This is a genomic window from Veillonella sp. T14073-2 (assembly GCF_002959875.1).
Classification (GTDB): domain Bacteria; phylum Bacillota; class Negativicutes; order Veillonellales; family Veillonellaceae; genus Veillonella; species Veillonella infantium.
Genome location: NZ_PPDC01000002.1, coordinates 1 through 55962 on the forward strand (window position 1 = coordinate 1; position 55962 = coordinate 55962).

General features: G+C 37.1%; 72 protein-coding genes and 3 pseudogenes (1 of these 75 only partly in view). 8 read left to right on the top strand and 67 right to left on the bottom strand.

Annotated features, from left to right (window positions below):
- Positions 1-285 precede the first annotated feature (285 nt).
- Positions 286-1131, bottom strand: a complete 846-nt coding sequence (locus tag VCHSUH04_RS01630) for a hypothetical protein (protein WP_105085063.1) — start codon at positions 1129-1131, stop codon at positions 286-288.
- 11 nt (positions 1132-1142) lie between these two features.
- Positions 1143-3224 (bottom strand): OPT family oligopeptide transporter, encoded by a 2082-nt coding sequence (locus VCHSUH04_RS01635; RefSeq protein WP_105085064.1) that lies wholly within the window; start codon positions 3222-3224, stop codon positions 1143-1145.
- 369 nt (positions 3225-3593) lie between these two features.
- Here VCHSUH04_RS01635 and VCHSUH04_RS01640 point away from each other — a divergent pair, with 369 nt between their 5' ends.
- Positions 3594-4949, top strand: coding sequence for a lyase family protein (locus VCHSUH04_RS01640; RefSeq protein ID WP_105085065.1), 1356 nt, complete (start codon positions 3594-3596; stop codon positions 4947-4949).
- 721 nt (positions 4950-5670) lie between these two features.
- Here the strand turns inward: VCHSUH04_RS01640 and VCHSUH04_RS01650 are convergent.
- From VCHSUH04_RS01650 to VCHSUH04_RS01660, 3 genes are all read right to left on the bottom strand, one after another.
- Entirely contained in the window at positions 5671-6852 is a 1182-nt protein-coding gene (locus VCHSUH04_RS01650) for a metallophosphoesterase (protein WP_105085067.1), read from the bottom strand.
- A 16-nt stretch (positions 6853-6868) separates the two neighbouring features.
- Positions 6869-7966 (bottom strand): A/G-specific adenine glycosylase, encoded by a 1098-nt coding sequence (gene mutY, locus VCHSUH04_RS01655; RefSeq protein WP_105085068.1) that lies wholly within the window; start codon positions 7964-7966, stop codon positions 6869-6871.
- A gap of 102 nt (positions 7967-8068) precedes the next feature.
- The gene (locus VCHSUH04_RS01660) at positions 8069-8590 is read right to left on the bottom strand and encodes an 8-oxo-dGTP diphosphatase (protein WP_105085069.1); all 522 of its coding nucleotides are present in this window, start codon (positions 8588-8590) and stop codon (positions 8069-8071) included.
- A 117-nt stretch (positions 8591-8707) separates the two neighbouring features.
- On the opposite strand from VCHSUH04_RS01660, the gene VCHSUH04_RS01665 reads away from it, so the two are divergent.
- Genes VCHSUH04_RS01665 through VCHSUH04_RS01675 form a run of 3 tightly spaced genes read left to right on the top strand, consistent with a single transcriptional unit; the run spans position 8708 to position 10617 of the window.
- On the top strand, positions 8708-9481 hold the full coding sequence (locus VCHSUH04_RS01665) for a DUF4931 domain-containing protein (protein WP_105085070.1): 774 nt from the start codon (positions 8708-8710) through the stop codon (positions 9479-9481).
- Between the two features lie 56 nt (positions 9482-9537).
- Positions 9538-10377: a metallophosphoesterase gene (locus tag VCHSUH04_RS01670; protein WP_105085071.1), complete on the top strand. Its 840-nt coding sequence runs from the start codon at positions 9538-9540 to the stop codon at positions 10375-10377.
- 9 nt (positions 10378-10386) lie between these two features.
- Positions 10387-10617, top strand: coding sequence for a hypothetical protein (locus VCHSUH04_RS01675; protein WP_005385164.1), 231 nt, complete (start codon positions 10387-10389; stop codon positions 10615-10617).
- 106 nt (positions 10618-10723) lie between these two features.
- Here VCHSUH04_RS01675 and VCHSUH04_RS01680 read toward each other — a convergent pair whose 3' ends face one another.
- Both VCHSUH04_RS01680 and crcB read right to left on the bottom strand, forming a co-directional pair.
- Positions 10724-11704, bottom strand: coding sequence for a molybdopterin-binding protein (locus VCHSUH04_RS01680; protein WP_105085072.1), 981 nt, complete (start codon positions 11702-11704; stop codon positions 10724-10726).
- Between the two features lie 177 nt (positions 11705-11881).
- Positions 11882-12262 carry a fluoride efflux transporter CrcB gene (gene crcB, locus VCHSUH04_RS01685; protein WP_105085073.1) on the bottom strand — a complete coding sequence of 127 codons (381 nt, stop codon included), beginning with the start codon at positions 12260-12262 and terminating at the stop codon, positions 11882-11884.
- A gap of 152 nt (positions 12263-12414) precedes the next feature.
- On the opposite strand from crcB, the gene VCHSUH04_RS01690 reads away from it, so the two are divergent.
- Positions 12415-12804 (top strand): helix-turn-helix domain-containing protein, encoded by a 390-nt coding sequence (locus VCHSUH04_RS01690; protein WP_060924483.1) that lies wholly within the window; start codon positions 12415-12417, stop codon positions 12802-12804.
- Between the two features lie 83 nt (positions 12805-12887).
- On the opposite strand, the gene VCHSUH04_RS01695 is transcribed toward VCHSUH04_RS01690, so the two are convergent.
- A complete protein-coding gene (locus VCHSUH04_RS01695; protein WP_024064500.1) occupies positions 12888-13595 on the bottom strand; it encodes a GntR family transcriptional regulator in 708 nt (235 codons plus the stop codon).
- Positions 13596-13811: 216 nt separating this feature from the next.
- On the opposite strand from VCHSUH04_RS01695, the gene VCHSUH04_RS01700 reads away from it, so the two are divergent.
- Positions 13812-14759, top strand: coding sequence for a diacylglycerol kinase family protein (locus VCHSUH04_RS01700; protein ID WP_105085074.1), 948 nt, complete (start codon positions 13812-13814; stop codon positions 14757-14759).
- Between the two features lie 188 nt (positions 14760-14947).
- On the opposite strand, the gene addA is transcribed toward VCHSUH04_RS01700, so the two are convergent.
- Both addA and VCHSUH04_RS01710 read right to left on the bottom strand, forming a co-directional pair.
- Entirely contained in the window at positions 14948-18814 is a 3867-nt protein-coding gene (gene addA / locus VCHSUH04_RS01705; protein WP_105085075.1) for a helicase-exonuclease AddAB subunit AddA, read from the bottom strand.
- On the bottom strand, positions 18804-22334 hold the full coding sequence (locus VCHSUH04_RS01710) for a PD-(D/E)XK nuclease family protein (protein WP_105085076.1): 3531 nt from the start codon (positions 22332-22334) through the stop codon (positions 18804-18806). The genes addA and VCHSUH04_RS01710 overlap by 11 nt, the downstream gene beginning before the upstream one ends.
- Before the next feature lie 343 nt (positions 22335-22677).
- Here VCHSUH04_RS01710 and VCHSUH04_RS01715 point away from each other — a divergent pair, with 343 nt between their 5' ends.
- Positions 22678-23655: a hypothetical protein gene (locus VCHSUH04_RS01715; protein WP_105085077.1), complete on the top strand. Its 978-nt coding sequence runs from the start codon at positions 22678-22680 to the stop codon at positions 23653-23655.
- Between the two features lie 168 nt (positions 23656-23823).
- Here VCHSUH04_RS01715 and VCHSUH04_RS01720 read toward each other — a convergent pair whose 3' ends face one another.
- Positions 23824-24375: a GDSL-type esterase/lipase family protein gene (locus VCHSUH04_RS01720; RefSeq protein WP_105085078.1), complete on the bottom strand. Its 552-nt coding sequence runs from the start codon at positions 24373-24375 to the stop codon at positions 23824-23826.
- 143 nt (positions 24376-24518) lie between these two features.
- Here VCHSUH04_RS01720 and VCHSUH04_RS01725 point away from each other — a divergent pair, with 143 nt between their 5' ends.
- A complete protein-coding gene (locus VCHSUH04_RS01725) occupies positions 24519-25316 on the top strand; it encodes a hypothetical protein (RefSeq protein ID WP_105085079.1) in 798 nt (265 codons plus the stop codon).
- Positions 25317-25443: 127 nt separating this feature from the next.
- Here the strand turns inward: VCHSUH04_RS01725 and VCHSUH04_RS01730 are convergent, their stop codons facing one another.
- The 56 genes and pseudogenes from VCHSUH04_RS01730 to VCHSUH04_RS10250 all read right to left on the bottom strand — a co-directional run.
- On the bottom strand, positions 25444-26667 hold the full coding sequence (locus VCHSUH04_RS01730) for an MFS transporter (protein ID WP_105085080.1): 1224 nt from the start codon (positions 26665-26667) through the stop codon (positions 25444-25446).
- A gap of 162 nt (positions 26668-26829) precedes the next feature.
- Positions 26830-27357 (bottom strand): Imm21 family immunity protein, encoded by a 528-nt coding sequence (locus tag VCHSUH04_RS01735; protein ID WP_105085081.1) that lies wholly within the window; start codon positions 27355-27357, stop codon positions 26830-26832.
- 458 nt (positions 27358-27815) lie between these two features.
- On the bottom strand, positions 27816-28241 hold the full coding sequence (locus tag VCHSUH04_RS01740) for a hypothetical protein (protein ID WP_105085082.1): 426 nt from the start codon (positions 28239-28241) through the stop codon (positions 27816-27818).
- 50 nt (positions 28242-28291) lie between these two features.
- Positions 28292-28696 (bottom strand): RHS repeat-associated core domain-containing protein, encoded by a 405-nt coding sequence (locus tag VCHSUH04_RS01745; protein ID WP_105085083.1) that lies wholly within the window; start codon positions 28694-28696, stop codon positions 28292-28294.
- Positions 28697-28788: 92 nt separating this feature from the next.
- Complete coding sequence (locus tag VCHSUH04_RS01750; protein ID WP_199176413.1) at positions 28789-29253, bottom strand: hypothetical protein; 465 nt, start codon at positions 29251-29253, stop codon at positions 28789-28791.
- Between the two features lie 11 nt (positions 29254-29264).
- The gene (locus tag VCHSUH04_RS10365) at positions 29265-29465 is read right to left on the bottom strand and encodes an RHS domain-containing protein (protein ID WP_105085085.1); all 201 of its coding nucleotides are present in this window, start codon (positions 29463-29465) and stop codon (positions 29265-29267) included.
- Positions 29466-29788: 323 nt separating this feature from the next.
- The gene (locus tag VCHSUH04_RS01765; protein ID WP_105085086.1) at positions 29789-30373 is read right to left on the bottom strand and encodes a hypothetical protein; all 585 of its coding nucleotides are present in this window, start codon (positions 30371-30373) and stop codon (positions 29789-29791) included.
- Between the two features lie 133 nt (positions 30374-30506).
- Positions 30507-30830: a tetratricopeptide repeat protein gene (locus VCHSUH04_RS01770; protein ID WP_105085087.1), complete on the bottom strand. Its 324-nt coding sequence runs from the start codon at positions 30828-30830 to the stop codon at positions 30507-30509.
- Positions 30831-30905: 75 nt separating this feature from the next.
- Positions 30906-31469 (bottom strand): DUF4303 domain-containing protein, encoded by a 564-nt coding sequence (locus tag VCHSUH04_RS01775; protein WP_105085088.1) that lies wholly within the window; start codon positions 31467-31469, stop codon positions 30906-30908.
- 206 nt (positions 31470-31675) lie between these two features.
- A complete protein-coding gene (locus tag VCHSUH04_RS10295) occupies positions 31676-32374 on the bottom strand; it encodes a hypothetical protein (protein WP_105085089.1) in 699 nt (232 codons plus the stop codon).
- A 195-nt stretch (positions 32375-32569) separates the two neighbouring features.
- On the bottom strand, positions 32570-33052 hold the full coding sequence (locus VCHSUH04_RS01785; protein WP_105085090.1) for a hypothetical protein: 483 nt from the start codon (positions 33050-33052) through the stop codon (positions 32570-32572).
- A 90-nt stretch (positions 33053-33142) separates the two neighbouring features.
- A complete protein-coding gene (locus VCHSUH04_RS10370) occupies positions 33143-33538 on the bottom strand; it encodes a pentapeptide repeat-containing protein (protein WP_105085091.1) in 396 nt (131 codons plus the stop codon).
- Between the two features lie 40 nt (positions 33539-33578).
- Positions 33579-34001 carry an RHS domain-containing protein gene (locus VCHSUH04_RS01795; RefSeq protein ID WP_199176414.1) on the bottom strand — a complete coding sequence of 141 codons (423 nt, stop codon included), beginning with the start codon at positions 33999-34001 and terminating at the stop codon, positions 33579-33581.
- A gap of 166 nt (positions 34002-34167) precedes the next feature.
- Positions 34168-34470, bottom strand: a complete 303-nt coding sequence (locus VCHSUH04_RS01800) for a hypothetical protein (RefSeq protein WP_146104559.1) — start codon at positions 34468-34470, stop codon at positions 34168-34170.
- Between the two features lie 386 nt (positions 34471-34856).
- Positions 34857-35708, bottom strand: coding sequence for a hypothetical protein (locus tag VCHSUH04_RS01805; RefSeq protein ID WP_105085094.1), 852 nt, complete (start codon positions 35706-35708; stop codon positions 34857-34859).
- A gap of 212 nt (positions 35709-35920) precedes the next feature.
- Positions 35921-36256 carry an Imm45 family immunity protein gene (imm45, locus tag VCHSUH04_RS01810; protein ID WP_054746996.1) on the bottom strand — a complete coding sequence of 112 codons (336 nt, stop codon included), beginning with the start codon at positions 36254-36256 and terminating at the stop codon, positions 35921-35923.
- A complete protein-coding gene (locus VCHSUH04_RS10375) occupies positions 36253-36456 on the bottom strand; it encodes a colicin E3/pyocin S6 family cytotoxin (protein WP_199176415.1) in 204 nt (67 codons plus the stop codon). Before VCHSUH04_RS10375 ends, imm45 begins: the two co-directional genes overlap by 4 nt.
- A gap of 57 nt (positions 36457-36513) precedes the next feature.
- Positions 36514-36966, bottom strand: coding sequence for a hypothetical protein (locus VCHSUH04_RS01820; RefSeq protein ID WP_105085096.1), 453 nt, complete (start codon positions 36964-36966; stop codon positions 36514-36516).
- Positions 36967-37145: 179 nt separating this feature from the next.
- Positions 37146-37829 carry a hypothetical protein gene (locus VCHSUH04_RS01825; RefSeq protein ID WP_105085097.1) on the bottom strand — a complete coding sequence of 228 codons (684 nt, stop codon included), beginning with the start codon at positions 37827-37829 and terminating at the stop codon, positions 37146-37148.
- Positions 37830-37845: 16 nt separating this feature from the next.
- The gene (locus VCHSUH04_RS01830) at positions 37846-38493 is read right to left on the bottom strand and encodes an Imm43 family immunity protein (protein WP_105085098.1); all 648 of its coding nucleotides are present in this window, start codon (positions 38491-38493) and stop codon (positions 37846-37848) included.
- A gap of 325 nt (positions 38494-38818) precedes the next feature.
- Positions 38819-39058, bottom strand: coding sequence for a hypothetical protein (locus VCHSUH04_RS01840; protein WP_105085099.1), 240 nt, complete (start codon positions 39056-39058; stop codon positions 38819-38821).
- Between the two features lie 42 nt (positions 39059-39100).
- A complete protein-coding gene (locus tag VCHSUH04_RS10380; protein WP_105085100.1) occupies positions 39101-39250 on the bottom strand; it encodes a glycohydrolase toxin TNT-related protein in 150 nt (49 codons plus the stop codon).
- A gap of 14 nt (positions 39251-39264) precedes the next feature.
- Positions 39265-39648, bottom strand: coding sequence for an RHS repeat-associated core domain-containing protein (locus VCHSUH04_RS01850; protein WP_105085101.1), 384 nt, complete (start codon positions 39646-39648; stop codon positions 39265-39267).
- 89 nt (positions 39649-39737) lie between these two features.
- On the bottom strand, positions 39738-40190 hold the full coding sequence (locus VCHSUH04_RS01855; protein WP_105085102.1) for a hypothetical protein: 453 nt from the start codon (positions 40188-40190) through the stop codon (positions 39738-39740).
- A 53-nt stretch (positions 40191-40243) separates the two neighbouring features.
- Positions 40244-40471: a hypothetical protein gene (locus VCHSUH04_RS10385; RefSeq protein ID WP_369819974.1), complete on the bottom strand. Its 228-nt coding sequence runs from the start codon at positions 40469-40471 to the stop codon at positions 40244-40246.
- A 226-nt stretch (positions 40472-40697) separates the two neighbouring features.
- Positions 40698-41255: a DUF4303 domain-containing protein gene (locus tag VCHSUH04_RS01865; protein WP_105085103.1), complete on the bottom strand. Its 558-nt coding sequence runs from the start codon at positions 41253-41255 to the stop codon at positions 40698-40700.
- A 4-nt stretch (positions 41256-41259) separates the two neighbouring features.
- Positions 41260-41439: a hypothetical protein gene (locus VCHSUH04_RS10200; protein WP_146104560.1), complete on the bottom strand. Its 180-nt coding sequence runs from the start codon at positions 41437-41439 to the stop codon at positions 41260-41262.
- 15 nt (positions 41440-41454) lie between these two features.
- A complete protein-coding gene (locus VCHSUH04_RS10390; protein WP_105085151.1) occupies positions 41455-41634 on the bottom strand; it encodes an RHS repeat-associated core domain-containing protein in 180 nt (59 codons plus the stop codon).
- A gap of 189 nt (positions 41635-41823) precedes the next feature.
- Positions 41824-42636: a hypothetical protein gene (locus VCHSUH04_RS01875; RefSeq protein WP_105085104.1), complete on the bottom strand. Its 813-nt coding sequence runs from the start codon at positions 42634-42636 to the stop codon at positions 41824-41826.
- Positions 42637-42656: 20 nt separating this feature from the next.
- A pseudogene (locus VCHSUH04_RS10395) lies at positions 42657-42821 on the bottom strand (RHS repeat domain-containing protein); the annotation flags it as partial.
- 15 nt (positions 42822-42836) lie between these two features.
- On the bottom strand, positions 42837-43061 hold the full coding sequence (locus tag VCHSUH04_RS10400) for an RHS domain-containing protein (protein ID WP_369819976.1): 225 nt from the start codon (positions 43059-43061) through the stop codon (positions 42837-42839).
- A 61-nt stretch (positions 43062-43122) separates the two neighbouring features.
- Positions 43123-43662, bottom strand: coding sequence for a hypothetical protein (locus tag VCHSUH04_RS01890; protein ID WP_233188231.1), 540 nt, complete (start codon positions 43660-43662; stop codon positions 43123-43125).
- 127 nt (positions 43663-43789) lie between these two features.
- A complete protein-coding gene (locus VCHSUH04_RS01895) occupies positions 43790-44113 on the bottom strand; it encodes a DNA polymerase III (protein WP_105085107.1) in 324 nt (107 codons plus the stop codon).
- A 382-nt stretch (positions 44114-44495) separates the two neighbouring features.
- Entirely contained in the window at positions 44496-44924 is a 429-nt protein-coding gene (locus tag VCHSUH04_RS01905; protein WP_105085108.1) for an SMI1/KNR4 family protein, read from the bottom strand.
- Positions 44925-45103: 179 nt separating this feature from the next.
- Positions 45104-45298 carry an RHS repeat-associated core domain-containing protein gene (locus tag VCHSUH04_RS10405; protein WP_199176425.1) on the bottom strand — a complete coding sequence of 65 codons (195 nt, stop codon included), beginning with the start codon at positions 45296-45298 and terminating at the stop codon, positions 45104-45106.
- Between the two features lie 95 nt (positions 45299-45393).
- Positions 45394-45795 (bottom strand): immunity 22 family protein, encoded by a 402-nt coding sequence (locus VCHSUH04_RS01915; RefSeq protein ID WP_105085109.1) that lies wholly within the window; start codon positions 45793-45795, stop codon positions 45394-45396.
- A gap of 35 nt (positions 45796-45830) precedes the next feature.
- Positions 45831-46466 carry an Imm43 family immunity protein gene (locus tag VCHSUH04_RS01920; RefSeq protein ID WP_105085110.1) on the bottom strand — a complete coding sequence of 212 codons (636 nt, stop codon included), beginning with the start codon at positions 46464-46466 and terminating at the stop codon, positions 45831-45833.
- A 94-nt stretch (positions 46467-46560) separates the two neighbouring features.
- Positions 46561-46983, bottom strand: a complete 423-nt coding sequence (locus VCHSUH04_RS01925) for a hypothetical protein (protein ID WP_146104561.1) — start codon at positions 46981-46983, stop codon at positions 46561-46563.
- A gap of 165 nt (positions 46984-47148) precedes the next feature.
- Positions 47149-47502, bottom strand: coding sequence for an RHS repeat-associated core domain-containing protein (locus tag VCHSUH04_RS10350; RefSeq protein ID WP_304465994.1), 354 nt, complete (start codon positions 47500-47502; stop codon positions 47149-47151).
- Positions 47503-47799: 297 nt separating this feature from the next.
- Positions 47800-48225, bottom strand: coding sequence for a hypothetical protein (locus VCHSUH04_RS01935; RefSeq protein WP_105085113.1), 426 nt, complete (start codon positions 48223-48225; stop codon positions 47800-47802).
- Positions 48226-48276: 51 nt separating this feature from the next.
- Positions 48277-48570: pseudogene (locus tag VCHSUH04_RS10410) on the bottom strand (hypothetical protein); the annotation flags it as partial.
- A 12-nt stretch (positions 48571-48582) separates the two neighbouring features.
- A pseudogene (locus VCHSUH04_RS10415) lies at positions 48583-48690 on the bottom strand (RHS repeat-associated core domain-containing protein); the annotation flags it as partial.
- Between the two features lie 242 nt (positions 48691-48932).
- Complete coding sequence (locus VCHSUH04_RS01955) at positions 48933-49208, bottom strand: hypothetical protein (RefSeq protein WP_105085115.1); 276 nt, start codon at positions 49206-49208, stop codon at positions 48933-48935.
- Positions 49209-49262: 54 nt separating this feature from the next.
- Positions 49263-49619: an RHS repeat domain-containing protein gene (locus VCHSUH04_RS01960; RefSeq protein WP_255403451.1), complete on the bottom strand. Its 357-nt coding sequence runs from the start codon at positions 49617-49619 to the stop codon at positions 49263-49265.
- A 90-nt stretch (positions 49620-49709) separates the two neighbouring features.
- Entirely contained in the window at positions 49710-49925 is a 216-nt protein-coding gene (locus tag VCHSUH04_RS01965) for a hypothetical protein (RefSeq protein WP_199176420.1), read from the bottom strand.
- Positions 49926-49975: 50 nt separating this feature from the next.
- On the bottom strand, positions 49976-50395 hold the full coding sequence (locus VCHSUH04_RS10245) for an RHS repeat-associated core domain-containing protein (protein ID WP_199176421.1): 420 nt from the start codon (positions 50393-50395) through the stop codon (positions 49976-49978).
- Between the two features lie 70 nt (positions 50396-50465).
- Positions 50466-50981 (bottom strand): SMI1/KNR4 family protein, encoded by a 516-nt coding sequence (locus VCHSUH04_RS01975; protein ID WP_105085117.1) that lies wholly within the window; start codon positions 50979-50981, stop codon positions 50466-50468.
- 82 nt (positions 50982-51063) lie between these two features.
- On the bottom strand, positions 51064-51831 hold the full coding sequence (locus VCHSUH04_RS01980) for a hypothetical protein (RefSeq protein WP_105085118.1): 768 nt from the start codon (positions 51829-51831) through the stop codon (positions 51064-51066).
- Positions 51832-51888: 57 nt separating this feature from the next.
- Positions 51889-52275: an ankyrin repeat domain-containing protein gene (locus VCHSUH04_RS01985; protein WP_105085119.1), complete on the bottom strand. Its 387-nt coding sequence runs from the start codon at positions 52273-52275 to the stop codon at positions 51889-51891.
- A 287-nt stretch (positions 52276-52562) separates the two neighbouring features.
- Entirely contained in the window at positions 52563-52862 is a 300-nt protein-coding gene (locus VCHSUH04_RS01995; protein WP_105085120.1) for a hypothetical protein, read from the bottom strand.
- A 171-nt stretch (positions 52863-53033) separates the two neighbouring features.
- A complete protein-coding gene (locus VCHSUH04_RS02000) occupies positions 53034-53351 on the bottom strand; it encodes a hypothetical protein (RefSeq protein WP_105085121.1) in 318 nt (105 codons plus the stop codon).
- 52 nt (positions 53352-53403) lie between these two features.
- Positions 53404-53886 carry a hypothetical protein gene (locus tag VCHSUH04_RS02005; RefSeq protein ID WP_105085122.1) on the bottom strand — a complete coding sequence of 161 codons (483 nt, stop codon included), beginning with the start codon at positions 53884-53886 and terminating at the stop codon, positions 53404-53406.
- 295 nt (positions 53887-54181) lie between these two features.
- Positions 54182-54493 (bottom strand): hypothetical protein, encoded by a 312-nt coding sequence (locus VCHSUH04_RS02010; protein ID WP_105085123.1) that lies wholly within the window; start codon positions 54491-54493, stop codon positions 54182-54184.
- Positions 54494-54585: 92 nt separating this feature from the next.
- Positions 54586-55038 (bottom strand): hypothetical protein, encoded by a 453-nt coding sequence (locus tag VCHSUH04_RS02015; RefSeq protein ID WP_105085124.1) that lies wholly within the window; start codon positions 55036-55038, stop codon positions 54586-54588.
- A gap of 248 nt (positions 55039-55286) precedes the next feature.
- A complete protein-coding gene (locus tag VCHSUH04_RS02020) occupies positions 55287-55580 on the bottom strand; it encodes an ankyrin repeat domain-containing protein (RefSeq protein ID WP_105085125.1) in 294 nt (97 codons plus the stop codon).
- A gap of 377 nt (positions 55581-55957) precedes the next feature.
- On the bottom strand, positions 55958-55962 hold the final stretch of the coding sequence (locus VCHSUH04_RS10250) for an RHS repeat-associated core domain-containing protein (RefSeq protein ID WP_105085126.1). 499 nt of this gene lie beyond the right edge of the window; only the last 5 of its 504 coding nucleotides appear in the window; the start codon falls outside the window, past its right edge; the stop codon is at positions 55958-55960.

Sequence of the window (55962 nt, forward strand, 5' to 3'; positions counted from 1 at the left end):
TGAACACCTACATTATACTTAAGCAAGGTGATTTTTTTGTATAACTTTCGTTGCCGCACCCGCATAGCGGGTGGTTTAATGATTCGCGACTACGTCGCGAACCAGTCTAAAGACAATAATAAAAAGCCGTGTTCTTACACGGCTTTTTGTTGTATCCCCACCAAAATGTATTATAAGACTATTATTAAATCTATAATGCAAAAAAAGAACCGCCCCCGAAGGAGCGGTTCTTTCACAATTAAACAGCTGTTACTATACACACATAATCGAATTCACACAGTTCGATTATTTTTTTGTTACATCATTTTGGCGGTCACGTAAGTTACCAACTGGTACATATACGGTACCTGCACTGTGGATTGTATCCATGTCTTGTTGCAATACCATTACAACAGAATAGTCATCAGTTGTGTAGAATTCAGTAGGCATTTTGTCGATGTTTACTTCGCCGCCCAATTGATTCTTCACATCTTGATTATTCTCGATAGCATTCACTAATTCTTTTTTGTTAAGTCCACCAAGGTCATACAAGGATAATTGACGACCTGTTGTAGTGTTGAATGTGAAGCCTTTTACATAGTTGACGCCATTAGCATCACGATCACGCATTGTGTACGTATGAATCAATACACTGAAAATACCATTTTTGTCTGTTTTAACATCGTAGTACATAACTACATTTGTTTTGTCAGCTTCTTTAGTATTCATTTTTTCTACGTCGTTTTGTACTTTAGCAACGTATTTTTTGATAGTATTATTGATTGCTTTTTCTACAACTGGACTAACAGATTTAACTGTTGGAAACACTAGATCAAGATGATCTGTAGTGGATTCCACTGGAGATACAGCCACCTCTTTGCGGTCCATATAGCGGTCTGCATTAGGTGCTACTACTTCAACTGCATCGCGATCAACCTTAGATGCTACAGAGCGTAACGCACGGTTTTGCTCCGGTGTAGCAGTACTAGAGATACGGTATGTTAAATCGTTACGATTAACTTTATTCGTATCAGCTTGAACTTTTTGCACTGTTGCAGTGTCTTTTGTGACAGGAATTGCTTCGCTTGCTGCGAAAGATACTACTGGCAATGCAGCAGCCATCATGATGAGTACAGACTGTTTTAATTTCATTGTTTAACCTCTTATTGTTGTTCTTGCTCAGCTTTCATCGCTAAAGCTTCTTCTTTATTGAATTTGTGTGCTACAACACGACGAATTAAGTATAGACCAGCAAAGATGAATGCAAGCAATCCTAACCATTGTGCTGTGCTTTCAAATTGAGGACCTACTAATTCAAGTGGAGATTCACCGCCACCAGTTGTAACAGACAATACAATAATAACAGCTATGATTACACCAATCAAGCTTTCACCAACAATCAAACCAGAAGCGAAGAGAACGCCACGGCGGTTAGATTGTTCAACATCGTACTCAGCGAGTTCGCCAGCACGCATTTTAGCACGAGCTACTAGGTAACGGCCTACAAAATAGCTAATGAAAGAACCTAAGATAAGAGGTACTTCCAATGTTGGAGGTAAGTAGATACCCATACCAACTGCCAATGGAGGCAATGTTAAAGAAGCTGTTGTGCTCTTAAGAATTAAGTTAACGATGATTGCTACTACGCCAACACCAACGCCAATCAAGATATAATCCCAATCCATGCTAGAACTGAAGATACCTTGAGCAATTGTAGTCATCAAAGTTGCTTGTGGAGCAGATAATGCTGCATTAGGATCCATTTCAGGACGTGGTAACGCACCTGTGAAGCCATATGCTTGGTAAAGCAAGTTAAGAACAGGAGCAATTGCAACCGCACCAGCTACAGAGCCAAGTAACAATGCAATTTGTTGACGCCAAGGTGTAGCACCTACGAGTTGACCAGTTTTCAAGTCTTGCAAGTTATCGTTAGAAATAGATGCAATGGCGATAACTACGGATGTCATAAAGATAGCCATAGCTGTAGCGAATTGTACGCCTGCTTCTGTAGCGAACAAGTTATTTTCAGAAGCGATGAAGTACACCACTAAGGAAGAAATAATAGTCGCCAAGATACCAATACCGGAGATTGGAGATGCAGATGTACCGATAAGACCTGCCATGTAACCACATGCAGCAGCTACAAAGAAGCCGATTAGCAAAGCTACGAGAACACCTACGATAACAAGTGTCCACATTAAGCCTGCACTAATAGGTACTGCAGATACGAAGTCCCAGAATGTAAGAACTAAACCTAAAAGGATGATACCGAACACGATGATAACAGATTTTGTGCTCATATCTGTATCCATACGATGCAATGCACGTTCAGTGGAACTGCTATTCATGGATTTAACAGAAATTTTCATACCTTCGATGATTGGCTTAATCAATGTAATCAAAGTCCAAATCGCTGCGATACCAATAGCACCAGCACCGATGAAACGAACTTTAGATTTCCAAACAGCCATTGCAAATTTAGCTGTAGCACCGCCGTCTGGAGCAAACATATTAGTTAAATAAGGTACGAAGCCAGCCCAAGCGATGAGTACACCAACTAGGATAGCGATACCAGAAGCAATACCGATAAGGTAACCAGCACCTAACAATGCTGTAGAGAAGCCCAATGGAATTTGAGTAATACCCTTGCTACCTACAGGAAGCCAGAAGCTCATGCTGTCGCCAAGGACTTTGAAACCATTTGCACAAAGACTGATAATACCAGCTACAAGACCACCGGATACGATGTCGCCCATACCGGAGCTAGATTGAGGGCCTTGGCCAGCATTGTGGGAACCAACCTTCAAGATTTCTGCTGCTGCACGGCCTTCTGGATATGGTAGATCACTATTTACTACCATGGCACGACGCAATGGAATGGTGAATAACACACCAAGGGAACCACCGCATGCGCAGAGCAAGAATGTTTGCCAGAATGGGAAGCCATTCCAATAGCCAAGCATGAGTAGACCTGGCAAGATAAAGATAATTGCGGACAAAGTACCGGCTGCAGAAGCCTGAGTTTGTACCATGTTGTTTTCAAGAACGTTAGAATCCTTGAAGAAACGTAAGATTGCCATTGAAATAATGGCTGCCGGAATGGATGACGAGAATGTCAAACCAACCTTCAAACCGAGATATACGTTAGATGCTGTAAAAATTACAGTAATCAATGCACCAAGTAGCATCCCACGTAGTGTCAGTTCCGGCAGATGAAGGTCATGGCTCATAAAGTCATGTTTCATAAGTACTTACCTCCTCTGTGAAACTAGAGCTTAAAACAATATAATAAGCTACTTCCATTTTAACGTGTTAAAGCGATGTTGACAATAAAAATCCCTATTTTCTGACTATGTATACACGGCAGAAAATACTATGTACAAAAAACTCCCCTTATGGATTGTGTCTCATTATCATTCAGTAAGTATAGACATTTCAGATCATTCAAGCTCTCATCTGTATAAGAATACTATGTGTAAAGGTAATTATACCCCTTTAATTATATCTAATTGGTATTTATTATCATTTTCTATTATATTTTTTCTTTTTTTAGCATATAATAAAAAAGAACCGACAGTAAGGTCGGCATGTCTTTTAAGGAGGTTGTAAACATTATGGAAACAAGAATTGAATACGATTCAATGGGACCAGTCGAAGTCGACGCTAGACGAATTTACGGACCTCAAACGCAACGCTCGTTCAATAACTTTAAGATCGGTGACCACCGCATCCCTATTGAACAAATCAAAGCTCTTGCGCTTGTAAAAAAAGCATGTGCTTTAACCAATGCAAAATGTGGCGCAGTAACTGAGGAAAAAGCGAAACTCATCGCTCAAGTAGTAGATGAGATCGTAGAGGGAAAATGGGATGATGAGTTCCCGTTAACCGTATTCCAAACAGGTTCTGGCACACAGACTAATATGAATGTGAACGAGGTAATCGCTCACCGGGCTAAACAGTTAGATGAAAGCAATCCGCTCCATCCTAACGACGATGTAAACCGCGGCCAAAGTACAAATGATACATTCCCTACGGCAATGCATATCTGTGGATACTTTGAAATTACAAAACGGGTAATCCCTGCATTGGACGGCCTTATCGCATCCTTTGAGAAATTGCAAGAAAAAGGGAAAGGCTTGCAAAAAGTTGGTCGTACTCACCTACAAGATGCGACTTTCATCATGGTAGACCAAGAAATCAGCGCCTTTGTGGACGGCTTAAAATCTGCAAAAACTATGCTCCTTCAAAACACTGACTACCTACTCGACGTAGCCCTTGGCGGCACTGCAGTCGGCACCGGTGTAAACACGCCTAAAGGCTATCTAGACGTTATGGAAACTGTATTGCCAGAGGTAACAGGTGCTCCATTCCGCGTGAAGAACAACAAATTCCAAGGGCTGGCCCTCAAAGATGCGTTCATGATGGCTCATGGTGCACTTAATACATTGGCGACTACATTATTCAAAATCGCTAATGACGTGCGTTTCTTAGGCTCTGGACCTCGTTGCGGTTACGGCGAATGGCATCTACCTGAAAACGAACCGGGCTCCTCCATCATGCCAGGCAAGGTAAATCCTACACAATGCGAAGCCTTGACCATGGTATGCGCCCAAGTATTCGGTCACAATACGACTATGACCATCTGTGCAGGTAGCGGTGCGTTCCAATTGAACGTGTACATGCCTATCATGATCTATGACTTTGTTGAAAGCTGTCACCTCCTCGCAGACGCGATGAATTCTTTCACAACACACTGTATCGACGGTGTAGAATTTGTGCCTGAAAAACTCAACTTCTTTGTAGAACAATCCCTTATGATCGCCACATCCTTAACACCATACATCGGCTACGATAAGAGCGCTAAGGTAGTAAAAGAAGCGTACAAACGCGGTTGCTCTATTAAAGAAATCATCTTAGAAGAAAAACTCATGACCGAAGACGAATTCGCCGAAGCAGTTCGCATGAAATAAAATCTCTCTCATCTCTATGACATATCTGTAACATCCTCTCATACCTCAAATGAACGGAAATAGCCCCGATACCAAATGTATTGGGGCTGTATTTTAGATTATGACTTCATTACATATTTAATAAAAAGAAAACCTAAAATGTAAAATATTACTATACCAAGATATACATATGGTAATGAGCTTAGTAATCCATCAATTGGGATACCTAAAAAAAATATAAAACATGAATTAATTGAGATACTACCAGTTAAAAATAAATACTTTTAACTGGTAGTATCTAAAAATATATAGGAAATATAATAGCTTTTTATATAAGTTCATATAATAAAAAGAGGTGTTGTATGTTCATATACAATACCTCTTTTACTTTGTACCTTATGGTTTTCTAATATTTCACAAGGTTTATAGTCATTAATACGACAAAGGATATGATAAAAAGCATATATTTCGTATTTAGCAGTTCATAGGTCTCGTCAAATGTATCATTCTCGAATGCTTGTACCATTAGTACCTCTTGTGTACTGAGTTCCAGGTATAAATCTAAATGGCATCCAATTGCCACTAGTATTGCTATTTTGAGATATCCCTTATATATATCCGCTGTCATATCATAGAGCAGAGAGATATCAAATAGAGCAAGTAGAATGGTACATATAAGAAATTTATGGATAAAGGATTTATTATACATGATTGTATCCCTATAAGGAGCATAACTTATGATTTAAGCCACTCCATCAAAGAATGTAATGACTGTAATTTCTCGTGGACAGTTGATACGGATTGGGAACCAGTGGCCTGTACCATTATTAACATAGCACACGCTTTGTTCTTCAACGTAGCGCCCTTTTGTATATGGTGTACCCGTTGGTACCAACGGCATGCCCATGAATACGATTTGTCCACCATGAGTATGACCAGAGAGGGTCAATGGAATTTTACGTTCAATAGCCTCTTCAAAGAATTCAGGATGATGCGCTAATAGGATAACAAAGGCATAGTCTGGAATACCAGATAAAGCCTTATCAATCATAGCTTCACGTTTTTCTTTTTCTCGATCATTGTCGTACGCAACACCTGCAATATATACAGGTTGTTTACCGCCCATAATTTGAATATTGCTATTCACAAGGATATTCATCGGTGTATTATGTTTCAATTCCTCTAACACCTTATTCACATCGTGATGGTATTCGTGATTGCCTAAGATGAAATCAACGCCATCAGGGATTTGTTTTGCAAAGGTTGTTAATCTTTCACAAACCTGTGGCAACCAAGCTAATTTATCGATCAAATCACCAGTGATAACAACGCGATTAGGCTTTTCTACAAGGGCGAGCTTTAAAATTTCATCAAGATCGTCTAAGTCGATGCTTGGCCCTACATGAATATCGCTGAGTTGAACGATTTTATAGTCCTTTAACCCAGGCGGTAAGTTTGTATAACCGAAGCTTTCATGAGTGACCTCAATCTCATGTTGACCTACATAGGCAGCATAGCTAGAACCACCAATTGTTGTCAACGGTACCACTGTGGCTGCCGTTCTAAAGAATGCGCGACGGCCCGTTCTATTTTCCTCTGGCGTTTTGCTCCAAATTTTATTAACCGCCCAATATAGTAAACCTAGGACAATGAATACAGGAATAGCCAAGAATAAGCCAAAGAGGAAACCGTAACTTTCAGTACGGAATAGATTCATCAATGGATAATACATCGTTCCGTATAGATCTACTTGATTGAGTATATAGTATCGGATGGCAGCAAACCACGCACCGATAATAATTATATAACCTACCCAAGCAGGCCATTTCTTTTTAGGCTTCCACAAGTTGAGGAAAAGCGCCCAAAATCCTACCAATCCTACTATGAGGATAGCAGAAAAAATGATATTAAATAGAATTCTCATTCATTGCTCCTACAAATTATTTTGCCATCTCCGTCAATTTACCATGAGGACCTGCCCAAGCATAATCAGCGAACTCATCGCGCTTGATGAGCATCCAGTCCTTTGGCAATTGCTTTTGGATAGCTCCGATTGTTATATTCTTAGCATCTCCTGCATACGTTAAATCACCGCGAAATGCTTTCATAAACCATTTTCGATGAGAGAAAATATGTGTTATTTCTTTTACTAATACAGGTTGTAAAGCTAGTTCAAAACCTAGGGGCTTAACTAATTCTTCAAGGCCTTGTTCACCTTCGTCAAAGGTGGATACCATTTCCACCGAAGGGAATTCCCACATGGACCGTAACAACCCACGATTAGGGCGTTTATGCAATAGATAATAGTCTTCGTATTGCAAGATACCTACAAATAGAGGCACCTCTACAACCTTCGTTTTCTTGATGCGCACAGGTAATTTGTCTGTATCCTTATGTTGGTATGCTTCGCACATGTTTACAATAGGACATTCCCCGCAGCGCGGCGTCTTTGGAATACATACGGCAGATCCAAAGTCCATCAAGGCTTGGTTAAAATCACCAGGCCGATCGTGAGGTAATGTTTCCTCTACAATAGCAGTTATAGCCTTCTTACCTTTAGTGCTCAAAATATCATCAAAGATGCGATATAAACGAGCGTAAATACGCAGCACATTGCCGTCTACAGCTACCTCTGGTTCGTTGTATGCCATAGATAGCACGGCCCCAGCCGTATAAGATCCTACGCCCTTCAAGGACTCCATCGTCTTGCGGTCACGGGGCACAATACCACCGTAGTTTTCCACCACGTCCTTCACGCCAAGGCGCAAATTACGAGCACGGCTATAGTAACCAAGCCCCTGCCAAGCGTGAACAACTTCATCCTCAGACGCCTTTGCCAAATCCTCTAAAGTTGGGAATAAACGCATCCAGTTGTCATAGTAGGGCTTCATTGCCTCAATGCGCGTCTGTTGGCTCATCACCTCGGACACCCAAACCTTATAAGGGTCTCCACAATCACGCCACGGCAATTCTCGCTTATTCACATCATACCACGCCAACAGCTGTGGCACCCACTTAGGGTTCTTTTTATCAGTCATATTACCTCAAAATATTATAAACTTAGGACTCTAGTACCACTTTCATGACTATAGGCATATGACAAGCATATTGCATATATGTTGCAGCCAATAAGGTACAGATTATCCATTAATATACAGATCAATGCGCACCAAGTGTTCGCTTTCAAGAACGGTGTCCACCGCGGTCAGATCCATCTTATCTACCGTACTGTTGTCTCGGCCAAATACGATAGGACCTTTTAACTTCTTGCCTTCTAGCAGCATTGGCAACCATTGGCGGTCACCATCCCACATGCGGTCGTACGGAATTTGATCTGGTTCTAGCCAATGAGGTTCCATTTCGTCTGTTTCCTCTACATTGCCTGTGAAAGCACGCAAAAAGTACACATAACCTACATGTGTTAAGCTTTCATCAAAAGGAAATTGAAAATCAAAAGCAGCCACACATTCTAAATCTTCGGGGCGACCATGAAGTCCAGATTCCTCAAATAATTCGCGAATAGCACAGTCTCGGAAGCTTTCACCAGCCTCGAGTTTACCGCCAAATCCATTATATTTATCAGCCCCGAAACCACGTTTCTTACGACCTAGCAATATGCGATTTTGTTCATCAATGGGAAATACGAGCGTCGTCGGTTTCATAGGGCCTCCTTTATCGTTAAAATAATACCCTATTATTATACCATTATTTCATGTACGAATGGGCTAATTATGGTATGATTAAGAGTATAGATTTTCTTATACGGAAGGAGGCACATGATGAATAAACCACTACGATTTAACATCGCACTAGGGCGCACAAAGCCTGTTAATATTCGCAACGAAGAAGTGCGCTGCCCCTTCTGTGATCGTTCAAAATTAACGGATATTCTAGATACATCAGGTCATATCATATGGCTCATGAACAAATATCCTGTATTAGATAAAACATGGCCAACAGTTATTATTGAAACAGAAACGGACGAAGGCGAATTTTCTACATTGTCTGCCGATGAAGCGGCTCGTATTCTTCAATTTGGTTTAGATAAATGGCGTGAAACACGGGAACGAAAAGAGTTTAAATCGGTACTCTTCTTCAAAAATCACGGATACATGTCTGGCGGTTCCATCCGCCACCCTCACAGCCAAATTATAGGCCTTGAGGATTACGATTACCACGAAGATATTACGGCTCAAAATATGGAAGGCTGGCTCTTGCACGAAGATCAAGATGTGCGCATCACCTTGTCTACCCAGCCCATCATTGGTTTCTTCGAGTACAACATTCGTTTCAAACCAGATGCGCCCGTTCGTTCTGTGGCCGTTCGATTGCAACAAGTGCTGCGTTATGTTTTGCGCAGCATCGCTAATTACAGTCAGTCTTATAACTATTTTGTATATAATCTTGAGGATGGTTACGACTATATCAAGGTAGTAGCCCGTTATGTCACAACACCACTTTACGTAGGTTACAAAATTCCTCAAACTTGCGACGAGGAACGAGCTGCAAAAATCATTCAAGACATTACGCCGTACTTCCACGCCTCTAAATAGTTTAATTATACAAATTGTATCTAAATAATTTTGATGATATATTTGAAAGGATGTTTATGAAAGTATTTGCCATCGGCGACCTCCATCTATCTGGCAATCCTCCCACAAAGCCGATGGATATTTTTGGTCCTCACTGGGATAATCACTGGAGCCGCATCAAAGAAGATTGGATGGCCCGTGTGACAGATGATGACATCGTCTTTCTCGTAGGTGACATGAGTTGGGCCCTTCGCCTTGATGAAGCAGCTTGCGATTTACAAGAAATTGCATCCATGCCCGGCAAAAAGTATATGATTCGCGGTAACCACGACTACTGGTGGGCCTCCGCTAACAAGATGAGAAACCTCATGGGTGATGCTATCACCTTTTTACAAGGCCATGGTACAGCAGAACTCATTCAAACAGAAGAAGGCCCTCACATTATTGCCTTTGGTGGAACACGAGCCTACCTCTGCCCTGGAGACTCCCATTTCACACCAGAAACAGACCAATCCATTTACGATAGAGAATTGATACGTACCGAATCAGCGCTGCAAGAAATGGATGCAGCTGTAGAAAGACTCCTACAACAACTCACAGCGGAAACAACCATAGAAACAACAGATTCTGAAACAACCATAGAAACAACAGGTTCTAAAACAACAGAGCCCTTAACAATAGATATACACAACATACCAGTAACAAAACTGCTATTATTGCACTACCCTCCATTTAACGAGTCCAATGCCCCTTCCGGTTTTACAGACCTCATGGAGCAATACAAAGTAGATACATGCATTTTTGGCCATTTACACGATCAAATATCCTTTAAGCGCATTCCAAAGGAATTTAGTTCTACTAAATTAGAGCTAGTGTCTGCAGATTACCTAGACTTTAGACTGAAAAAAATTATGTAAGGAGAGACCATGAGTCGCATTCATAAAGAACATTTACAAGCAGGATATATCTTTGGTGATACTATCAACCAAGAATATATTTACTTGCCCTCTGGTGAGGTAGGCACTGACCATCCTCTGGCTGTCCTCGAAACACCGACAAAGCGTGAGGACATCACATTGGATGAGGCAGTCCACATGATTGACACATTAACACTAAAACGTTGTAGTCACCCTACACTAGGGAAAAAATCATTTTAATAACAAATAGATTATAAAAGCACATTAATAACAAGAAGCGGATAGATATAAAATCTGTCCGCTTTTTGTATAGACTTATATAGTTTTTCGATCTTCTATAAAAGGATTAGCCTAAGAATCCGCCATGTCCCATACGAATGCAGTCTTCTTTAGTAATTTCATCATTTGCTACGAGGCGTGGCAAGATTTCATCAAATGCCGTTGGTTTACTAAATAATACGCCACCTGGAACGCCAAGAATCGGTGTACCATCAGCACAGTAAGCAATACAAACCATAGAACCTGGCAATACAGGTAATCCGTATGTCACTACGCGATCTGCATAACGTTTAATGGCCCCTGGGGTTAAATCGTCAGGGTCAACGCTCATGCCGCCGGTACAGAAAATAATATCAGCACCAGCTGCTTTTACCTTGTCGATAGCCGCCACAATATCGTCTGTATTATCCGTTACGATTTCATGGGCTACTTTATTTACACCAAACTCTGCACAACGTTCCTCAATGATTGGGGTGAAAGCATCTTTAATACGGCCTTCAAATACTTCGGAACCTGTAGTAACAATGCCCATTGTTTTGCGTACAAATGGTTTTACATGAAGTAAAGGCTTGCCATTAGCAATTTTCTTTGCATCCTCCACTTGTTGTTCCTCTAATAACAATGGAATACAACGCATACCCGCTAATTTATCGCCTACTTTCACCGGTGTATTATTAAATCTCGTTACGATAGTAAGCTCGCCAATGCTATTAATAGCATGTAAGCGATCTACATCAACTTTAAAGAGACCGTCTACGTCTGCAATAGCTTCGATTTTACCTTGCGCCATAGGTCCATCGTGCATATTTTCGCCACCTGCCATATTGTACAAAGCACGTGCCACGTCCTCTTCGTGCAAGAATCCTTCATCCTCAGGTTCCATCACAAAAATATGCTCTTTACCAAGGTCTAGTAATTTCGGAATATCCTCTTCCGTAATAACATGGCCACGACGGAATGGCGTATCTTTCACCTCTCCTATGACAATGCGTACCAAATCATGTATTAATGCATGCCCTACGGCATCTTGTGTTCTAATGGATTTCATAATATCTCCCTTTATAATCTAGAACTCTATGTAATGTATTATACTCAAAATTTTCTTCAAACTTTAAATTCTGAACTCTATACAATATAAATTCTAACAATTCTATGTATCTTACTAAATAATCATATAAAAATAGATGTATTTATGCTGTAACTCAAGTCACCTTATTCGGTAAGATCAGATTGCACTGAGTATACGCGCCAATAGTACACCAATCCAGCAAAGGATTAAGCCCCCTACAACTTGTACAGAGCCATAGAATAAAGCCTGTACATAAGACTCAGTCATCATGAGTTGTAACATTTCAAAGGCAAAGGTTGAAAATGTTGTAAATGCACCGAGTCCACCAACAACGAGGAAAAATCTCGCCAACGGCGATAATTCTGGCTTTTGCATATATAGACCTAGTACAAGGCCAATAATGAGGCAACCAATGAGGTTTACTACAATCGTTCCATATGGAAAGGAACTCACCTTTGTCATAACCCATTCGCCAAGAGCCATGCGACACAAAGCACCAACTGCGCCACCAATGGCAACTGCAATGTATTTTTCCATATTGCCTCCTATACTTACAGTAGTATCCTACGATTTTCACAATCCGTGTAATTATCTGAAATAACCGATAAATATCTAGTTTTCTATATTAGTCAACGACCAATAGTCTCAGTATACTATATTTAGAGAGCAGGGAAAAGAAAGGAATCCCTATGAAGCCTGCAACAACACCGTTAACTGAGCTACGAATAAATACCTACGAAGACCCATTTTTACAACATCAATATGTATGTTTAGGTCATAAAATTGCCAACATTCGCATATCTCTAAATATGTCCCAACACGAGCTAGCACGCCATGTTGGGATTAGCCGCAGTTATTTGAGCAAGCTAGAGTGTGGCACAGGCATATCCGGCATGTCTTTAGAAATTTTATTTAAAATCGCTCAAGCATTCCAAATTGATGTAGCTCAGCTAGTAAGGTTGCGCATCATAGATTATAAAAGTTGCAATGCTCATCTGACGTCACACTATAAACGATTAGAATTTCTAAGTCATACGAGGAACAGCGCGCTAACTAAAGTTAAGCCAAAGCTAAGTTAAGCTAATCAAATACAGTATTAACGCTCGTACAGAAAAAGCCCCGCCAACGGCGGAGCCTTTCATAAGCATGCCAACAATAGGCATTATACTTCATTAAGTTTTTTGTGTTGTACTTCAGCATTTGCTTTTTTGAAGATAAATGCATTATTAATATGCTGACGCATAGCAGTTTCTGCTGCCACTTCATCATGACGCTCAATAGCATCTACGATATGATCATGTTCATCATCGCAATCATGGGTACGCACTGCATTAAAAGAGCTAATGTACATGTCGCGGTTAACGCGTTCACGGAAGCTTGCTAAGTATTCTACAACGCGTTCATTACCAGAATAATGAGCAATCATAGTATGGAAACGACTGTTTACTTCAACGCGTTCTGTAGCTTCTTCAATTTCATGCATTTCTTTACAAATTTCACGCAACTCTTTAATTTGTTCATCAGTTGCATGACGGGCACAAAGTCGCGCACCAAGGCCTTCCATTACTTCACGCACTTGATACAATGCAATAATCTCTTCAGGAGTATCCGCCTTTACAGTAACACCCTTCCAAGGAACAATAACTACGAGATTATCTTTAGCCAATTTACGGAATGCTTCGCGAACAGGTGTAGCGCTCACTTGCAATTGTTCTGCAATTTTTACTTCGTTAAGCTTTTCTTGTGGCATCAATTCGCCTGTTAAGATAGCTGTTTTTAATGTTAAATAAACTTGTTCACTAAGCGGTAATCTTTCAATAGAGTCCACAGCGGACAATTTGTATTTATCTTTTGAATCTTGTCGTCCCATTAATATCCCCTAACCTTATATCCCTTCATCTCTTTCGTACTTTCAAAGAACGGCTAAAATGAGTATAATATATTGTACGATATATTTTATATCTTGAATAAATATGTCATATGTAATTTAGTGCATATAATATAATTATAGAGCTCACATCTAAGACTGTCAATTTAACGATAGATAATAGCTATATCTCATTTTTGAAAGTAAGGAAGTTAAATCATGAGCCGTTGTTTGGTAATCATAAACCCTGTATCGGGTGGCGGTGCGGCACGTCGCTATGCCCTCGATTTACAATGGAAATTGAGCACCTTATTCGAAACAATCGAGGTCAAATTCACCACCGGTGAAGGCGATGCTACACGTTTTGCAAAGGATGCTTGCGAACGCGGATTCGATGCTGTGTTCTGCATGGGCGGTGACGGCACCGTAAATGAAACCGTTAACGGTATTGCCCAAGGTGGCTTTAAATCTACCTTTGGTTTCATTCCTGTTGGTACTGTAAACGATATGTCTCGTGCCCTTGGTATTCACCAAAATCCAACACAAGCAATCAAACGTATTGATATTAATCAAACGCGTACTATTGATATTGGCCGGTGCAATGATAAATATTTCTGCAATAATATCGCAGCCGGTGTTATTCCAAAGGTAATCGAAGAGGTTACGCCAAAAGAAAAAAGCATTCTAGGCCCTCTTGCCTACTTTTTGCGCGCAGGACAAGCATTATTCACAACAAAGGACTACACATACCGCATCAAAACAGAGAATGATGATTTTATTTGTAAATCACCACTCGTATTGGCATTGCTTACCAATGTAGTATCTAGCTTTGAACGGTTTATGCCTGAAGCCTCTGTAGACGATGGTTATATGCGTATCATTATATTCAAGGAATACTTCATCCTTGATATTCTTAGCGTATTACCACTCATCATTAGCGGTGCTATATATAACTCCCGATATACAACAACCTTAACCGTAAAAAAAGCTCATATAGAACTATTATCTAATATTGGTGATCTACCTACTAATATGGACGGCGATCAAGGTCCATCGATGCCAGTAGATATCGAAGTATTACCGCGAGTACTAAAAGTATTCGCCCCATCAAAACATAAAAAGAAAAAGGCCTTGAATTTGCCTAAACTACCGCGTATAGACTTGTAAGATTCAATCTAGATAATTGATTTGAGATATACATACAGTTAACACAAAAGTTATATATACAGATAACACAAAAGCTCTCTATCCAAGGATAGAGAGCTTTTTGTATTTACTGGACTATAAGCTACCTCTGTACAGATTTATACACTAGCATACATATAGCCTTATGACAATCGTACGATTCTTATAGTCTAATCTATAATGATTGCATCGTGCAAGCGGAAGCTATAGATATAACATGCTTTCACAGGCATTCCCGTCAATCGCTGCAAGGCCTCTTTGTAGAGATCCATTTGTATTTTATAGCGCTTGATAAGGTCTTCTCCAGATTTAACACGATCTGTCTTGTAATCTACGAGAACCCATTCACCGTCCTCTTCAAAGGCCGTATCGATAATACCTTGGAGGAATAGATTCTCCCCATCCTCTAAGGTGTCGTATACACGTTTTCCTTCAAAAAGCATACTGAACGGCAATTCACGTTCGATGCGCTTTGCGTTGATAAGACGCTTCCCAAGGTCAGAACTAAAGAATTTATATAAACTTGTATCGCTCAATAGATTTCGTTCTTCCTCTGTGAAAGTCCCTTTCGTTACAAGTGCATCAAGCTCTTTTGTTAAAGAAGATTGGGTATACTGCGCAAGAGGTAGCCATTGCATGGCCTCATGCATCAAGGTCCCCCATTGAGCCCCCGTCAATACATCCTCTTCGGACTGTAGTGCTTGTGGCTTGCGGCCGAATACAGAATTAGCTAAATCATCAGCAGGAACTGTAATAGTTGGTACAGCAACATTACTTGTAGCGTCACGATCAACATTACAAACATCTAGCTTAATGGCTTGACCTAAGATTGCATCTGAAACGGCTCGTTTAGCCTCTGTATCTACCGTTACAATCGGTTCGTTTAGGGTATCAATAGTGCCTGCTTCAATTTCACGTTCTTGGAATCGTCGTTTTAATTCACTAACGGAAATCTTAGCCGTGCGCCGCGTAGCATCGCTGTACGGATAGGTATAGTTAAAGCGATCCACAATTTCCTGTGGTAGTTCCACAGAGTTAACAGCCTTTAACTCACGCACCTTATTGATAGTCGTTTCGTCAATATCCGCCTTGTAATCGAGGTCACCGTAGAGAGAGCCATCGTGGATTTCGACCTTGATGCGACATTTTTTATCTGGTAAGTCAAAATAGGTCGGTCCTTCGTACTCAATGGCTACGCGCAATGGATTACCACCGTCTAAATGACGGGTAAAGCCCATAATTAACCATTCTAGATACGTATTAGCTTGGGTAATAATATCCGTCGGCAATTGTTGACCTTCTACTGACGCTGTATTTTTAATGAGTTCACCTAAGGTACTCAACTTACCTTTAGCATTTTTAAAGCCTTTAAAATGACCTGTCATAATCAGCTTATCTCGTGCCCGTGTTAAGGCTACGTATAGAATCCGTTCTTCCTCTGCTTTGAGGGCCGCTTCCTTTACATCTTTTACATAGAACCACGGCATAGTTGGGAAGGATACCCGAATATCTGGGAAATATCCCTTAAGACCAAGTCCTGCATTCTTATCGATGAGTAGCTCTGAACGAAGGTCCATCATGTTGAATCCCTTTTGCACCCCGGATAAGAATACTACAGGAAACTCAAGGCCCTTACTCTTGTGGATGGTCATGAGGCGCACTACATTGTCCGCTTCGCTTACCACATTGGCAAGGGGCATATCTTGATTGCTATCGCGCAAGCTTTCAACAAAGCGCAAGAATCTAAAGAGACCACGGAAGCCAGAAGCCTCATAACCCTTAGCGCGGTCGTATAAGGCCAGTACATTCGCACGGCGTACGAGACCATTCGGCATGGCACCTACATAGTTTACGTAATCTTGAGATTCATAAATATCCCACAATAAATCGGTCACACCGTGACGGCGTGACAAGGTACGCCAACGCTCCATATGACCAATAAAGGATAATAAGCGCTCATCTTGTGCCTCTTCTGCATAGGCGGGCATGAGAGACCATAAAGAGCCCTCGCCAGATAGGCGCAAAGCACCTAGTTCGTTTGCATCAAGGCCAACGAGTCCGGAGTGCAACACCGCCGCCATCGGCAAGTCTTGTTCAGGATTATCTATAATGGATAATAATGCTAGTAAAAGCTGAATTTCTTGGGCTTCAAAGTAGCCATCCCGCTCGTTTACCACCGCAGGGATGCCCGCTTGGCGCATGGCTTCTACTGCACGAGTACCCCAGCCTGCCAAGGATCTGCGCAAAATAGCAAAGTCACGCCACTCGATTTGACGGAACGTGCCATCAGGATTTTGCACCTTCTTCTTAGCAGCATGGATTTCCTTAATCTTTTGGATAATGAAATCTAACTCACGCTCGTTATTTTCAGGGTCGTCCCCTTCATCTTCGTCGCTTTCACTAGCACTAAGGGTATCCTTACTTACATCGAGAAGCTGCAACTCCACGTCGCCTCCAACCCAATCTTCTGGTGCATCCTCTACGATACGGCCAGGAATGAGAGATTCTGCCTCCGTATAATTTAGCTCGGCCGCCTCTTCCGTCATGATTTGATAGAACAAGAAGTTCGTAGCGGCTAAAATATTTTCGTGAGACCGGAAGTTCTTTGCTAAGTCGATACGGCGTTCTACCGCATCAGTGTCGCCATAGGTATTATATTTCTCCATGAATAGAGAACTGTCCGCCATACGGAAGCTGTAAATCGCTTGCTTCACGTCCCCTACGTAGAACCGGTTATCAACACGAGAAATCAAGTTGATAATCGTCTCTTGCACGCCGTTCGTATCTTGGTATTCGTCGACCATGATTTCTTTGAACGTATCTTGCAGTTCCTTTGCCACGTCGGACGGCTGAGGATCATCCTCTGTGCCCGGTTCAACGAGAAGGGCTAAGCATAGATGCTCGAGGTCACTAAAGTCCATGATGCCCTGCTCTTGTTTCATATCTCGATACGCCTGATGGAACGCAATGGTTAGCTCTACAAGCCCTTCGATGATTGGATATTGTGCCTTGAACTGCTCTTGCAAGGTATCTTCTGGCACGGTAAACACAGCAGCTTGCATCGCTTTAAGGTCATCTTTATTTTGGGAACCTAAAGATTTAAACTCTGCTACCAATACAGGATCAAAGGCTTGTGCCTCTTTTGACCCCATGCGGAACTGGTCCTTAATAAACGTATCCATATGCTTACAAGCTTCACCCATGTTATCCCAAGTTTGAGCATTTGAAAGCATGCCTAGTGCGGCTAGTTGGTTATCGTATATGTTTTGCCATTTATGAGGACCCACTGGATCGAGCAAGATTTGCTCCATCCGTTCTAAGCGCTCGCGAATACGGTCAATAACAGCTACATGTTGATCCCACATATATTGGCCCCATAGGGTCTCACTAGGATTTACAGTCATAGCTTCTTTATAAGGCTCTAAGGCTTTACGTAACCATCCATCAGGATTGGCAAGGGACATGGCGTAGTTATATAGAGACATAATCTTCGCCGTTAAGCCTGCATCCGATTTATCATCACTAAAGAAGTCCGCCAATTCGTAGATATTATAAAGGCCTTCCTCATAGGATTTAGTTAATAAATCGGCTAATACCTCTTGTTGTAAGAGGGCCATTTCTGCTTCGTTGCCGATGCGAGCCGTTGGATTAATATCTAGCTTGTAGAAATAGGAACGAATTACCCATTGGCAGAAGGAGTGCAATGTAGAAATATGAGCAGACGGCAAGAGATTGAGCTGTCGTTCAAGACGCTCTTGCATAGCCTCGTCATCAGTAGACTCCATGGCTTTTGCCAAGGCAAGTCCGATACGGGCACTCATCTCTTGAGCAGCCGCCTTTGTAAAGGTTACAACCATGAGCTCTTGTACGGATAAGGGATTATCCATATCTTTAAGACGGGTAATAATGCGCTCTACGAGAACTGCCGTTTTACCTGAACCTGCCGCTGCCGCTACTAGTAAGGTTTGATTATCTAAGGACGAGTCCTTAGGAGCTATGATGGCAGACTCCTGCTCTGGCGTCCATTTAACACCCATGGTTTTCACCTCCTTCGTTACTATTATTTCTATCGCTACTGTTGCTTCCGTCGCTACTGTTATTTCCGTCGTTTAGAACCTCTTTCATCCGTTCTAATGCATCATCTTCAGATAAGCCAGACAGATAATTATATTTATTACGGCTAGAGTCAAAACGGCATACAGTACGATAGTCACAATATGTACATGGTCTAAAGCCATTCAATTGATATGGCTTAATCGGGAACTGGCCTTCCCCAATATTACGGCCCGTTTCAGCCATTACGTGGTTTGTATAACGGCACATTACGTCAAATTCGCCAGGATTCTTAACCTTACGCAAATCCCTACTAGAGATAGTTTGATCCTTTTTCGTAGCGATTGGTACATAAGGTCCTCTTTTAGATCCATAGGATAAAAATTTATTATCGATATGGGTCAACACCTCGATATCATCAGAGAAGTATCCACTGTTTTGCCATGCATTGCTTTCTTTAGCAAGTGATATGGCATCCTCATAGGATATAGGCGCATCGGCAGGAATTTTAGGGTTCTTCACATAGGAATACACCACAGCCGCAGGAGCTATCGATTCGCCCTTCGTTTTACCGTAAGCAGATTCTAAGGCCAACAGATAGGTCATAAGCTGCAATTTAAGACCATAGTATACATCTTGCGCCGTCACATGTGCGCCGCCCGATTTGTAGTCAATAACCATACCATAAGTTTGACCATCTCGGGTGTATTCATCGATGCGGTCAATTTGACCAATGAGGCGCAAATAACGGTCTTCTCCTAGAGGTACGCGAATTGGATCCCAGCCGCCTTGACGGCCAAAATCTTGCTCCAAGTATTTCGTATCAAAATCACTGCGCTTCGACCACTCTACGAGGCGGTCTACCGTCACATGTAATGTTCTTTGTACACGCTGCTCGATAGCCTTTTGGTAGGCATCGCTCGTTTCCTCGCCACCTTGATTTTCTTGTAAAATCTCTTCCGCTACCGTACGGCATAAGTTATGTTGGTCCTCTTCGTTAAGGTCACGCCATTGTTTATTGTTATCTAATAGATAATTACCTAAACGCTCTAAGTTAGCGTGAAGGAATGTACCAATTTCAGGAGCACCAAAGGAGCGCACACGACGCGGTTCTAGTTTCAAACCGTATTGAGCATAGAACTTGAACGGACATTGCTGATATCTCTCTAGGCGCGTTACAGAACCAGACATATAGCCTTTAGATAGGAACAATCCATTCACTAAATCCTTCGTAATGACAGGTACATCATTATTATCTCGAATACCACGAGATACCTCACCTAAACGAGGGCGGTAGGTATCGCTTTCACGAGCCCAGTTATAAAGGCCCCACCACAATGGATTGACCTCATGACCACTAAAGAGGGCGCCCCAGCGCTCTGACAATAGGGACAAACTCTGTAACGGTCGCCATACATAATCCGACTCAGTATCAGCTGCAATAGAGAGTGGAATATCTACCGCCTTATCTACATAACCAAGGGATTCTAATCGTTTCACCACGAGGGATGGCTCAAGGCCGGTTCCATCTTCGCCAGAACTTGCATAGGACAGCGTCAAGGAATGGGATGCCCGCGTCATAGCTAGGTATAATAGGAAATTTTCGTTGAAAGCCTTCGGCAATGCCCCTTCCGCCAAAGTAATACCGGCCTCCGCTAATTCCTGACGTTCCTTATCCTTGATAAGGCCTTCATCGCCCATGCTTTGTGGGAATACGCCTTGGTTGAGGCCCATGACGAATACCTTAGGCCACCATTGGCTATAACCACGTTCGATAGTAGTAATCACCACATGGTCCAAGGACGGAGGAATCATAGAATAATTCACATCGCTCAATCCTTCTTCGAGGAGCAACATCATCTCATCCAGTGTCAACACTTCATCCTTCATGACCATAGAGATTTCATCTATGAAAGAAATAACAGCATTATACATCTGTTCATGGCTGGCTTTAGACTCTTGATCCCCCACCGTTTCTGCATCTTTTGTCCATTCATAGAGACGCTGTGGCACTTGCAAGGTTTCTAAGAGACCATACAGCTGTGCACCCCACTCAGTGCCCGTATGTCCTTCGCTATGAGCGGCAAAGTCAAACCATGGGGATAGGATGTCCATAATGGTTTGCCTTGCTTGGTTGACACGAGCTCTACGAGGTGCATCAGCGTGACCTTCTTCATCTTGCCCTTCATGAAAGCCTCGTAAATACGGCCAGCTTTCACGTTCCCATTTATAATGGTCGATACCAAACTCGAGTACGTAGTTTTCTAATTCATCTACGGCCTCACGAGTAAGGGGCATCAAGTCTGTTTTAAGCAATAAGAACATGCTGTCTCGACTGTAGCTATGGCGCACGATATCAAAGAGGGCTGTCAACAATTCGCCTAATGGATGGTTTTTCATAGGCCGCTGACGGTCGATAAAATGCGGAATGCCATACCGACCGAAGACCTTTTCTAAGGTATCCCCGTACGTTTCCGACTCGCGAAGCATGATACATACATCGCGGTATCGAGCCTCTGGAGAGGATTCTACGTAGGCTAAAATACGGCGAGCCACCGCATCGGCTTCTCGTTCTCGATTATATCCACGAATAAGGGGAATAGTAGTATCAATAGAATTTTGCTTACTAGGACTAGTAAAGTAATTAGCCTCTAATTCTTGTACTATTTGAGGGCCCCGTTTCCCATCAAAACCAACCCAGTTAATACTAGAGCTATAACGAGCAACTAAAGTATCGTAAATCTCTAAAGGTCGGCTAAAGAGATGCTCCCCTCGACGAGCAATATTTAATACCTTTGGAGCCATTGGCAAGTCGATGGTAATAACTGCTTCCTTAGCCAAATCAAATAAGGTATAGATCAACTCGTAGTGAGTAGGCGTAAACCAATGAAAGCCATCGATAAAGACGTGGCTGTTTTCCATTAGTGGAGATTGAGGCAACACCTCAACGATTTCCATGATAGGATCAATATCGCGCTCCCCATGACGACTGATTTCCTCTTCATAGGCGGCCATACAAATGGCAAGCTCCTGCAATTTCTTTTGTAATACTTTATTTTTAACGGACTCCGCCCCACGTTCAAGGTCATTAGGACCGACGCGGAAGGCGCGAAACTCAGAAAAGAGCTGTTGTAATACAGAAGAAAACTCAGGACGTTTAGTAGCCTGTTCTAAGAGACCTAGCTCCTTTTGTTTTCGTTTCATAACAAGGCGCAACAACATAGACCGGCCAAAGCTAGATAAGCTTGATTGACCGGCCCCTTTGGAGCCTATCGATTGATATACTTGGTAACCCAAACGACCAAAGCCTACGACACGGACCGTAGTAAAACCTTTTTCAGGCATAAATTCTGCAAGTTCTCGCTCCACCCGATAGGTAGCTGGTTCGGGAACGAGTAAGATTATGGGTTCCCCTGGACAATCGGTCATCACTTGACGTATCCGTTCATATACGGCACGCGTCTTGCCTGATCCCGCTCGTCCATAATAGACGCTAATATTCATGAGACCTCCCTAGTGAAACGTTCACCATCTCAGTTTATATAATTTATATAATCAGCAAATTTCATCTTATTTATATATTTCTTGTTCTTAGGTATAGCCTAAAACTATTTTTTTCGATATAATATATTACTATACTAAGTATTATTATATAGTAATATGACATTCTGTGCTTAATTCTGGGGTTAATTTAAGCTAATTGTACAAAATTTGACTCATTTGATTATATTTGTTTATAATTAAGAAAAAAATTTATATTTTATTTACAATTAACAGAATTTCATATATAATACATGTTAGTATTTGTGTTATTTGTAAAAAATCATGTATTTAGGAGTGAATTATTATGAACAAAAAACATTTAGCAGCTGCTTTCGCAGTATTTGCAGCTACAACTATGTCTTTCTCCGCTTTCGCAGCATCTGTTGATGCTAATGCACGCGCTTACGAACGCGCTGCAGCTGAGCAATATACTTACGCTGCACCTCAAGCAGCTACACCAGCTTACCAATCTGGTTATGTAACAAGCGCACCACGCCCTGGTTACAAACCATTACCAGCGGTACCTTACACAGCAGGTGACATGGCTCAACAAATGCCTGTATCTAAAGAATTGGGTGATCCAATTTTCGTAGCACCTCAAACAACAGCTGTAGGTCTTCAAATCATGGATCCTATTGCACCTAGCTACCAACCTGTATACCAAGAAACGGTAACTTCTGTAACAGCTAATGGCAACGGCAGTGCATACGTTTCCCGTTATAAAACTAACCAATTAAATGCATTCGACTTGTTGTTGAACGGCAAATCCTACACTTACGACTTGCCTGCATACACTAACGGCTACCAAGTGAAAACTGCTAGCTCCTACAACCGTGCTGGTGATGGCGTTGCAAACGTATTCTCTACAAACGTAATCACTGAAGCAGTTGTAAATAACAACTCCTTGCGCATCACTGTTAACATGACTCAACCAACAGCTGTAGCAGCTGCTAAATTGCGCTCCATGCAACAAACTGGTCAAGTAGCAGGTGGTGAAGTAGCTGCATTGTTCGCTTACAATGAAAGCTATGATGGTGTAAAACAAGCTGCTCAATATGACGTATTCAACAACGGCAATCGTTACATCGTTGTAAAATCCGGTGCGGTAACAGTTCCAAACGGTGCACAACACCCTTACGCAACTGCATTGTTCGCAGTAACTGACGACACTGTAGCAGCTGTAACAGTATCTGGCAACACTGCTGATGCTTACGATTTAGTTAAAGGTACTGCATACGCAATTGCACAATCCGCTCGCGTATCCAATGCACGTACTCGCTAATTCTAACGACTAATTCGTAACGAATTAAATATAATGTGAAAGCTACAAGCCTTCACACATAAAGACTATATAAATCACCAAATCCCCTCATGAGATAACTCATGAGGGGATTTTTTATGGATCTTACCAATTAAATTCCTTACCAATTGAATTCTTAGATTTATTTTTTTACGATAATCTTGTAAATACTTCTAACGCTTTATAAGCCATCAAACGATAGCCACGCGCATTGGGATGCACTTCACCAGCAAAGACAATTTGGCCTATTTGGTCCGCTTCATATAAAGTTGTATAGAAGTCTATAACCTTTAAGTCATGCTCTGCTGCATAAGCTTTTAATCGGTCATTTACATCTCGCACAACAAGGTCTAACCCATCCATATCACTATCGATTTGTGTTTCCAAACCAATAATTACCTTTCCCTTTGTGCTCGCTAATTCAATAGCTTTCACCAAGGTCTTAAATACATACGCACTATCTCGACCTTGTAAAATATCATTGGTACCACACATTAAGAAGATATGACGTGTTGGATCAGCTACGGCTGTAGACGCCCATTCTTCAATATTATAAATCATGCCTTGCACAGAGCATCCATCTTCACCATAATTTGTAAAATGTACATTCTCTATAGATGCATCACAGATTTCAACCCACCCTTGGCCATAAGGCATATCATAACCACGGGTAATACTATCGCCAAAACAGATAATTTCCATATCAAGACCTCCTGTACTATGCAATAATCATATAACAAAAAGATGATTATACACAATATACATATTATGGAGTTTTATATGCATTTCTAATGGAATTACATGTATGACTATGGTATACTAATTCCACATAAGAGAGGTCTAACATGAGAAAACTTTATCCCTTTTTAATACTAGCATTAGCAACATTGCAATCTGCTAGTGCGATTTCACAATATGAATTAGAAAACAAGCCTACTCAATACCAAGTAGCTTATAATAGTCCTTCAGAGACTGTGTATATCGACTTAAGTACAATCAGTCTAGCACAGGCAGGTCCTACGTATAGCACGCTTCATGCTCGTACAATTAGTCTGTATAAAAATCAGAATATCATAGCCGATTATTCAACTAATTATACATATCATCGAGGTAACACCTCTAAAGATATTTATCTTATGGATTGGCATGTGGCACCAGCGAAATTCTACCAAGTAAATGGCGCCCCTATAGGAGCTGCTAACAATCAGCGTTCTGTTCTATCTACAGGTGCTCATGTCGCTACAAAGGGCTCTGCGGTTGCTGAAATAGGTCAATTTATTTTACATAATGCATTGGAATTGGAGCGTATTACCTATACCTTTACGAACCCCTATGTACCACCACGTCCATATAAACCACTAAGTACACCTCCCCCAACAGAAGATAAGCCATTATTTGGTGTTCAACCACCACCAGGCGTATACAAACCGCTCAACCAATTAGAATCACCTTATACATCTAATCAACCACGGTTAACACCTTCTAAACTAGGTGTATATGGTCCTGTCCCACCACTTTCTCCACAAGGTCCAAGACCGAGTGACTGGATTCTTGATATCCAAAATCAAGATATGCCAGATCCTAATACACCTATGAGTGAATGGAGACCGCAACCGGACTATCACGCACCACAAAAACCTTAGGCAATATAACTAATATAAAAACGAAAGAGACTGAACAGCTCCTTACCTTAGGAGAACTGTTCAGTCTCTTTTATTTCATATTTTGTTTCTATACAATCAGATAAACCTATTGTATGATGCTTTCACATTATTTAAGACGTACAAAGAACAATGCGATGGCACCGATAACAGGAGCGATGGCAAGAGTCATCAATGCAGATTGATAGCTACCTGTAGCAGTTAACATGCTGCCCAAAATCATAGGTGCCAACATAACACCGATTTGGTTAAACAAGTTTACAAATCCTGCTGTTGTACCACGTAAATGAGGTGCTGCAGATTGAATTACGAGAGCATTTGTTAAAGCACTATGCATGAAAGCACCAATACCAAGAATTGGACCTGTTATAAAGAGCATATCTGGATTTGTGGTGCTCGCAAAGAGGATCAATGCTGGTGCAAATAAGAACATAACAAGCGCCACCAAATGGTTCTTCTTAATCGGTAATATATCGGACAAAATACCGATAGTCGGTTTCGCAATAAGCGCGGCTAAACCAAAGGCAGACATTACATGACCTGCATAGATGGCATTAACGCCGAGCTGTTTAACCATGTACAAGTTTGACCATTGCGCCACCGCCCAAGTAGCACCGGTAGCAAAGAAGCCTGCAAAGGCAAGGCAACAAATGTTGCGATTCTTCAAAACATGTAACAAGTTTTCCTTTAAAGAAGTCTTTTCCCCTATATGAGCAGATGCAGCACTCACCTCTGCTTCTCGTTGAGCTAAGATATCAGCACTTGGCTTACGAACCGTAAAGTAGCTAAGAATGAAAACAAGGATTGGTAATACCGCTGTTAAAAGAAATGCATTTTGCCATCCATAATTAGTTGCCACATATGGTGCGTATAGGTTTACAGTGGTCAATCCAAGGGATGTACAGGACATAAAGATACCAACTGCAGCACCACGTTGATTAGGACCAAAGTAATCCCCAATAGCACTTAAACAAGATGCTTGTACAGGACCAGATACGATACCTAATAAGAATCGTAATACCCAACCATAGGTGTAATTATCTATGGTACTCATCAATGCCGTAATAACTGCCATGGCAAGCAAACTCACCAAAATAGTGTAACGATAACCTATGCGATCCGCTAAGATACCACCTGGTAGAACCATGATAGCATAGCCCATATAAAAGGCAGATAAATAAGCCGTCCCCATTTGAGGCGTAAAATTCAATGCCTCGTTAACGATAGGCATCAAAGATGCCCAAGATAAGCGCATAACAAAGCTAATCAAAAATGTTAGCCATACACTGACAAGAATTAAAATTTGAGTTCGTGAGAAACTAAGTCGATTCATACGAGCTCCTTTCTACAGAAAACCAAATAAACATAAGGCTAGCATATCATAGCGAGCACAGATTGGCTATATAAAACTGATATTATTTATTATATAAACTGATAAACAAGCCCTCTACATACAATCAGCACTACACCTTATCTATAAAATGAATTTTTTAGGCTACAGTCCGTTATAGTATTTAAATGAATGAATTAAAAAAGAAATATCGGATACTTCGTACAAATACGTTTGGATTTTATACAAGCAATTTTTATGAGTAAATTTTACTTCTATACTATCTTCTTTATCTTTAAAAGTGAAAGCACTATCAAATATAACCCATTCAACATCATTAATGAAAATTGATGTTTCTTCTAATGGTTGATATTTATGATGACCATCCACTATATTTTTTATATGAGTGTCAATGTGTGATTCATCATTAATCCAATAAGTTCTGAATATAAAAATCTCACTAGCATCTATTTTGTGTACTGCAAAAGTTGGTAAAGGTTCGTCTCCTAAAATAATAGTTTGCACACCTTCTACAGCTAAAACAGATAAATAGTTATGCTGAGAGCAAGCTAAAGAATAATGCTCTTCTGGTTTTAAATCTACACAGCCCTGCCATATATTGGCATCTGATTTTGGTAACATGACTAATGGACCACCATAAGTGTCAATATTATGTGTTTTAAAAAAATTCATTGCAAAACCTTTATGTATTAAAAATTTAAATTTTAGCTAACTAAAGTTACTTCAAGAAAAAATTATAGTTGATATTAAAAGACAGCAATCAACATACACTTGGAGGTTCAAAGTTTGCTGCTTCTTCTTGAGTGAAATTCCTTTCAGGTTCTCTAGCAGGAATGATTCTCCCCACCCAACAACCCAATCGGATCTTGATTAACAAACCAACCTGCATCAGAATCGTAATAACGCAACAAGTTATGCTGTGCGGTAGGCGAAACCGCGCAGTTTTTTCCGTCTCGTCCGTAAATGGCGGTCAGATTGCCCTAGCCAGAATCGACTTCGGCAAACAACAGCCGTGCACCGCCATCAGAGGAGGCGATTGGGTAGAAGTCGTCTAAAAAACAGAAACCGTGTGCGTGCGTACTCCACATACCCTACGTCAGAACTGGAGGTTTCATGCGGGCTACTGCTTGCTATTTATCATATATTTCCAAATTTTCTAATTCACCTTCATAAGTTATTTGAGCAGATATTTCCATATCCGGAAGAAATGAACCAGAATAGTATATAAATACTAATTCATCAAAATATGCTGTAATATTGACAATTTTTAAATCATCTGCTAATTCTTTATTATCGAATTCCGCTGGTTCATAATCACTTTGCTCATAACAAGCTTGATTAATCTCTATTGAAATGTCTCTTATTAAATCATCAATGTTTATTCGTTTAGAAAAGTTCTCTACCCTATCAAGAATTGAATAAATTTGGCTTTCTCTTTGTATATCTCCTGATTCATCATCAATAAAAATAGGTATATCATACGGTTGCATACCACTAGGAGATAAAGATATTAAAGCAGTAGCTTTACCGTCATTAATTTTTAAATTTTTAATCATTGATTAAATCCTTTCTAGGGTTGAAATTTAGAAAAAATAATTTAAATTAATCAACATTTTGACGATTTTCGTCTACGAGTAATCAAATTATAAATAAAAGCTTTTATCTTACTTCCTGCTTTTTCTGTTTGTAGAACCTTACCATCTGGCATTCGTTTCCATTTATAGGTTTTCCCAGTATTTGTTGCACGATATTCAGCTTTTACTCCTTTATCTCCCACAGAATCCCTAATAAGCTCCCCAAACACGGAATGTGCTAGTCCCAACGGGTCAACCCAAGTCTGTATATTAGATGCAAACGAATACAGATTCTCCCCACCAAACAACCCAATCGGATACTGATTCACAAACCGACCCGCATCAGGCTTATAAGATCTGAAAAAGTTGTAATGCAGCCCTATTTCTTCTTCAAGGCCGCCTGAAAAGTGGAAACCGCGTTCGTGCGTACCGCACATGCCCTACGTCAGGACTGGAGATTTCTACGGGCTACAGCTACTTTTCTAGAAACCTTGGCTTATGTATTCGATTGACAAAATAATAAGTAGAGTTAGGAATTATTTATTAACTTTTCGAGATATTCAATACTTCTGAATAAATAATGTTCACCTATTTGCTGTATCAAATTTGATGAGTCCCCAAATAATATTTTTTCTAAATACTTTTTAAGAATTATAAGCTCATCTTTTTTTAAGAGATTTAAAGCATGAGTGATGTTTTCTGCGGTAGGTATATTTATAATAAATTCTTCTATATTTACTGGAATATCATCATTTCTAATGCCATTGCTGATGGCATCAAAAATTATAGGCATTAAATAATTTATTCCTTCTGGTGTAAAAAAGATGAATGGTACTAAATTATGTTCATCAATAATAATTTTCTCTATTGGGGTATATTCGTAATACTTAAATTCCTCTTTAAATTCCTCTATTTTATAGATGTTTTCTCGATAAAGTTTTTTGAACAATCCTTCTTTAGGATAATCTCTATAGGAAATTTTCAGGAAGGGCATATTTATCTCCATTATGTTAGATAACTTTTACATTTATAGTGATTTTTCCATGCGGTGTATTCGCTAAACCACAAGAGGTTGCCTTCTTTATCGGTCATCTCTCTTGGGATGCCGATTTGGTCGCAGTGGAAGTAGTGGGTTTGTTGGTCGCTTTCTCCGGCTTCGTTGACCCGCTTGTATACCTGTGCCAGAGGTTCGTGCGTACCGCACATGCCCTACGTCAGGATTGGAGGGTTCATGCTCGCTACAGTTTGCTAATTACTTTAATTTAGATATGTATAGAATGCCATTTCCCATCATAACTATCAAATTCTTTTACATTATCTAATTTCCAGAGACCTGCCTGTTTTTTAAATTTATAAAGTCTTTGCGCTTCCATTCCAGCGTAAAGCACATCACTTTTTACAGTTATAGAGCTACCTTTTTCTTCTATTTCAATGATTTTCTCGTTGTTCGGATTGAATGTTGGAGATCAGAAAACTATTTAATACTGTCTCAATACTTTCATTCATAATTTAATCCCTTTTAGTTTTGTTTAAGTCGTTTGTACGAAGAATAATCCATCAGATAGATCTCGATTTATAAAAATATATCCGATGTTCTCAGTTAGATAAAAAATTTCATTTACTTCTTCAGGTAGATCCATTCCTAAGATTTGACCTATGAAAATATATTTTTCTAGAAAATCATCACTCTCTTGCTGTAAATATTCAGGTTGTCCTCCTAGAAAACTCATTTCATCTAAATTCTCAATAGGATTAATTGGATAAAATTTATCTAGGTTAAACTTGAACTGATTTTTATCTCCGATGATAACTTTCGTGTATCCTTGAATAGCATCGTCAATTTCAGTAATGTAGTCAAGAAAATAATCTTCTTTATCATAATAAGAAAAAACGTAAATTACTTTATCTTTATATTCCATATCCTGAAAATCTGTTTTAAATTGAGGTGCAATAGTTAATAGATTTTCAATTGGTATGAAAGCAACCAATGCTAACTCATGACCATCCGGCGCTATCACTTTATTTGAATAGTCTAAATCTAGCCCAACTAATATATTATTTATATTGGGTTTGCTATCTAAAAAGTTAAAATTAACGCATCCATTTTTTTCCATTTAAATTCTCCTAAAAATTTAAGGGCATTTCTTACCTGATTTTTTCAATTTTCTAAGAAATTTCTTGGCTTCTTTTCTTAATCCTCCTCCAGAAGTTTTGGGTTTGTAATGATAATCCGCTAAACCTTATTAATTAATTTATATTTATCAATATTTTTAATTCGTCTGGTAGTTTGGCACCATTTCTATATGCCTTTTTAGCCCAAAATATGGCTTTTTCTTTATTGCCTTGTGTGAAAAATAAATCGGCTAAATTGGATTGGGCAATTGGATGTCCATTTTTTGCCGCTATCTCTAGCCATTTAAATTCCGAATCTTGATCTAAAGATACAAACATATGGTATTGATATAATTTGAATGCTGAGTTTTTATCTCCATTAGTGGCGTTCTTTTCGAAAATTTGAATTTCTTCATCTGGAATCCAATAAGTATTACCTGTTGATATAAAGTTAGTCATTTTAAATTTCTTTCCGGATGTTGTTTACATGATATTAAAGGGGTTATTACGTCGGGATTGGAGGTTTCATACGGGCTATGGCTTGCTTTGAAATCTATTTTTGAACGTAAGAAATTTATCATATGAATTCAATTGCTCAGCAGAATAATTTTCCATAATTTCAGCATAATCACTATCTGCAATAGAAACAAAAAATATTACATTTTTTGTTTTTTCCTTATCTACGCTTGCTATCGCTTTTTTAAAACCTTCTATAATTGAATCATATACTTCTGCCTGATATTGCTCAAAATTATCTTCTGATATTAATGTATTTGCATCATTAAGAATATTTTGAATCTCATTATTGAATATACTATCTATTTTCTCAGGAACCTCTCCAAGTCCTATTGCAAATTGAGAGTAATACCATTTAATAAAAGGCTGGTCTTCTTTTGGGTAGTTTACTTTTTCTATTTCGTAGTGAGAAATAGTGTTAGCAGCCCAACCCAGATATGAACAATAGTCATCAATATATAATGTATAGGCAAAAACTTCATTAGAATTATATCTTTCTAATACAAATTTAAATGTCTCTGTAACTCCTTTAGATACATTCTGGATTAAATCTTGAATTATATAATTACTTAAAATACTCATTTTATTGTTCCTTTTATAAGTTTTTATTATCAATCAGTTTCTATGCACATTTACTACGTGATTCGTATTTTCCAAAAACCTTACCACCAATTCTAGTTAATTGCTTACTCATATATCTATCTGTTTGAGCTTTGTTATACTCAATTTCCTATTTTTTAATTAACATAGAAGTCCTTTGGTTATGCTGTTTACAGCATATCCTTGAATTATATTTGTTCATATAAAGATAAGTTCTTTTCTGTGCTTTTATATAGATCTGTATAGAAATAAATTCTATTATCTTTTATCTCTTTCAGATAAACCAAGTCTTCGATACCACCAATATACTCAATAGATAAATCATCTAAATTTAATATTGCAAGCCTAAATCCAACAACGCAAAATCGTCTAATGAAAACTGGGATATATATTTTTTTATTGAAATACAACAAAGGCCCTCCAAACCCCTGTTCTTTAATAATAACTTGACCGTTAATAGACAGATTTCCAACTAGGGGAGAACCTTGATTAACTTCCATCAAATCAAGGTAACTGACTTCCCATTTGTCAAAAAAATTTTTTTCTTGAAAGTCTAAAGGAGTTTCATTCAAAATTTTTAACTTAGACATTTTTATATTTTCTCTTGTCAAAGAATCGAAATCTTCTTCTAATTCTACAAGGAGTTTACCAACTTCATTATTAAATGGCCAAGAATCAATTACTACCCGAGACAATAAAAATTCTTTTCCTTTTTTTTGTTGAAAAATACTTTCTGAATTTAAATAATTAATCATGTCATATAGTTCATTTTTTATAGAAATCAACTGCTGTTTATTTGTATAACTATATTCATCACAATTATTAATCATTTTATCAATTTCGACTAAAACTATATTAGTCTTTTTTATAAATTGCTCCTGATTCATTGTCTTATTAACCTTTTTAAGTCATTAATATATTTTTGTGTTTGTCCACCAGGCAACCCAAATGCAGCTTTACCTTCAATAATGCAGCCACGTCTCACGGTCGACATATTGGTTCTGCAATTGGAACGGCTAGTATTTTGTGTTCAAATGGTACGAAGCATTTTACTTTCAGGATAAGCTTTGAGTTGGAATAGATCATTTGTTCTTATAGATGAGATTTTCAGGTTTTTTGTCGGGAGAGATAAGAAGTTTATCAAGGTATTCGGGGTCATGCCAGTCATCCCAAGGTGCTAGACTAAAATAAGCTTTAATAAAATCATCAATAATAGCTGAACCTTCGGTATTAATACCAATAATATTTCCTTGTTCAATTAAATCAATATTAGGAAAATATTGTTTCAGTATATTTTTATTTACTATACCTTGTTGAATAATTGGCCAGAATCCTTTATCTAACGATTCTTCAGTAATAAACATAGCAGCAATAACATCGTTTTTATCTATTTTTATATCTTCATATAAAGGAAGGTTTTTTGAGGAAATTTTCATTTTGGTAATTAAGCAGGCTACACCTATCCAATCATATCTTCCAAGAATCTGTCCAACAGCTAAAAAATCATCTTCTATGGGAATGCCAAAATAATCGCCTACCTGCCATTTCTGTTTTTTTCTTGCCATTTTTTAAAGTTTCTTTCTGTAATTCAATAAGACATGGGAATTTTTCCACCTAAAAGGCGGCCCGAATGCCTTATTCAACATTGTCATAAATTATGTTTTATTTGTAGAAAATATATTATCTTCTATATGACAATTTTGAAAAGAGCAGTTAGATATTAAATTATCTTGTATATGCGTTGATCTGAATACACAATTAATAAATGTACAATTAGTAAATTTTGTATTACAAACTATTGCCGTAATAAAAGAACAATTAATAAAATTACAATTAGTAAAGGAACTATAGCTTATGAAAGCACCACGAAATGAACAGAAAGAAAATTTGAGACTTTCAATTTTCCTATGGGATATTTCGTATCTGTGAAAATCAATATTATCTATATGGGTTAACTGTCTAGAAATTAAAGCATCTAACTCTTTTGTTTCGATTTTAATTAGAGACTTTGTAATATTTTTAAGTAATTCTTGAATGTCATTTGATATCATTATTATTACCACCAATCTATAGGGTCTGGTTGTATATCTTTCAAAGGTATTCTTGGACACCCGTTACGTTGGTTTCGCTCTTCAGTTTGCCCCAATTATAATAATCCCCAAACCAAACCAGATTGCCGTCCTTATCGGCAATCTCGCGTGGGATGTCGATTTGGTCGCAGTGGAAGTAGTGGGTTTGTTGGCTACTTTCGCCTTCTTCGGTTGTCCAGTTGCGTACCTGCGCCAAAGGTTCGTAACTGTCGGGATTGGTGTAGAAATAGGTATACCTGCCGTCCCAAACAAATCTGGTTTCTTCTTCGAGGCCGTCTGAAACTTCTTCGTTTTTCAGATGGCCTTTGCCTATCCTTCGGCCCAAAGCATTGTAGCTGTACACCCAAGTTTCTTTCGAACCATCTTTTTTAAAGAATTCCGCTTTAACCAGTTGGTCATGCAGGTCGTAGAAGTAGTTCTGCACTTTTCCGTTGGCTAGTTCCCAGTGGGTCAGGTCATCGAAGTAGCCGTAGTAATAGCTGCTGTCATTGGAAGCTTCTAAGTCGTTTTTCTGATAGCCGGTTATCTTAGGTCAAGTTTTCTTTAGACGTCAGTAGTATCTCAGCATAACGATATTTTGCGCAGAAATGTTATTTTTTAGTGATAACAATACCCTCTAGTCCAACAGATGAATTTATATAATGAAAATTATATATTTCTTTATCTTCTATAAAGGGATTTATACAAGGAAAAAGTTTAATAATTTCATTTGGAATATCTTCTTTTCCCCATTCATGTATATCAAAAATAATATTTTGGTCCGAAACGTTGTTAAAATGAAAAAAAATTACTGAATTAAAAAAGATATTATTTTCATCGGATGAAAGTAATACGAGTAATTGATCATTTTTCTTATATAAAAAACCAACAATTTCCTTGTCATGTATATTCATTTCTTTTTTGCCCCACATTTATCTAGATTTTTCATGGAAAATCTAAATCTTGACATTGGCTAATTGAATTAGGCAATAACAAAAGACTTACTCCACTTATAAATCTGGTTGTTAAGCTACTTAATCCAGGGAATACTTGTGCGCATTTGCCAAATTTTAAGTTGAATTTTTCCATTTTTGTTAATACTCGTCCTTCTCCTCGGACTTTATTTGGTGCTTTATCTGATGGATATTTCCAGTCACGTGCATGAAGGTCTCCAAAACCATGGTTATGATCAAAGTCGGTGTCTTTTACGGGGTTCCCTTTTGCATCATAGCTTCTAATTTGTATAGGTTTACCTGTTTTGGGATCTAATTTTGTTAAGTTTACTATGGCTTACTTGTGATTACCAGCTAGTAATAGGTCTATGCAAATTTACCCAAAATTTTAATAATGATTGTTCAAAAAACCGAAATTCGGACAGATCTTTTTCTACAACTAGACCTAATTCTTTGAAAAGATATTTAGATTTCGTTCTCTCAATAACATCATATTGACTTAATAACTCAGTAAGCCCTTTTTTTGATGATATATCCATTTCATTATAGTATATTGCAAACTCTACTTTCTTATCATTGAAAATTGTAACCTCAGTTAACTTTTCATTATCAAACCTTAGTACAAAATTGTTTATCTCTATAATATGTTTTACCTTCGGGATAACATTATTTGACATGTCATATTTTCTTATAACATCTGATAGAGAACAATTTAATTCAAAATCGCCTATGCTCTTATAAGGAATAAATATTAATTTATCATGATTTAAAGTTGGGTTTTTAAGTTTACTTTTTTGAAAGTCTGAGTACTTTTTACCTTTACTATCATATAAAGCTCTTATACTCTCATCGTAAATTAATATCTGCAGAAACAAATTATCCTTATAGTCAACATATAAAACTAAATTATATTTTGGAAAAATATAAAAATAATTTTCTTCATCCGAAACTTCTATTAGAGGATCCTCCTCTTCTAAAAATTTTTCAAGATTTGAAAAGTTAATAACTTTTCCATTTAAGCAAAATTCATCACAATTCCTCAAGGAAGATACAGTAATCAATTCTGAATCAGATTGTATCTTGTGTTTTTTATCAAACTCTAATGAATAATTAGGATTATTTAAAATAACATCATCAAAGTCAGCCTTTTTTTGACCCAATACAATTCCATCCAAAGAATTATTTAATATTTTCAACATAATATATATCCTTTCCTGTATTTGTCTATGTCAATTAGCTTCTCAGCCATCAGGAAAAACGACCTCTAGATAGAATGCCATTGCTAATGAGATTGTTAAAGAACAAATGTTTCAGACGACCTCAAAGAAAATAGTGAGGTCGTCTGAAAAATAGAAACCGCGTGCGTGCGTACCGCACATATCCTACGTCAGGACTGAAGGTTTTCTCCGGGCTACGGCTTGCTGTAATCAATAACAGGAATTGGGTAGTTTTGAATTACATAGACATCATCAACATTACAAGTCTCATATATCCATTTATTCCAGTTATCTATTACCCATTGTCTATCTATTCCAGCAAAGTTATTTGATTCAGCTTCCTTTGGAAGTTTAATTAAAATCAATCCCGCTTTATGACCAGTAGATACAACAAGACCAAATTTTCTATCACTATCTGGAAATTCAACTAATATCAGATCAACATATTTTTCATGTGGATATGAACCTGGAAATCTAAAAACGGTACCATGCGTCAAATTACTATGATAATTTACTAATTTCTGCATCATTTAATCCTTATATCGTGTTCACTACTAGAATCTTGTTTACCTTTTTCATTTAAACACATATCAACTTCACCCATGTGTTTACCCTTCTTATTTAGTTTTTCAAACCTTCCATGTTGTGTATCTAAAGAATAAAAGTTTGTACCATCAGTATATATTGTCCTCTTTGGATTTAATCTTTCAATATTTTTGCTCTTGTCCAAGTAGGCGTAGCGGCGGTTAAGTACGGTACAAAAAAGATCGTCTGAAAATATCGAATCTTACTTTTTGGTTTTTTTCTTAGAATTTAATTCTTCTTTACGTTGCTTATAAAATTGCCAATATTTTTTGTCTTCCATAGAGAAAGGTGTGTAACGTAGCTCATTATAAGTTAGGTCAAAATATTTATAGGCATTTTCCATATCACCCAATTCGTAATAAACGATTCCTGTCCATATAAACACACCTGCTGCAGGTTCATCTTTTCGTGCCTCAAGTGCAATTAACATCCACTCAAGGGCTTTTTGATAATCACCTAATTTTTTATAATTTTCTGAAATACCACAGGCGATTGCCGAAGTAGGCTCAACGAATTGAGTGGCTGGTTTGGGTAAAAGTTCCCATGCTTGATTGAGAATATCAATGCTTTCCTCCGGCGTAGTAGCATCATTTGAGTTACATACAAAATCATTGATTTTTTTGTTTAATTCATAATTTACTAGATCTAAATACATAATTTATCCTTCTTAGATTAACAACCTTTAGGTAGCTTACCGTTTTTAGGTTTACGGAGTTTCTTATAACGTTCTTTGCTCTTTGCCCCACGGGAACAATTTCCTGGTCCATATTCTAATCGATAATTATTAGAATCAAGCATCCATTTCCGTACTGTCTGAGATTTAGCTCCATGATATTAAGTGTTTTGAATAAAGAAAATACCTGCTTGACTTCCAGATAGAAGTTTTTTCTTAACATTTTGGTCATAATAAAAATAACCAATACCATTCTGAAAAATATGTAACTTTTTATCTATATCTTCTTCTAATAATTGCAAGCAAAAATTAAACTTAGGAGAAGGATATATTATATCTTGTTCAAAATAAGGATTGCCAAAAATTTTGGATACATCCAATCCCATTCCATTATCTTCAAAGAATAAATGTTCATCTTCATTGTATTTTGCATCAGCTTCTTTATCAATTTCATCAAGCCTTTCGAAAAATTTTCTTTCCAAAGAAATATTTCCTAAATCTTGCTTGTTGATAGCTTCTTCCCTTTCATAAAGGACAGCGCAACTAAAACCATCATTTAGTAAAATTAAATCATCCTGACAATTAACAGTATATTTAGATGAAATAGAGTCTTTCACCCCTCCTAGTGCATGCGCCTCTATGGAAATAAAAACAGAGATATAATAATTTCTACGAGGGAATACATTGTCAGGTAAAAAGTCAGAATAAAGAGTAAATAGATGCGTTTGATAGGTATCAGAATTTGGAACTTTAGGCCATAATTCTAACGGAATATGTTCAGCTCCTCCTCCAATATAACCAATACTATGTGGCGTTTTAGAAGAAGTAAAAAGTAATTTTGACATTTAAGTTTCCTTTTTATTATAATTTATCAAATCCAATAATTTCATAATCATTTTGCTCCTTCCATTCCTTCAAAGTATAAAGAAAAGGTAAGGAGAACATTTCTAATATTTTTTCTTTTAAATTTTCTGACACCATAAATGCTTCCATATACTTATATTTGGAAGACAGCAAAATATCCTTATCCGAATTAGTATATGCCTCCAGCGAAAAACCTTTTTCATCTCTTCCTAAATCCGGGTAAACAATTTCATCCTCAATTTCCCAGCTAACTATTCTTACCAAATAATAGACTTCATTTGTCAATAGCTCACCTTTTGTATTGACAATAATCGCTTCGCTCATACCAAAATTATAATTAAATCCATATTTTTTAATAAATTCCAAAAAACGCGCTGACATGATAAAGAAGTTGTAGCCATAAGGTAGAAAATCAAAAGTAACACCTCTTGCTTTCTTTAAGCAGACATAAACCTTTTCAGGCATTGGAGGAATTTCTTGTCCCTTTACGAACCAACTCCATGGAAAGTCAAAATCAGGATGCGTTTTTTTAGGGTTGAATTCCTCTGATATCCCTACTTCCCCTAAGGAAACCTTAGGCACTTTTCTTTTCGCTAACTCATCTAAACTTTGTGCGCTATATCCCCACACCATTAATTTCTTCATAATTTCCTCCTAATCTAATCGTTTGGGTGAGTTGGTAGATGAACATCCTCCAACAGATATGGACTTACTCAACCGTTTTTTCAAACTTTCTTGTAAATCTTGTACACGCTGTCGCGCTTGTGCCTGTAATCGACCATGACGTGGTTGCGGTAGGCGAAACCGTGCAGCTTTTTACCGTCCCGTCCGTAAACGGCGGTAAAATCGCCGTAGCCATCATCGGGGAGGTGATTTGGTAGAGGTCGTCTGAAAAATAGAAATCTCGTGCGTACCACACACACCCTACGTCGGGACTGAAGGTTTCATACAGGCTACAGTTTGCTTTTTTTCATTCAAAAGAAAATTTTAACATTTTTGATAAGCGATTTATAAAATATAGAATTGCCAAATGTTCATCGTGGCAACAATATTCTTCGGTTCTCAATCCTCTTTCAGAATAGAATATATGCCATTTTTTATTTTCTTCAACAATACATAATGATTCATCATTTACTTCATTGATTGAGTAACTATCTTCTGGTACTCCTTTATTTTTAAGATATGAATTCAATTCATTAATTCTTAACATTTTCCTATTTTCACCTCTTCCAGATGCCCAGATTCAATATGATTAAACAGATTTTGGTAATTCATACTGTGTCCCTAATCCAATCACTCCGAACAACGGCATAATTTTACTTGCAGCTACATTATCAATTGGTTTCAGAACCCTATATATAGTATAAGACTTTCGATTAGAACCAGGAGGTAAGGCTCTCATAGGGTATGGTATTCCTACTGGAGATACAGATTGTCTCCGCCTGAAAGCCCAATAGGGTCCTGATTAACAAACCAATCCGCATCAGGCTTATAATAGCTGAAGAAGTTGTAATGCAGCCTCGTCTCACGGTCGACATATTGGTTTTGCAGTCTGAACGGCTGGTGCACGTTCTTGTAAACCTGCGCATCCTTTTTCAGATGACCCCAGTCGGTGTAGTTGCCGAACCATAAGCGGTTGCCATCCTTATCGATCATCTCTCTCGGGATACCGATTTGGTTGCAGTGAAAGTAGTAGGGTTGTTGGCGATTTTCGCCGTCTTCGTTGGTCCAGTTGCGTACCTGCGCCAAGGGGTCGTAGCTGTCGTATTGTAAGTGTCGGTAATGGTTTCGGGCAGCCATCGGGCGTTGTAGCCGTAGCTGGTGGTGTAACCGGCGGAGTTGGTGATATTGATGGCGATTTTGTAGAGGTCGTCTGAAAATATCGAATCTTACTTTTTAGTTTTTTTCTTAGGATTTAATTCGTCTTTACGCTGCTTATAAAACTGCCAATATTTTTTGTCCTCAATACTAAATGGATAATATCCAGCATCATTATAAGCAATATCAAAATATTTATAAGCTTCATCATATTTTTCAAGGTCATAATAAAAAATACCAGCTAACAGATACGTCCCTGCATTAGTGGTTCCTAAGTCAGCAACACTTAAAGCAATACTCAGCCATTCCTTAGCCTGTTCATATTTTTGATTTTTATAATACAACTCAAACAAAGCAATCGTAACCATTGTCGTTGGATGAGCCCATTGAGTTACTGGCTTGGGTATTAGCTCAAATGCTTCTTTTAATAACTTTTCTTGTTCTAAAAAAGCTTTATTATAAGTCTCACAGACTAAATCATTAATCTTTGATTCTAATTCTGGATTAACTGCATCTAAATTCATATCATACAACTCCTCAATAAAAATGAAACAATGTCAAATGTAGATTTTATATGTCAATCATGACCATAATTAGATTTCTGTCTAGGTCCGATTGGATCAGTCATATCGTATCTACTTCGATTTTGTGCGCCACGAGAACAGTTTCCACCTTTTCCCGCACCTTTTTCAAGCCTATAGTTATTTAAATCTCTCATCCATGACCTGACTTCAGGCGATTTTTGACCAAAAAATTTTCCCCTTCTACTCCAGTAATTCACAACATCTTCTCCTACATGTCCCATATGGGTAGATCTAACAGGCGCTGCATTACAGCCCTACCTGTAGGACTTACTTTTGATGGTGTTTTTCCTACTGTAGCCAACCTATTACGAGAAAGGTCCAATGGGGATCAATCCAACCTTGAGCATTTACAGCGAACTTGTAAAAATTGTCCCCTCCGCCCACACCCTACGTTAGGATTAGAAATTTTGTGTAGGCTACGGCTTGCTTACTATCAAGAAAAGTTAATTATTCCACAGTTTCAGCAGCTTCTTTTAACCAAAATTGGATTGATTCGATAGGATTTAATTTTTTCGCACGAATAGTATTTGTATAATCGGGTGGTAATACTTCAACATTAATCATTATTTCTGAACGAGCTTGATTTAAGGAGAATATTCCCTTCATATCACACCGATGAAGTGCTTCCTCCATCACATTAATCCGGAAATTGAATTCTTTTTCATATTCCACTTCTGTTTTTAATGAGTGAATATCAATACGATCTAAGAAAGCTTGATTTACTTGATGGAAATATTGTGAACCAAACTCTAAGTAAGGACTATCTATCGAAGACCATTTAAAATCTGCAATATCGTAAGCATCCCAATTTTGAGCAATGCTTTGTTTTTTTAATGCTTCATATGACCAAGCACTCACAAAAGGAGCCAGTGCCTCACCTGTGGTACTTAACACAAAGAAGTAAAAAGTTTCATTTGTCGAATTGAACAAATCTATAGCCGCCTGACTTGTTGCCTCTTCGATTGTAGCAACTAACTTTTCAAATATATCATCAGAATAATTCATCCTGCTACCTCCTTAAGTGTTCCCACCGATTTACTTTACCACCAGATGCTACTATGTGACCTGCAGCCTGGCCTGACATAACTGACCGACCTTCCAATTCCATATTTCTACCAAGCTGTTGTGAGTTTGCTCTAGTACTACCAAGATTACCATCACCTAAAGGACTTTTTTTAGCAAGTCTCAAAACATCAACCCAAGCCTACACATTAGGCGCAAACTGATACAGATTGGCTCCGCCCGAAAGCCCAATCGGGTCCTGATTTACAAACCGACCCGCATCAGGCTTATAATACCTGAAGAAGTTGTAATGCAGCCCCGTCTCACGGTCAGTGTACTGGTTTTGCAGGCGGAAGGATTTGTAAGCAATTCCGGATATGATTTTTCAGTTTTTGCTAACTTTGTTAATAGTTTTAATTATTCCATTATGTATTCCATCCATGGCAAAATAAGAAATCTCTATTATCTTTAGAGAATGGGGGATTCATTGATGTTTATCGTGAGTAGTGCGGTTGGTTTTACTGGCTTTGAAGACGAAAGCAGGTTTGCAGATGAGGCGTACGTCAAGAAACTATTTAAATTCTTCTAATAATTTTTTTCTTAATTCCGCATATTCATCCGATAAATTATTTTTAAGTTCAGTATAAATTTCATCATCGATTTTACTTTGAGTGAATAGTGTCTTTTCAATATAAGGGATAACTTTTTTAGAACTAATTGAAATTAAAAATGCAATAATTTCATTGTAAATATAAGATTTTTCATTAAATTGGCTTAGTTTATCTATTAGTAAATTTTCAATTGATTCTGATTTATAATGTTTTCCTTTTAATCCATACAATACCCATGAAATAATTTTGTGATGCTTGCTATTTAAATTTTTTATAAGATATTCTTTTATATAATTTCTTTTTGGGAAATATGTAGAACTAAATGCAATAGAAATAATTATAGAATATCTATTTATATTCCAAATAGAACTAATATTATTTTCTATAGTGCGAAACTCTTCTTCTCCTAGATTATATTTTTTGAATAGATGTCCTAAAGAAGATATTGCAGATGATTTCACTTTAATACTTTTGTCATTTTGAATAGAATAAATTAATATAGAGAAAATTTCTTTCAATTCCGTGGTGCTAAGTTCTTCTTGCATTTGTCCCAAGATAAAATTTGCAATTTCTCTATGTTTACTATATCGACTTGTTAAGAGAATATTTCTGATTATATCAATTATCTCTTTATACTGAAAAAATTGTAGTCTTTTTGCTGCTTCATATTGAATAATAGAATTAGAATGTAGTATTTTCTCCAATAAGTCATTGATTGATAGATCTTTACATTCTAAAAAAGCGTCAAAACTTGAAATTCTATCATTTATCATATTATTTTTTCCTGTTACACCTATCTTTCGAATGCCAAGCCTTTAGGGTCGTTCCATCTTTGTATGTTCAATGCAAACTGATATAAAATTTCCCCACCCATCAATCCAATCGGATCCTGATTCATAAACCGACCCGCTTCAGGCTCGTAATAGCGCATCAGGTTGTAGTGCAGTCCGGTTTCTTCATCATAATACTGGTTTTACAGTCTAAACGGTTGATGCGCATCATTGTAAACCCGCTCGTTCTTTTTCAGACGCCCCCATGTGGTATATTCTCCGTACCATAACAGATTGCCGTGGATGTCGGTCATCTCTTTCGGAATGCCGATTTGGTCGGTGTGGAAGTAGTGAGATTGTTGTCGGTTTTCTCCGTCTTCGTTGATATGGTTTTGATAGGCGAAACCGCGTACGTACCGCACACACACTACGTCTGGATTGGAGGTTTCGTACGGGATACGGTTTGCTATAAATTACTTACAGAATATTTCATGCTAGAGGTAGAAATTCCATCTTCAAATTATTACTCACAACTAATTCTTTGAATTTATCAGAAAAAGCCCAAATTAAATCATCATTTATATCTTTTGCACAAAACTCGAAGCCAGATATTTTTTCAAAGAGTACAGGTGGATAATCAATAAACTTCTCTCCATCTATTTCATAAAAATTTGATTTTTCCATATTTACCAATTCAGCAGTTAATTTAATTTTTCCAAGGAAAAATTTAAATTCATCATTCTTGATTCTAAGTTTAGCCGGAAAAAAATCTAATTCATCTTTTAATTTATCAGCCAATTTATTAATGAAAGTTTCAGAGAACAATAACATCTTAGGAATTGTTTGAATAAAATCTGTATTAGAAATATTTTTGGAGGTATATCCACTCTGAGCTATAAAAACTGCTTCATCTGTATAATTACCTTTATTGTAATTAATAAATTCTACAATTTTTCTATCATCCTGTTTTAAGTCCACATATGCTTCTTCATTATCAACAGCAGAGTATATTTGATAAAGAGTCATCATTTTTTCCTTTCTTACTATTACTTTTAGAAATTGGTGCAGTACAAGTATATTTTTAAAATGTTTATTTAAAGAACAAATATTTCAGACGGCCTCAAAAGAGATATTGAGGTCGTCTGAAAATATAAAATTACTTTTTCGCAGCACGAATTTTTTTCAATCCATTCTCCAAAATAGTAACTTTCTCGGGCGGAGTTCCCCTATCCAAAGCATTCCACCAATTATTTACTGGTTTAACAAATAGTTGGAATCCTTCATCAGTTACATTGGATTTTCGGATAATCAAATCTTCTTTGATAGAGCCATCCTCATTAAAGGGTTCAATATCAACAAGTAAGTTATTGTTTTTGAGAAACGTCATAAGTGCAATAGACATTCTGATAATATCTTCACGATAGTCTTCATCAGAGTTTGCCTCCCAAAATGTCTTAAAATTAAATAATGTCATATCCATGATAATCTCCTAAGGTAATCGAATAATTTCGGATATTCCGTCAATATGAACTAAGATTTATAGTTGCCGAACCACAAGAGGATGCCGTCTTTATCGGTCAAATCTTAGGATGCCGATTTGGTCGCAGTGAAAGTAGTGGATTTGTTGGACGCCTTCTCCGTCTTCGTTGATCCAGTTGCGTACCTGCTCCAAGGGGTCGTAGGAATCCGGGTCGGTATAGATATAGGTATACCTGTCGTCCGAGTGGACTTCTTGCAACAACTGACTGCCGTCCCAGACAAATCCAGTTTCCTCTTTGAGGTTACCTGAAACTTCTTTGTCTTTCAGACGAGCTCAAAGAGGTATTGAGACCGTCTGAAATGGTTCGAGTTTAAACAGTTTGCTAAATTTGTTTTTTAAGAATTTTCTCTAAATAATCTGAAAAATTAGCAGCTAAAGTTAGCAATTCATCAGTATCATGATTGTAAATCATTACCGTTTTAGATGGGGAAATATAAATAGGATTTCCCCAGCCATCGGTACCAATTATTAAATTACTTTGACCATCTTTAAGATAATCGGAAAATTCTTTATTCAAATCAATAATTGTATCTTCCCCAAGAAATTCGGAATTATGTATTCCATATATTTGAGTATCCCTAACGACACACCCTCCAAATCTCATTGTAAATCCTTTAAAATCGTCATCTAACTTTATATTAAGTGCTTTCTCTATATTGAGGACCTCATCATCAGTTGTTGGCTTACCTTGAGCCACTGGATTTTTTTGAAAGAAAGCAATTAACTGCTCTAAAACAAATTTATTTAACATAAATATTCCTTATTAAACTAACAAGACTTACCTACTTTTAGGCCTCTACGTCTTAACTCTTTTCTGGCTCTATATTTCCAATATTCTCTACGCCAATTTCCAAAATCACTTCTGACACTGCTATTTCCCCTTTTTTAGATCGTTTTGCCAATCCCTAAGGGGCAAACCACATGGCCGCATTAGGCCCGAAACCAATAAAGATTATCCCCACCCCATAACTCAATCGGGTCCTGATTCACAAACCGCCCTGCATCAGGCTCATAATACCTGAAGAAGTTGTAATGCAGCCCGGTCTCTTCATCATAATACTGGTTTTGCCGTTTTTGGCGTTCTTTGGAAAGGCGCCGTCCGAACGGGTCGTAGGCGTAGTCGATGGTGCAACCATCAGATTGCCGTTAATCTAATTGTTTAAGGCCATCTGCAAAACAACTTTCAGACGGTCGTTATCCTAACTAATGTTTCACTATCACTAGCGATATTTTTTTCTTGGGTCTTTAAAGGTTCCTATAAACTTCAGATCATTGTAAAGTTTACCTGGATTTTCCTCATAAAATGTTGCATTAGAATAGTAATATAAAGAATTACCTTCATTTATTCCTTTCTCTTTTGCTACTTTCACAATATCTTTTATAACTTTATTGGAGTGTACCCCAACTTCTTCTGCTAACACTTCAACTGGCACAATTTCTCCATTATCTGTCTGGAATGCCACAAAATAATCAGAATCAATAAATGAAACTCCAAAATCTGCAAAAGCTGGACAATGAGAATCTGAGTCCTCCATTCCATCTGTATATTCATTAAACTCATCAGGTGTTTTAAAAGATGTCCCCATCCACACAGAAATCATATCTTTAGTTGTTTCAATCATATAATACCTCATAATTCAAAATGTTATATATCTTATTAATCCCAATAAAAGTCTGAATTATTTAATTCCTTCCACTCTTCCAAAGAATAAAGAAAAGGCAAAGAAAAGTTTTCCAATATTTTTTCTTTTAAATTTTCTGACACCATAAATGCTCTTGAATAATTATAATTGGAAGACAATAAAATATCCTTATCTGAATTAGTATATGCCTCCAGTGAAAAATCATCTTCATCTAATGCTAAATCTGGGTAAACAATTTCATCCTCAATTTCCCAATCAACTATTCTTACTAAATAATAGACTTCGTTCGTCAATAACTCACCTTTTGTATTAACAATAATTGCTTTACTCATTCCAAAATCATGATCAAACCCATATTTTTTTATAAATTCCAAAAAACGTGCTGACATGATAAAGAAATCATTATATGGAAGAAAATCAAAAGTAACACCTCTTGCTTTCTTTAAGCAGATATAAACCTTTTCAGGCATTGAAGGAATTTCTTGTCCCTTTACGAACCAACTCCATGGAAAGTCAAAATCAGGATGCGTTTTTTTAGGGTTGAATACCTCTGATATACCTAGGACTCCACTACTTACTCGTGGCAACCCCATTTTTTCTGCTTTATCCATGCTTTGCAGAGCATATCCCCATACTAATAACTTTTTCATAATACCCTCCTAAGATAATCATTTTCTTAAAAAAATCTGAGTGTATTTCGTATGGTTTTTTCATAAATACTTCTTATTATTTTACTGTAGTATTTTAGAATGAAATATTCAGCCTTATTGACGCCTGTTTGGAGTCATAGATGAACAAAAGGGAATTCCATGCCAATTCAGGGCCTTTAAATTCGAGTACTGGAGCACTTTTTAGTACACAATATAATTTTAAAGGAGGATATAAACTAAGAAAATTTTGAATAATTTTTGATTCTAAGATGTTTTTAGTTAAATAAAAATAGTCATTAAATAAGATATCAATTTCCTTTTTGTATATGTCGATAAATATTTTTCCTTCTTCTCCAAGGTAATAAATATTTTCTTGAAATAAATAAATACCTTCTTGTATATTTTTAAAATTTATTAATTTAGTTTTTTCTTTAATGTCTTTAATATCATTAAAGTTTAAGGAGAGATTATTGATGACAATGTTTTTTTGTTGTATAAATAATTTAATTTGATTCATATGTAATTTTACCTCCTGAAAGATCGAAGGTTGCCAGTACTTATTAAAATTCCCAGGGGCAGAAGCCATACCTACCGGCCCATGTGGATACAGTGTAAACAATATTGTCCCTTTTTCTAGGACAACATTTTTCCAATTATCCACACCTGGATAGTCCTTACTTCCTTACCAGCCAGCCGCTTCACCGGCAGGATTTTGTCCTGCACATGAATCATTACATGTTCCAGGCAATTTTTTAGAACTTAACCCTAATGGGTCAGCCCACATTTGACTGTTTTGTAAAGCCCAATAGAGGTTACTACCACCAGCCAATCCAATCAGATCTTGGTTGATAAATCTTCCACATTCCGGCTTATAATACCTGAAAAAGTTATAGTGCAGCCCCGTCTCACGGTCGGCGTACTGGTTTTGCAGGCGGAAGGGTTGGTATGCGCTATCCGTTACCTTGGTTTCCTCTTTCAGACGTCCCCAACCGGTGTAGTTGCCGAACCACAAGAGGTTGCTGTCTTTATCGGTCATCTCACGCGGGATGCCGATTTGGTCGCAGTGGAAGTAATGGGTTTGTTGGCGGCTTTCACCGTCTTCGGTTGTCCAATTGCGGACCGGTACGAAGGGTTCGTAGCTATCGTATTGTAAGTGTCGGTAATGGTTTCGGGCAGCCATCGGGCGTTGTAGCCATAGCTTGTGGTGTAACCGGCGGGATCGGTGATATTGATGGCGATTTGGTAGAGGTCGTCTGAAAAACAGCAAACATGTGCATGCGTACCGCACATGCCCTACCTCAGGATCGGAGATTTCACTCCAGCCTACAGCTTACTATTTATCATATACTTCCAAATTTTCTAATTCACCTTCATAAGTTATTTGAGTAGATATTTCCATATCAGGAAGAAATGAACCAGAATAGTATATAAATACTAAATCATCAAAATATGCTGTAATATTGACAATTTTTAAATCATTTGCTAATTCTTTATTATCGAATTCTGTTGGTTCATAATCACTTTGCTCATAGCAAGCTTGATTAATCTCTATTAAGATGTCTTTTATTAAATCATCAATGTTTATTCGTTTAAAAAAGCTATCTACCCTATCAAGAATTGGATAAATTTGGCTTTCTCTTTGTATGTCTCCTGATTCATCATCAATAAAAATGGGTATATCATACGGTTGCATACCACTAGGCGATAAAGATATTAAAGCAGTAGCTTTACCGTCATTAATTTTTAAGTTTTTAATCATGGATTAAATCCTCGCTAGGGTTGAAATTTAGAAAAAAATAATTTAAATTAATCAACATTTTGATGGTTTTCGTCTACGAGTAATCAGATTATAAATAAAAGCTTTTATCCTACTTCCTGCTTTTTCTGTTTGTAGAACCTTACCATCTGGCATTCGTTTCCATTTATAGGTTTTCCCAGTATTTGTTGCACGATATTCGGCATTTACTCCTTTCTCTCCCACAAAATCCCTAATATCTGGTTGACGTCCAGGTCTACACGGGTTTAATTCTCCTTTTATCTTTATGGCATCTCCTAGCCGTACCATATCTTTAATATCTGCTAGGAACTTTCTTTCTGTATGGGTCTGAAGCGTTTGTTATTGATTCACAAACCGACCCATATCAGGTTCGTAATACCTGAAAAAGTTGTAATGCAGCCCTGTTTCTTCATCGCAATACTGGTTTTGCAGGCGGAACGGTTGATGCGCGTTTTTGTTAACCCGCTCATCCTTTTCATACGACCTAGGAGATCGAGTTTGTAACGGCTGGTGAGTTTACCTTGTGTGCGGTAGATTTCGCGATGAAGCTGATCGCATTACATGTCGGAGATGACTTCGTCGTCGAAACCGCTCTCTGCAATCAATCAGTTGAGGACGTCATTGGCAAAGCGGTAGCGTGCACCGTTTTGTTGAGTCTCGTTGACCCAACCTACAGTCTAAAAATGGTCTTAAAGAGGCTTGTTACCTTTAAATACATTAAATCTTGATAGATTTGCTCCTTTTGATTGAATATGTTTTATAGCTAATTCAAATTCATTAAATTCATTGAATTCTTCTATCTCATAATCTTCAGCCTGATCCAATTTATTTTTGGGTACCGTATAGTAATATGTAATATAAATTCCATTACTTTTCTTAATAGCAAACACTTGATAAACAACTTCTCCATCATTTTCAATAAGTTCATCATATCCTTTTGTTTGTAAATTAGTTAAATTTAACATATCTATTTTCCTATAACATCAATACGCACTTTTTTCCATCCAGATGTCTAATATTTATATGCGGGTACTTTTCATGTCCTGTTCCTTATGGAGCATCATGTCCTTTACAACATCCTGTTGCTTTATCCATAGCATAATCTTTTCCTGATTCACAAACCGCCCGGCCTCTGGATCGTAATAGCGCATTAGGTTGTAATGCAGTCCGGTCTCTTCATTGAAGTACTGGTTCTGCAATCTGAACGGCTGGTGCGCATTCTTGTAAACCCGCTCATCCTTTTTCAGACGACCCCAGGCAGTGCATTCGCCGTACCACAGAAGATTACCGTGGATGTCGGTCATCTCTCTCGGGATGCCGATTTGGTCGCAGTGGAAGTAGTGGGCTTGTTGGTGGCTTTCTCCGTCTTCATTGATAGGGTTTCGCTAGGCGAAACCGCGTGCATGCGTGCCACATATACCCTACGTCAGGATTGGAGGTTTCGTACGGGCTACGACTTGCTAAGATTAATCATACTTACCATAATTTTCATAAGTAAAATCTTCTCCTAATATTTCTTTTCTTTGTTCTATTGTTAATGCATTCCAAAGAGTTTTGTAGTACAACTTATGGATAGTAGGATAATATGTATCCCCAAATTTTTTAATGACATTAATATCTTCTGAACGAGTTGGATCGTGAAAAATTTCATTTAGTTTATCCATTAACAGATAAATTTCCATAATATCCTCCTTATTCAGAATTTTCATATATTTTTTTCTTGTGTATTTTTTCATTTCTTTTTCATTTCTTTTTTAGTAACAGCAAATACTAAATTTTGATCACTAGCGGCAATATTGTTTGCTTCACGTATACCGTTTATTCCTTTAGTATTAGTATAATGTCTCATCCTAGCTTTAGGCTGTCTAGAACAAGGATCATTACATTCTCCAACAGAAGATAATCCCAGTGGATCGATTAACCTTTGAATATCCAGCGCAAACGCACACAGATTCTCTCCACCCAGCAACCCAATCGGGTCCTGATTCACAAACCGACCCGCATCCGGCTCATAATACCTGAAGAAGTTGTAATGCAGCCCCGTCTCATGGTCGGCATACTGGTTTTGCAGGCGGAAGGGCTGGTATGCGCTATCCGTTACCTTGGTTTCCTCTTTCAGACGACCACAGCCGGTATAGTTGCCGAACCACATATACTCTACATCAGTACTGAAGGTTTTGTGCGGACTACGACTTGCGTAATAAATTTATTGAATAGTCCAATTAAAAATACTTAAATGGATAAACATCAAACAAATTATTACTTATACTATTTACTGAATATATAAACTCAGTTTTTATATTATCCGTAAGTGTCTCTCCTTCATCTAATAGGTGCTCTAAATCTCTGTATAACAAAGCCAACTGGATAAATTGTGAGAAATCTATCCCTAAATTTGTAAATCCAGATCTGGTATACTCTCCAGCATCATGATTATAATGAAAAATGGTATTATCTATTTTATTTAAAAACCATCCATCTCCCTGTCCTGCTTGTCCAATACTCCAAAAACACCTTGATATTTCGGGATAATTACACTCTAGATATCTATTTTCATTTAAAGCCTCTTCATAATTAAAAAGAGAAATATCAGGTATTATCTCTACTTCCTGATACTTAGCAATAAATAACAAATAGTTATTATCTAGCTTGGGAAGTTTATCTAACTTTTTAATCTCTACTTTACGCTTAATACATAGATTAAAAAAATCCTCAGGCAATAATTTTAATTTGAACATAAAAGTATCCTCCATAAATTTCAAACCATGTATCAGATTCACCGGTCGACCGACGCCGACCGCCCCCTTTACGATCGGGAAGTTATAAATAAAGTTGAATAGTACTTGTTATTTTTTTTTGTGTTTCAACACTAATTTCCTGGTTAAAATTCTGGATTAATTTTAAAAAATCAATGATCAAGTTGATTTGAGTAGTGTTAAATATTGTACTTTTGTTTCTTAGTGCAAGATATAAAAATTCAACAACGTAACCATATAAATGAAATTTAGATAGATTAGAAAAAATATATTTTAAACAGCAAGGAGTAAAATATAATAAAGCCTTATTAGTAAAAGCTTGCCACTCTAGTGATTCAAGTATTGAAAGAAAATCATCGTATGTTATCTCAATCCAAGTTTTAGTAGATAGTTGCATTATAGAAAATATATAAGAGTTATCACTATCATCAAAACTTATGATGTTATTTTTATCAACTTTGAAAACTGGAAAAGTATGCCTAATTTTTTCCTCTAAATAATTTCTTTCTTGTATATATTTTACTTCCATAAGGAATTTTTCAAATTCACAACATAGTCCTAAGTCTTTGATAAACTTTGAAATATATTCTAAAAAATCATGAATTATATTGATTTCATGTTTGGTTAAAGATTGTAGTAAATTAAATAGCCCACTTACTTCTCCTTGGGATATATCAGAATAATAGTCAAATAATTCTATGAAACAATCATTATCTATACTAGGATTTTCTATTGAGCTTAGTAAAAGTGTATTTAAATGTAAGGCATTTTCATTTTTTTGTTTATCTGACATTTGATTTTTGATTAATAAAATTAGATTGTTTTTATTCATGTCTTACTTTCTATATTTTAAGGTATGGCACCATTTGATTGATTTATAATCTATTTTTTATTTACGTTTTCTAAAATCATTTAATAGTTTTACTATCTTCTCTTTATTTTCGCTGGATGAGTTAGTTGCAATTCTAACGGCATTTTCTCCAAATTCATTTTGTATATTTGTATCAGATCCATTATCAAGGAGTACTTTCACCATTTCTATATTTCCAAACATGCATGCATAATGTAGGGGAGTATATCCTAAGTCCCCTTTAAGATCGATCAATGCCCCATTTTGAAGAAATACAAGAGCATCATTTAAAGAATTATTTCTGGCTGCAATATGTAAAACTGTATCATCCATACCTCCTACTTGATTTACATCTTCAATAGTGTCACCTAAAAAATCAGGATGCGTTTCATATTTTTTTAAAATAGATAATAATTCTTTTTTCATTAATAATACCTATAGTTCTATGTTGATAAATTTAATAAAAACAGAAACCGAGTGCGTACTGTACACATGCTATGTAAGGATTGAGGGTTTCAGCTAGCTAAAGTTTACTAATATAATTTCTCAAGCAATTCTAAAAAATTATTTGCAACCACACCAACTTCTTCATCAATAGAGTCGATATTATGATTAAAAAAACGAACTTTCCCATCTGAGGACAAAATAATACTATCACCAGAAGGAGTCTTTGCATCATATTTATCGTTTGCTGTTTTTTTACAACGTGTTATTTAATCAACTTTATTTTCAAATCTCATAAAAAAGCATCCTTTGTATATATTTAATGAAAGAATATTATCATTATTTTCAATAATATATATTTTTTCAGATAGAAAATTTGGAAAATCAGCCAATACATCTGTAACTGCACTATCTATTGCTTCATACTCATCATCTGTCAGTGGTGAATCAATATATACATAAAGAGTAAATAATTCTTCGGTCATATCAAATGCGATAAGTCTGACTTTGTTACAAATCGCCCCAAGAAAAGCCATTTGCATACTTAAAATAATTTCTTGTTTTTTCATAATTAATTTCTCAAATAAAATATAGAATTTATGTTATATCAGGCAATGCAGGAACAATATGGGCTCCTTTTTTGGATGAATGAATTAAGTGCAACCCGGTCTCTTCATCTATTTTTTGTGCAATGGAAAAATCTGCATTGTGAGCCACAATCTGTGTTTGTTAAGAGGTATTTATTGTCCTTGACCAAGAATTTCTTCTCCAATTATTGAATCTAACTCTATCCATGCTTCTTCAAGTTGACTAACAATAGAAGATTTATTTTTATTTGGATCGTCTTTTAGATTGAGATACCAAATATGTGTTAATTTTGGTATCTCATATAAATAAGACGCTAGTCTTTTTTCAATTAGAGTATGATTATGAGTATAATGCTTTATTTCATTTAAAATTTCTAATAATTCTTGGTAGTCCTTTACATCGAATTCAAGATCCATTCTGACCTTATCAATAAAACTATTATTTTCAAGTTTTTCTAATAATTCTTTCATGGTAAACTCCTTTAAGTTATACAAGGCAAAGGATTGCTTCTGCTGGAATAGTTTATTTATTTGAGTTCACTCCAATAGAAATAGATAACACATCTTCCTCATTGTCGAGTAGAGATATATCGATAACTTTATCTATTTTATTACTAAAGAATTTTAAACAATAAAAATTAGGTTTATTTATTAATTCTAGCCAATTGCTAATATTTTTTATTTTGATAATAAACAAGGGGAATAATTCTATTGGTATTTCAGCCGAATCATGTATTCCTCCATAAAAGTATACATAAGCAATATCATTTTCCTCTGATCCAAAAGAATTTAATATTTCATTTTTTATTGATAAACTAAATTTTTCTTTTAATAATTCTATATTTCTATAGGAGGTAAAAGTACGATTTATTATTTCACATGAGAGTGGATATGGAATAATTTTTTCAGAATCTGAAATTAAATTATTTAAAAAATGAATTTCTTTCATTTTTTCCATTAAATTATTCTGTTTTAAAGTAAAGATCTTATCTTCTAAAGTTGTCATGATACTATTTCCTATGTTGTACGGTTACATTATCTTTGTAGTACTTCCAAAAAAATGTACCATTCCCATTATTTCTTTTTTGACTAAGATTTCCATCCATTTTGGCAGTAACTACATACCAGTGCGGACAAGGGTGTTTTGCAATCTAAACGGCTGGTGCGTATTCTTGTAAACCGCTCATCTTTTTTCAGACGACCTTGATATTTTGTTGGGTCTTGACCCAACCTACGCTTGCTAGAAACATTTACAGTTATTTGGATTTTGATTAGCTTTATATAGTTTGAAGGATTTAAAATCAGCAAATTATAAAAGAATTCAGATTTAAAATGAATGTATTTAAATCTCTCTTCCATAACTTAATGCTCTTAGAAAAGTATAATGATATAGCTGGCTCTTCAGATAAAAAACATGCATAACTTTTTTCGATTGGTAAAACTTCCAAGTCATCCATTGCTTCAAAAGCTAGAGTACAAGTTTTGTTTGGTTGGTATCTATGACGAATAGTCCAATATTCTGATATATCTAAATCATTTCCTTCTGATTCTTTCAAAACAATCCAGTTATGGTTATGTAATTGGTCTCTTAAATCTTCAATATGATATTTCATAGTATATTTCCCTCTAGTTATACTACATCCGGGTCGTAGGCGTAGCAGCGGTTAAGTACGGTACAAAAAAGGGCGTCTGAAAATATCGAATCTTACTTTTTAGTTTTTTTCTTAGGATTTAATTCTTCTTTACGTTGCTTATAAAATTGCCAATATTTTTTGTCTTCCATAGAGAAAGGTGTGTAACGTAGCTCATTATAAGTTAGGTCAAAATATTTATAGGCATTTTCCATATCACCCAATTCGTAATAAACGATTCCTGTCCATATAATCACACCTGCTGCAGGTTCATCTTTTCGTGCCTCAAGTGCAATTAACATCCACTCAAGGGCTTTTTGATAATCACCTAATTTTTTATAATTTTCTGAAATACCACAGGCGATTGCCGAAGTAGGCTCAACGAATTGAGTGGCTGGTTTGGGTAAAAGTTCCCATGCTTGATTGAGAATATCAATGCGTTCCTCCGGCGTAGTAGCATCATTTGAGTTACATACAAAATCATTGATTTTTTTGTTTAATTCATAATTTACTTGATCTAAATACATAATTTCTCCTTCTTATGTGCATTCTTTAAAGAGTATTTATTACCATGTTGGTCCGGTTGTGTACCTGTGCCAAGGGTTATAGCTGTAAGAATCGGTGTAGATATAGGTATACCTGCCGTCCGGCTGGACTTTCTGCAAGAGGTAACTGCCGTCCCAAACAAATCCGGTTTCCTCTTCGAGGTCGTCTGAAACTTCTTCGTTTTTCAGACGGCCTTAATGTTTTATCAGGTTTCTATTAAATATGTAACTTATTGTTTGTAATATCCCATTAGGTTTCTAATTTCTTTAGATTTCTTTTTATCGTGATATTCTTCAGATGTATAATGTTTTGCATCATATCCAAACTCATTTTTTATATTTGTTTTAGCACCATTTTTTAAAAGAATTTCAATAATATCAAGATTTCCATAAAGACAAGCATTTTGAATAGGAGTGAAATTTAATTCACCTTGTTGATTGACATTTGCTCCATTTTCTATTAATAGAATAACATCTTTTTTAGATTGGGAATTAACTGCTAAATTTAATAATGTTTCTCCCATAAATCCTAAGTCATGTACGGAGGTTATAGGACTATGATTCAAAAAACTAGGGAAATCCTGATATTTAAAAAAGATTTTTCAAGAAATTATTCATTATTTAGCCTCATAAAGAATTTATTTAGTATATTCAGATTTTGCTTTTTCTTTTAAAGCATCTAGCCTATTTTAACAACCATTTATTTTGATTGTATGTCTCCAGGGTTACATTTTTCTATCCTAATTAGTTATAACTCGATACATCTTTTGGCATGATTAATTTGCGCACTTAGAGTTGCGCATATAGACGCTTGAGGTGATACTGGAGTATCACAAAACCTTTTCACTAGTTGATATTCTCGATCACATTTATCAGATTTATTATTTTTTTATTTGCTTTGTTAAA

Coding starts and splice junctions, on each gene's coding strand:
- VCHSUH04_RS01630 (WP_105085063.1), bottom strand. CDS start 1,131: ATGAAATTAAAACAGTCTGTACTCATCATGATGGCTGCTGCATTGCCA.
- VCHSUH04_RS01635 (WP_105085064.1), bottom strand. CDS start 3,224: ATGAAACATGACTTTATGAGCCATGACCTTCATCTGCCGGAACTGACA.
- VCHSUH04_RS01640 (WP_105085065.1), top strand. CDS start 3,594: ATGGAAACAAGAATTGAATACGATTCAATGGGACCAGTCGAAGTCGAC.
- VCHSUH04_RS01650 (WP_105085067.1), bottom strand. CDS start 6,852: ATGAGAATTCTATTTAATATCATTTTTTCTGCTATCCTCATAGTAGGA.
- mutY (WP_105085068.1), bottom strand. CDS start 7,966: ATGACTGATAAAAAGAACCCTAAGTGGGTGCCACAGCTGTTGGCGTGG.
- VCHSUH04_RS01660 (WP_105085069.1), bottom strand. CDS start 8,590: ATGAAACCGACGACGCTCGTATTTCCCATTGATGAACAAAATCGCATA.
- VCHSUH04_RS01665 (WP_105085070.1), top strand. CDS start 8,708: ATGAATAAACCACTACGATTTAACATCGCACTAGGGCGCACAAAGCCT.
- VCHSUH04_RS01670 (WP_105085071.1), top strand. CDS start 9,538: ATGAAAGTATTTGCCATCGGCGACCTCCATCTATCTGGCAATCCTCCC.
- VCHSUH04_RS01675 (WP_005385164.1), top strand. CDS start 10,387: ATGAGTCGCATTCATAAAGAACATTTACAAGCAGGATATATCTTTGGT.
- VCHSUH04_RS01680 (WP_105085072.1), bottom strand. CDS start 11,704: ATGAAATCCATTAGAACACAAGATGCCGTAGGGCATGCATTAATACAT.
- crcB (WP_105085073.1), bottom strand. CDS start 12,262: ATGGAAAAATACATTGCAGTTGCCATTGGTGGCGCAGTTGGTGCTTTG.
- VCHSUH04_RS01690 (WP_060924483.1), top strand. CDS start 12,415: ATGAAGCCTGCAACAACACCGTTAACTGAGCTACGAATAAATACCTAC.
- VCHSUH04_RS01695 (WP_024064500.1), bottom strand. CDS start 13,595: ATGGGACGACAAGATTCAAAAGATAAATACAAATTGTCCGCTGTGGAC.
- VCHSUH04_RS01700 (WP_105085074.1), top strand. CDS start 13,812: ATGAGCCGTTGTTTGGTAATCATAAACCCTGTATCGGGTGGCGGTGCG.
- addA (WP_105085075.1), bottom strand. CDS start 18,814: ATGGGTGTTAAATGGACGCCAGAGCAGGAGTCTGCCATCATAGCTCCT.
- VCHSUH04_RS01710 (WP_105085076.1), bottom strand. CDS start 22,334: ATGAATATTAGCGTCTATTATGGACGAGCGGGATCAGGCAAGACGCGT.
- VCHSUH04_RS01715 (WP_105085077.1), top strand. CDS start 22,678: ATGAACAAAAAACATTTAGCAGCTGCTTTCGCAGTATTTGCAGCTACA.
- VCHSUH04_RS01720 (WP_105085078.1), bottom strand. CDS start 24,375: ATGGAAATTATCTGTTTTGGCGATAGTATTACCCGTGGTTATGATATG.
- VCHSUH04_RS01725 (WP_105085079.1), top strand. CDS start 24,519: ATGAGAAAACTTTATCCCTTTTTAATACTAGCATTAGCAACATTGCAA.
- VCHSUH04_RS01730 (WP_105085080.1), bottom strand. CDS start 26,667: ATGAATCGACTTAGTTTCTCACGAACTCAAATTTTAATTCTTGTCAGT.
- VCHSUH04_RS01735 (WP_105085081.1), bottom strand. CDS start 27,357: ATGAATTTTTTTAAAACACATAATATTGACACTTATGGTGGTCCATTA.
- VCHSUH04_RS01740 (WP_105085082.1), bottom strand. CDS start 28,241: ATGATTAAAAATTTAAAAATTAATGACGGTAAAGCTACTGCTTTAATA.
- VCHSUH04_RS01745 (WP_105085083.1), bottom strand. CDS start 28,696: ATGTGCGGTACGCACGAACGCGGTTTCCACTTTTCAGGCGGCCTTGAA.
- VCHSUH04_RS01750 (WP_199176413.1), bottom strand. CDS start 29,253: ATGCCCTTCCTGAAAATTTCCTATAGAGATTATCCTAAAGAAGGATTG.
- VCHSUH04_RS10365 (WP_105085085.1), bottom strand. CDS start 29,465: ATGTGCGGTACGCACGAACCTCTGGCACAGGTATACAAGCGGGTCAAC.
- VCHSUH04_RS01765 (WP_105085086.1), bottom strand. CDS start 30,373: ATGGAAAAAAATGGATGCGTTAATTTTAACTTTTTAGATAGCAAACCC.
- VCHSUH04_RS01770 (WP_105085087.1), bottom strand. CDS start 30,830: ATGACTAACTTTATATCAACAGGTAATACTTATTGGATTCCAGATGAA.
- VCHSUH04_RS01775 (WP_105085088.1), bottom strand. CDS start 31,469: ATGAGTATTTTAAGTAATTATATAATTCAAGATTTAATCCAGAATGTA.
- VCHSUH04_RS10295 (WP_105085089.1), bottom strand. CDS start 32,374: ATGAATCAGGAGCAATTTATAAAAAAGACTAATATAGTTTTAGTCGAA.
- VCHSUH04_RS01785 (WP_105085090.1), bottom strand. CDS start 33,052: ATGGCAAGAAAAAAACAGAAATGGCAGGTAGGCGATTATTTTGGCATT.
- VCHSUH04_RS10370 (WP_105085091.1), bottom strand. CDS start 33,538: ATGATATCAAATGACATTCAAGAATTACTTAAAAATATTACAAAGTCT.
- VCHSUH04_RS01800 (WP_146104559.1), bottom strand. CDS start 34,470: ATGAATATACATGACAAGGAAATTGTTGGTTTTTTATATAAGAAAAAT.
- VCHSUH04_RS01805 (WP_105085094.1), bottom strand. CDS start 35,708: ATGTTGAAAATATTAAATAATTCTTTGGATGGAATTGTATTGGGTCAA.
- imm45 (WP_054746996.1), bottom strand. CDS start 36,256: ATGATGCAGAAATTAGTAAATTATCATAGTAATTTGACGCATGGTACC.
- VCHSUH04_RS01820 (WP_105085096.1), bottom strand. CDS start 36,966: ATGTATTTAGATCTAGTAAATTATGAATTAAACAAAAAAATCAATGAT.
- VCHSUH04_RS01825 (WP_105085097.1), bottom strand. CDS start 37,829: ATGTCAAAATTACTTTTTACTTCTTCTAAAACGCCACATAGTATTGGT.
- VCHSUH04_RS01830 (WP_105085098.1), bottom strand. CDS start 38,493: ATGAAGAAATTAATGGTGTGGGGATATAGCGCACAAAGTTTAGATGAG.
- VCHSUH04_RS01840 (WP_105085099.1), bottom strand. CDS start 39,058: ATGTTAAGAATTAATGAATTGAATTCATATCTTAAAAATAAAGGAGTA.
- VCHSUH04_RS10380 (WP_105085100.1), bottom strand. CDS start 39,250: ATGAGAGCCTTACCTCCTGGTTCTAATCGAAAGTCTTATACTATATAT.
- VCHSUH04_RS01850 (WP_105085101.1), bottom strand. CDS start 39,648: ATGGCTGCCCGAAACCATTACCGACACTTACAATACGACAGCTACGAC.
- VCHSUH04_RS01855 (WP_105085102.1), bottom strand. CDS start 40,190: ATGAATTTAGATGCAGTTAATCCAGAATTAGAATCAAAGATTAATGAT.
- VCHSUH04_RS10385 (WP_369819974.1), bottom strand. CDS start 40,471: ATGGGACATGTAGGAGAAGATGTTGTGAATTACTGGAGTAGAAGGGGA.
- VCHSUH04_RS01865 (WP_105085103.1), bottom strand. CDS start 41,255: ATGAATTATTCTGATGATATATTTGAAAAGTTAGTTGCTACAATCGAA.
- VCHSUH04_RS01875 (WP_105085104.1), bottom strand. CDS start 42,636: ATGATAAATGATAGAATTTCAAGTTTTGACGCTTTTTTAGAATGTAAA.
- VCHSUH04_RS01890 (WP_233188231.1), bottom strand. CDS start 43,662: ATGATGACTCTTTATCAAATATACTCTGCTGTTGATAATGAAGAAGCA.
- VCHSUH04_RS01895 (WP_105085107.1), bottom strand. CDS start 44,113: ATGGATATGACATTATTTAATTTTAAGACATTTTGGGAGGCAAACTCT.
- VCHSUH04_RS01905 (WP_105085108.1), bottom strand. CDS start 44,924: ATGTTAAATAAATTTGTTTTAGAGCAGTTAATTGCTTTCTTTCAAAAA.
- VCHSUH04_RS01915 (WP_105085109.1), bottom strand. CDS start 45,795: ATGATTGAAACAACTAAAGATATGATTTCTGTGTGGATGGGGACATCT.
- VCHSUH04_RS01920 (WP_105085110.1), bottom strand. CDS start 46,466: ATGAAAAAGTTATTAGTATGGGGATATGCTCTGCAAAGCATGGATAAA.
- VCHSUH04_RS01925 (WP_146104561.1), bottom strand. CDS start 46,983: ATGAATCAAATTAAATTATTTATACAACAAAAAAACATTGTCATCAAT.
- VCHSUH04_RS10350 (WP_304465994.1), bottom strand. CDS start 47,502: ATGACCGATAAAGACAGCAACCTCTTGTGGTTCGGCAACTACACCGGT.
- VCHSUH04_RS01935 (WP_105085113.1), bottom strand. CDS start 48,225: ATGATTAAAAACTTAAAAATTAATGACGGTAAAGCTACTGCTTTAATA.
- VCHSUH04_RS01955 (WP_105085115.1), bottom strand. CDS start 49,208: ATGTTAAATTTAACTAATTTACAAACAAAAGGATATGATGAACTTATT.
- VCHSUH04_RS01965 (WP_199176420.1), bottom strand. CDS start 49,925: ATGGAAATTTATCTGTTAATGGATAAACTAAATGAAATTTTTCACGAT.
- VCHSUH04_RS10245 (WP_199176421.1), bottom strand. CDS start 50,395: ATGTGGTTCGGCAACTATACCGGCTGTGGTCGTCTGAAAGAGGAAACC.
- VCHSUH04_RS01975 (WP_105085117.1), bottom strand. CDS start 50,981: ATGTTCAAATTAAAATTATTGCCTGAGGATTTTTTTAATCTATGTATT.
- VCHSUH04_RS01980 (WP_105085118.1), bottom strand. CDS start 51,831: ATGAATAAAAACAATCTAATTTTATTAATCAAAAATCAAATGTCAGAT.
- VCHSUH04_RS01985 (WP_105085119.1), bottom strand. CDS start 52,275: ATGAAAAAAGAATTATTATCTATTTTAAAAAAATATGAAACGCATCCT.
- VCHSUH04_RS01995 (WP_105085120.1), bottom strand. CDS start 52,862: ATGAAAAAACAAGAAATTATTTTAAGTATGCAAATGGCTTTTCTTGGG.
- VCHSUH04_RS02000 (WP_105085121.1), bottom strand. CDS start 53,351: ATGAAAGAATTATTAGAAAAACTTGAAAATAATAGTTTTATTGATAAG.
- VCHSUH04_RS02005 (WP_105085122.1), bottom strand. CDS start 53,886: ATGACAACTTTAGAAGATAAGATCTTTACTTTAAAACAGAATAATTTA.
- VCHSUH04_RS02010 (WP_105085123.1), bottom strand. CDS start 54,493: ATGAAATATCATATTGAAGATTTAAGAGACCAATTACATAACCATAAC.
- VCHSUH04_RS02015 (WP_105085124.1), bottom strand. CDS start 55,038: ATGTATTTAGATCAAGTAAATTATGAATTAAACAAAAAAATCAATGAT.
- VCHSUH04_RS02020 (WP_105085125.1), bottom strand. CDS start 55,580: ATGGGAGAAACATTATTAAATTTAGCAGTTAATTCCCAATCTAAAAAA.